The sequence below is a fragment of the Streptomyces sp. NPDC020681 genome (genome assembly GCF_044334895.1).
Taxonomy (GTDB): Bacteria; Actinomycetota; Actinomycetes; order Streptomycetales; family Streptomycetaceae; genus Streptomyces.
The window spans coordinates 56,748-114,015 of record NZ_JBIRTX010000013.1; the positions used below are offsets into that span (position 1 = coordinate 56,748).

48 protein-coding genes and 4 pseudogenes (1 of these 52 running past the window's edge) are annotated in these 57,268 nt (G+C 69.7%); 20 read left to right on the forward strand and 32 right to left on the reverse strand.

From position 1 onward, the window contains the following. The 11 genes from ACH4YL_RS27200 to ACH4YL_RS27250 all read right to left on the reverse strand — a co-directional run. Positions 1–742, reverse strand: partial view of a glycosyltransferase family 4 protein gene (locus ACH4YL_RS27200; protein WP_398510067.1) — the 5' portion only. It extends 494 nt beyond the left edge of the window; the window shows 742 of its 1,236 coding nt (coding positions 1–742); the start codon lies at positions 740–742; its stop codon lies beyond the left edge, outside the window. A gap of 2 nt (positions 743–744) precedes the next feature. Further along, the gene (locus ACH4YL_RS27205; RefSeq protein ID WP_398510068.1) at positions 745–2,049 is read right to left on the reverse strand and encodes an O-antigen ligase domain-containing protein; all 1,305 of its coding nucleotides are present in this window, start codon (positions 2,047–2,049) and stop codon (positions 745–747) included. A gap of 1 nt (position 2,050) precedes the next feature. Beyond that, positions 2,051–3,571, reverse strand: a complete 1,521-nt coding sequence (locus ACH4YL_RS27210; RefSeq protein WP_398510069.1) for a right-handed parallel beta-helix repeat-containing protein — start codon at positions 3,569–3,571, stop codon at positions 2,051–2,053. A 9-nt stretch (positions 3,572–3,580) separates the two neighbouring features. Continuing rightward, positions 3,581–5,554 carry an alginate lyase family protein gene (locus ACH4YL_RS27215; protein WP_398510070.1) on the reverse strand — a complete coding sequence of 658 codons (1,974 nt, stop codon included), beginning with the start codon at positions 5,552–5,554 and terminating at the stop codon, positions 3,581–3,583. Then, positions 5,551–7,743: a bi-domain-containing oxidoreductase gene (locus ACH4YL_RS27220; protein WP_398510071.1), complete on the reverse strand. Its 2,193-nt coding sequence runs from the start codon at positions 7,741–7,743 to the stop codon at positions 5,551–5,553. Before ACH4YL_RS27220 ends, ACH4YL_RS27215 begins: the two co-directional genes overlap by 4 nt. A 25-nt stretch (positions 7,744–7,768) precedes the next feature. Beyond that, positions 7,769–9,694, reverse strand: coding sequence for an asparagine synthase (glutamine-hydrolyzing) (asnB, locus tag ACH4YL_RS27225; protein ID WP_398510072.1), 1,926 nt, complete (start codon positions 9,692–9,694; stop codon positions 7,769–7,771). 3 nt (positions 9,695–9,697) lie between these two features. Then, positions 9,698–11,224: a Wzz/FepE/Etk N-terminal domain-containing protein gene (locus tag ACH4YL_RS27230; protein ID WP_398510073.1), complete on the reverse strand. Its 1,527-nt coding sequence runs from the start codon at positions 11,222–11,224 to the stop codon at positions 9,698–9,700. Then, complete coding sequence (locus ACH4YL_RS27235) at positions 11,221–12,588, reverse strand: polysaccharide biosynthesis protein (protein WP_398510074.1); 1,368 nt, start codon at positions 12,586–12,588, stop codon at positions 11,221–11,223. Before ACH4YL_RS27235 ends, ACH4YL_RS27230 begins: the two co-directional genes overlap by 4 nt. After that, a complete protein-coding gene (locus ACH4YL_RS27240; RefSeq protein ID WP_398510075.1) occupies positions 12,585–13,850 on the reverse strand; it encodes a glycosyltransferase family 4 protein in 1,266 nt (421 codons plus the stop codon). Before ACH4YL_RS27240 ends, ACH4YL_RS27235 begins: the two co-directional genes overlap by 4 nt. Continuing rightward, positions 13,840–15,156 carry a nucleotide sugar dehydrogenase gene (locus ACH4YL_RS27245; protein ID WP_398510076.1) on the reverse strand — a complete coding sequence of 439 codons (1,317 nt, stop codon included), beginning with the start codon at positions 15,154–15,156 and terminating at the stop codon, positions 13,840–13,842. Before ACH4YL_RS27245 ends, ACH4YL_RS27240 begins: the two co-directional genes overlap by 11 nt. A gap of 82 nt (positions 15,157–15,238) precedes the next feature. Next, positions 15,239–16,717: a sugar transferase gene (locus ACH4YL_RS27250; protein WP_398510077.1), complete on the reverse strand. Its 1,479-nt coding sequence runs from the start codon at positions 16,715–16,717 to the stop codon at positions 15,239–15,241. Positions 16,718–18,147: 1,430 nt separating this feature from the next. Here ACH4YL_RS27250 and ACH4YL_RS27255 point away from each other — a divergent pair. Both ACH4YL_RS27255 and ACH4YL_RS27260 read left to right on the forward strand, forming a co-directional pair. Then, entirely contained in the window at positions 18,148–18,933 is a 786-nt protein-coding gene (locus tag ACH4YL_RS27255; RefSeq protein WP_398510078.1) for a hypothetical protein, read from the forward strand. Next, positions 18,930–19,415, forward strand: a complete 486-nt coding sequence (locus ACH4YL_RS27260; protein ID WP_398510079.1) for a GntR family transcriptional regulator — start codon at positions 18,930–18,932, stop codon at positions 19,413–19,415. The genes ACH4YL_RS27255 and ACH4YL_RS27260 overlap by 4 nt, the downstream gene beginning before the upstream one ends. 459 nt (positions 19,416–19,874) lie before the next feature. On the opposite strand, the gene ACH4YL_RS27265 is transcribed toward ACH4YL_RS27260, so the two are convergent. The 3 genes from ACH4YL_RS27265 to ACH4YL_RS27275 form a co-directional block, all read right to left on the reverse strand. Continuing rightward, positions 19,875–21,395, reverse strand: coding sequence for a class I adenylate-forming enzyme family protein (locus ACH4YL_RS27265; RefSeq protein ID WP_398510080.1), 1,521 nt, complete (start codon positions 21,393–21,395; stop codon positions 19,875–19,877). Positions 21,396–21,473: 78 nt separating this feature from the next. Then, a complete protein-coding gene (locus ACH4YL_RS27270; protein ID WP_398510081.1) occupies positions 21,474–21,794 on the reverse strand; it encodes a hypothetical protein in 321 nt (106 codons plus the stop codon). 62 nt (positions 21,795–21,856) lie between these two features. Then, on the reverse strand, positions 21,857–22,843 hold the full coding sequence (locus tag ACH4YL_RS27275; RefSeq protein WP_398510082.1) for a D-2-hydroxyacid dehydrogenase: 987 nt from the start codon (positions 22,841–22,843) through the stop codon (positions 21,857–21,859). Between the two features lie 179 nt (positions 22,844–23,022). On the opposite strand from ACH4YL_RS27275, the gene ACH4YL_RS27280 reads away from it, so the two are divergent. Beyond that, on the forward strand, positions 23,023–24,255 hold the full coding sequence (locus ACH4YL_RS27280) for an RNA-guided endonuclease InsQ/TnpB family protein (RefSeq protein WP_398510083.1): 1,233 nt from the start codon (positions 23,023–23,025) through the stop codon (positions 24,253–24,255). Between the two features lie 12 nt (positions 24,256–24,267). On the opposite strand, the gene ACH4YL_RS27285 is transcribed toward ACH4YL_RS27280, so the two are convergent. From ACH4YL_RS27285 to ACH4YL_RS27300, 4 genes are read right to left on the reverse strand one after another with little or no spacing between them, the layout of a single operon-like run. Then, positions 24,268–25,080, reverse strand: a complete 813-nt coding sequence (locus tag ACH4YL_RS27285; RefSeq protein WP_398510084.1) for a thiamine pyrophosphate-dependent enzyme — start codon at positions 25,078–25,080, stop codon at positions 24,268–24,270. Beyond that, entirely contained in the window at positions 25,077–26,186 is a 1,110-nt protein-coding gene (locus tag ACH4YL_RS27290; RefSeq protein ID WP_398510085.1) for a hypothetical protein, read from the reverse strand. Before ACH4YL_RS27290 ends, ACH4YL_RS27285 begins: the two co-directional genes overlap by 4 nt. Further along, a complete protein-coding gene (locus ACH4YL_RS27295; RefSeq protein ID WP_398510086.1) occupies positions 26,183–26,413 on the reverse strand; it encodes a 4Fe-4S dicluster domain-containing protein in 231 nt (76 codons plus the stop codon). Before ACH4YL_RS27295 ends, ACH4YL_RS27290 begins: the two co-directional genes overlap by 4 nt. Next, positions 26,410–26,985 carry a 2-oxoacid:acceptor oxidoreductase family protein gene (locus tag ACH4YL_RS27300; RefSeq protein WP_398510087.1) on the reverse strand — a complete coding sequence of 192 codons (576 nt, stop codon included), beginning with the start codon at positions 26,983–26,985 and terminating at the stop codon, positions 26,410–26,412. The genes ACH4YL_RS27295 and ACH4YL_RS27300 overlap by 4 nt, the downstream gene beginning before the upstream one ends. A 143-nt stretch (positions 26,986–27,128) precedes the next feature. Between ACH4YL_RS27300 and ACH4YL_RS27305 the strand changes: the two genes are divergently transcribed. Beyond that, a complete protein-coding gene (locus ACH4YL_RS27305) occupies positions 27,129–27,788 on the forward strand; it encodes a TetR/AcrR family transcriptional regulator (RefSeq protein WP_398510088.1) in 660 nt (219 codons plus the stop codon). Positions 27,789–28,506: 718 nt separating this feature from the next. Here ACH4YL_RS27305 and ACH4YL_RS27310 read toward each other — a convergent pair. The 3 genes from ACH4YL_RS27310 to ACH4YL_RS27320 all read right to left on the reverse strand — a co-directional run bounded on the left by ACH4YL_RS27310 (position 28,507) and on the right by ACH4YL_RS27320 (position 30,636). After that, entirely contained in the window at positions 28,507–28,728 is a 222-nt protein-coding gene (locus ACH4YL_RS27310) for a hypothetical protein (protein ID WP_398510237.1), read from the reverse strand. A gap of 185 nt (positions 28,729–28,913) precedes the next feature. After that, complete coding sequence (locus tag ACH4YL_RS27315; RefSeq protein WP_398510089.1) at positions 28,914–30,161, reverse strand: cation:proton antiporter; 1,248 nt, start codon at positions 30,159–30,161, stop codon at positions 28,914–28,916. A 4-nt stretch (positions 30,162–30,165) separates the two neighbouring features. Next, on the reverse strand, positions 30,166–30,636 hold the full coding sequence (locus ACH4YL_RS27320) for a cation:proton antiporter regulatory subunit (protein ID WP_398510090.1): 471 nt from the start codon (positions 30,634–30,636) through the stop codon (positions 30,166–30,168). Between the two features lie 274 nt (positions 30,637–30,910). On the opposite strand from ACH4YL_RS27320, the pseudogene ACH4YL_RS27325 reads away from it, so the two are divergent. The 4 genes and pseudogenes from ACH4YL_RS27325 to ACH4YL_RS27340 all read left to right on the forward strand — a co-directional run. Beyond that, positions 30,911–31,883, forward strand: a pseudogene (locus tag ACH4YL_RS27325) (histidine kinase). After that, positions 31,880–32,503, forward strand: a complete 624-nt coding sequence (locus ACH4YL_RS27330; protein WP_398510091.1) for a response regulator — start codon at positions 31,880–31,882, stop codon at positions 32,501–32,503. The pseudogene ACH4YL_RS27325 and the gene ACH4YL_RS27330 overlap by 4 nt, the downstream one beginning before the upstream one ends. A 66-nt stretch (positions 32,504–32,569) precedes the next feature. Beyond that, positions 32,570–32,833: a hypothetical protein gene (locus ACH4YL_RS27335; protein ID WP_398510092.1), complete on the forward strand. Its 264-nt coding sequence runs from the start codon at positions 32,570–32,572 to the stop codon at positions 32,831–32,833. Positions 32,834–33,296: 463 nt separating this feature from the next. Then, positions 33,297–33,422, forward strand: a pseudogene (locus tag ACH4YL_RS27340) (AAA family ATPase); the annotation flags it as partial. Positions 33,423–33,438: 16 nt separating this feature from the next. Here the strand turns inward: ACH4YL_RS27340 and ACH4YL_RS27345 are convergent. Further along, the gene (locus ACH4YL_RS27345; RefSeq protein WP_398510093.1) at positions 33,439–34,131 is read right to left on the reverse strand and encodes a 2-phosphosulfolactate phosphatase; all 693 of its coding nucleotides are present in this window, start codon (positions 34,129–34,131) and stop codon (positions 33,439–33,441) included. Between the two features lie 346 nt (positions 34,132–34,477). Between ACH4YL_RS27345 and ACH4YL_RS27350 the strand changes: the two are divergent. Next, a pseudogene (locus ACH4YL_RS27350) lies at positions 34,478–35,236 on the forward strand (pentapeptide repeat-containing protein); the annotation flags it as partial. Positions 35,237–35,479: 243 nt separating this feature from the next. Next, complete coding sequence (locus ACH4YL_RS27355; RefSeq protein ID WP_398510238.1) at positions 35,480–36,385, forward strand: hypothetical protein; 906 nt, start codon at positions 35,480–35,482, stop codon at positions 36,383–36,385. A gap of 577 nt (positions 36,386–36,962) precedes the next feature. On the opposite strand, the gene ACH4YL_RS27360 is transcribed toward ACH4YL_RS27355, so the two are convergent. Together ACH4YL_RS27360 and ACH4YL_RS27365 are read right to left on the reverse strand one after the other, a co-directional pair. Further along, a complete protein-coding gene (locus tag ACH4YL_RS27360) occupies positions 36,963–37,577 on the reverse strand; it encodes a dihydrofolate reductase family protein (RefSeq protein WP_398510094.1) in 615 nt (204 codons plus the stop codon). A gap of 925 nt (positions 37,578–38,502) precedes the next feature. Then, complete coding sequence (locus tag ACH4YL_RS27365) at positions 38,503–40,107, reverse strand: FAD-binding oxidoreductase (RefSeq protein WP_398510095.1); 1,605 nt, start codon at positions 40,105–40,107, stop codon at positions 38,503–38,505. A 69-nt stretch (positions 40,108–40,176) separates the two neighbouring features. Between ACH4YL_RS27365 and ACH4YL_RS27370 the strand changes: the two genes are divergently transcribed. Then, complete coding sequence (locus ACH4YL_RS27370) at positions 40,177–40,815, forward strand: TetR/AcrR family transcriptional regulator (protein ID WP_398510096.1); 639 nt, start codon at positions 40,177–40,179, stop codon at positions 40,813–40,815. Positions 40,816–40,867: 52 nt separating this feature from the next. Continuing rightward, positions 40,868–41,206, forward strand: a complete 339-nt coding sequence (locus ACH4YL_RS27375) for a hypothetical protein (RefSeq protein WP_398510097.1) — start codon at positions 40,868–40,870, stop codon at positions 41,204–41,206. Positions 41,207–41,408: 202 nt separating this feature from the next. On the opposite strand, the gene ACH4YL_RS27380 is transcribed toward ACH4YL_RS27375, so the two are convergent. Beyond that, the gene (locus tag ACH4YL_RS27380; RefSeq protein WP_398510098.1) at positions 41,409–42,110 is read right to left on the reverse strand and encodes a FadR/GntR family transcriptional regulator; all 702 of its coding nucleotides are present in this window, start codon (positions 42,108–42,110) and stop codon (positions 41,409–41,411) included. 229 nt (positions 42,111–42,339) lie between these two features. Here ACH4YL_RS27380 and ACH4YL_RS27385 point away from each other — a divergent pair, with 229 nt between their 5' ends. Genes ACH4YL_RS27385 through ACH4YL_RS27400 form a run of 4 tightly spaced genes read left to right on the forward strand, consistent with a single transcriptional unit; the run spans position 42,340 to position 46,735 of the window. After that, complete coding sequence (locus ACH4YL_RS27385) at positions 42,340–43,581, forward strand: aminotransferase class V-fold PLP-dependent enzyme (protein WP_398510099.1); 1,242 nt, start codon at positions 42,340–42,342, stop codon at positions 43,579–43,581. Between the two features lie 45 nt (positions 43,582–43,626). Continuing rightward, entirely contained in the window at positions 43,627–44,925 is a 1,299-nt protein-coding gene (locus ACH4YL_RS27390) for an ABC transporter substrate-binding protein (protein WP_398510100.1), read from the forward strand. Beyond that, a complete protein-coding gene (locus tag ACH4YL_RS27395) occupies positions 44,922–45,902 on the forward strand; it encodes a carbohydrate ABC transporter permease (RefSeq protein ID WP_398510101.1) in 981 nt (326 codons plus the stop codon). Before ACH4YL_RS27390 ends, ACH4YL_RS27395 begins: the two co-directional genes overlap by 4 nt. After that, positions 45,899–46,735, forward strand: a complete 837-nt coding sequence (locus tag ACH4YL_RS27400) for a carbohydrate ABC transporter permease (protein WP_398510102.1) — start codon at positions 45,899–45,901, stop codon at positions 46,733–46,735. Before ACH4YL_RS27395 ends, ACH4YL_RS27400 begins: the two co-directional genes overlap by 4 nt. A 134-nt stretch (positions 46,736–46,869) precedes the next feature. Here ACH4YL_RS27400 and ACH4YL_RS27405 read toward each other — a convergent pair whose 3' ends face one another. From ACH4YL_RS27405 to ACH4YL_RS27415, 3 genes and pseudogenes are all read right to left on the reverse strand, one after another. Continuing rightward, positions 46,870–47,430, reverse strand: a complete 561-nt coding sequence (locus ACH4YL_RS27405) for a hypothetical protein (protein ID WP_398510103.1) — start codon at positions 47,428–47,430, stop codon at positions 46,870–46,872. Between the two features lie 96 nt (positions 47,431–47,526). Continuing rightward, positions 47,527–47,889, reverse strand: a pseudogene (locus tag ACH4YL_RS27410) (sigma-70 family RNA polymerase sigma factor); the annotation flags it as partial. Between the two features lie 305 nt (positions 47,890–48,194). Beyond that, positions 48,195–48,662, reverse strand: a complete 468-nt coding sequence (locus tag ACH4YL_RS27415) for a hypothetical protein (protein ID WP_398510232.1) — start codon at positions 48,660–48,662, stop codon at positions 48,195–48,197. A 270-nt stretch (positions 48,663–48,932) separates the two neighbouring features. Between ACH4YL_RS27415 and ACH4YL_RS27420 the strand changes: the two genes are divergently transcribed. Further along, positions 48,933–50,027: a hypothetical protein gene (locus tag ACH4YL_RS27420; RefSeq protein ID WP_398510104.1), complete on the forward strand. Its 1,095-nt coding sequence runs from the start codon at positions 48,933–48,935 to the stop codon at positions 50,025–50,027. A gap of 54 nt (positions 50,028–50,081) precedes the next feature. On the opposite strand, the gene ACH4YL_RS27425 is transcribed toward ACH4YL_RS27420, so the two are convergent. From ACH4YL_RS27425 to ACH4YL_RS27435, 3 genes are all read right to left on the reverse strand, one after another. Further along, entirely contained in the window at positions 50,082–50,294 is a 213-nt protein-coding gene (locus ACH4YL_RS27425) for an acyl-CoA thioesterase/BAAT N-terminal domain-containing protein (RefSeq protein WP_398510105.1), read from the reverse strand. Between the two features lie 96 nt (positions 50,295–50,390). Continuing rightward, a complete protein-coding gene (locus ACH4YL_RS27430) occupies positions 50,391–51,329 on the reverse strand; it encodes a hypothetical protein (protein ID WP_398510106.1) in 939 nt (312 codons plus the stop codon). Positions 51,330–51,843: 514 nt separating this feature from the next. Beyond that, positions 51,844–52,767, reverse strand: a complete 924-nt coding sequence (locus ACH4YL_RS27435; RefSeq protein WP_398510107.1) for a LysR family transcriptional regulator — start codon at positions 52,765–52,767, stop codon at positions 51,844–51,846. A gap of 106 nt (positions 52,768–52,873) precedes the next feature. Here ACH4YL_RS27435 and ACH4YL_RS27440 point away from each other — a divergent pair, with 106 nt between their 5' ends. The 3 genes from ACH4YL_RS27440 (at position 52,874) to ACH4YL_RS27450 (ending at position 55,789) form a co-directional block, all read left to right on the forward strand. Beyond that, positions 52,874–54,076 (forward strand): cysteine desulfurase-like protein, encoded by a 1,203-nt coding sequence (locus ACH4YL_RS27440; RefSeq protein WP_398510108.1) that lies wholly within the window; start codon positions 52,874–52,876, stop codon positions 54,074–54,076. 31 nt (positions 54,077–54,107) lie between these two features. Beyond that, the gene (locus tag ACH4YL_RS27445; protein ID WP_398510109.1) at positions 54,108–54,620 is read left to right on the forward strand and encodes a DUF4279 domain-containing protein; all 513 of its coding nucleotides are present in this window, start codon (positions 54,108–54,110) and stop codon (positions 54,618–54,620) included. A gap of 329 nt (positions 54,621–54,949) precedes the next feature. Continuing rightward, positions 54,950–55,789 carry an endonuclease/exonuclease/phosphatase family protein gene (locus ACH4YL_RS27450; RefSeq protein ID WP_398510233.1) on the forward strand — a complete coding sequence of 280 codons (840 nt, stop codon included), beginning with the start codon at positions 54,950–54,952 and terminating at the stop codon, positions 55,787–55,789. Positions 55,790–56,116: 327 nt separating this feature from the next. On the opposite strand, the gene ACH4YL_RS27455 is transcribed toward ACH4YL_RS27450, so the two are convergent. Beyond that, positions 56,117–56,893: an alpha/beta fold hydrolase gene (locus tag ACH4YL_RS27455; RefSeq protein WP_398510110.1), complete on the reverse strand. Its 777-nt coding sequence runs from the start codon at positions 56,891–56,893 to the stop codon at positions 56,117–56,119. Positions 56,894–57,268 lie beyond the last annotated feature (375 nt).

The window sequence follows — 57,268 nt, forward strand, 5'->3', positions numbered from 1 at the left end:
GCACGCCCACACCGCCGTCCGCGGCGATCTCGTCCCACGCGGCCATGAGCAGCCGCACGCCCTTGGCCTCCGCGAGCCGGCCGAGATAGAGCAGATGTTCGCCGTCGCCCGCTCGGCGGGCGCCCGGTTCCGGCACGAAGTTGTGCTTCACCGCCAGCCGCTCGGGCGGCATGCCGGCCCGCACCAGGACGTCGCGCTGCGCCTCGGAGATGCAGAAGAACCGCTCCACGCCGGACCACCACCGCCGCCGGTTGACGAGAAGGCTGACCGCGAGCGGCACTGTCGCCAGCCGGGAGTTCCGGTAGCAGCCGTGCCGGACGGCGGGCAGCGGCGCCGACCCGACGCACTCGGTGCACGGCCGGCCGTCCCGCTGCAGCGTCCCGGGCGGGCAGACCTGGGTGTAGTTGTGCAGTGTGGCGACGGCGGGCACGCCGGCGTCGGCGCAGGCGGCCAGCACCGCGGGCGACAGGAGTGGGAAGACGTTGTGGACGTGCACCACGTCCGGCCGTTCGGTGCGAAGCCGGGCGGCGAGCTCCGCGCGGACCGCCGGGTTCCACGGCACGAGCAGCGGCACCGCGACCTTGCCCAGCGGGGACCGTGCGGCGATGTCGTCGCTGCGCCGCTCGAACAGCTCGACCCGGTGGCCGGCTTCGCGCAGCAGCTCCACCTCCTGGTCGACGACCTTGTTCTCCCCGCTCGGCTGCGCCGAGGCGTAGCGGTTGTGCACCACGAGGACGTGCATGCTCAGGTCACCTCCGATCGTCGGGCCCATCGCGGTATGCGTCGGTGGGGGATTTCGGGCGTCGAGAGGGGAGCGGCCGCGGCAGGTGCCGCCAGCAGCGAGGCGGCCAGGGCCAGATGCAGCAGATACGGCGAGGCGTCGCCCAGCCCGGCCTCGGTGTACGACGCGATCGCGCAGTAGCTGATCAGGAAGATCGCGCAAGCCCTCTGCAGCGACGGTGGCCGCAGCAACGCGACGCCGCCCAGCACGATGATGATCGCCGCCACGATGGCGGCGCCGGTCAGGCCCTGCTCGTGGTAGACGGCCAGCCAGCTGTTGTCGATTGGCAGCCCGCCGAACGACTTGTCGCCCAGGCCGACGCCGAACAGGTACTCCGAGGTCGTCCGGGGGGCTGCCAGCAGGGCGTCCCAGACTTTGGCACGGCCGGTGAGGTTGGAGAAGTTCTCCTTGCTCTGTCCGCGCAGGAACCACGCCTGTAGCGCGGAGCTGAACCCCACCGCGGCCACAGCGGCGCACAGCACCGCCCAGGTGAAGTACCGGCGGGCGGCGGCGCTGGTCAGGATGAGCGAGCTGATCGCCAGCGCCAACCCGACGAGCAGGCCGAGCGTGGCCGTCCGGGTATGGGTCAACGCGAGCAGGACGAGTGACGGCACGATGACTACCGCCGCGCTGGCCCTGGTGGTCCGGCGGCCCAGTACGAGCAGCACGGTGAGCCCGATGATCACCGCGGCGTACTGTCCGATCTGCGGCGGGGTGAGCGGCCACAACGCGCCGACCAGCCGCCCGCCGTAGAGCTCGGGCATGGCCACGGCCGGTGAGACGACCAGGCCGGCGGCCACCGACCCGAGCACCGCGAAGTACATCCGGATGTGGTGCCGGACGAACGTCAGGCTGCCGTCCCACCAGCGGCTGAGTAGCCACAGCGTGCCGACGAAGAGAGCCAGCCGGGCGCAGCGGAACAGGGCGCCGAACCCGGACTCCAGGTTCGCGCTGGAGATCACGCTCGGCACCAGCAGCAGGGTGAGCAGGAACACGAAGGCGCTGGCTCGGATGCGCAGCCGGAAATTGAGTGCGAGCGCCAGCGCGAACGCGGCGACCAGCGCGCCCATGGTGACCATCTGGATGAGGGAGCGGGGCAGCGGGATGATGGTCTTCGCCCCGGCGGAGCCGAGCGTGTTGAGGATCAGCAACCCCCAGACCATCCCGACGATCTTCGGTGTGCCGGCAGGGCGCGGTTCGGCCCCGGGCTGCATGCCCGCCGTGTCCGGTCCGACCCGCGGCCCACCGCGCGTCAGGTACCCGCCCATCTCAACCACCGGCCTGTGGCTGGAAGGTGCTGCCCGCGTCTTGTTGATACGGAGTCCGCTGCCACTGCCCGAGGTCGAGCATCCGGCTCGGGTCGTGGGCGACGAAGGTCCATGGTCCGACGTAGACGTTGTCGTGCCAGCGGTTCTGCTGCTTATGGGTGATCGCCTCGGCCACCCGTTCGCCCGGGTACGGCGTCCATTCCGGATAGGTGCCGTAGTTGGCCAGCAGCGCCATGCGGCCGCACTTCACCGTGCACCCGACGACGGACGTGTCCAGCACGAAGCGGTTGTGGTGGATGTCCACCCGCTGGGTTTTCCACCGGCAGTCGGCGTAGAGCGGTGCGGTGGCGATCGCCGGCTGCGCGCAGCGGTCGGTGTCCCGCACCAGCAACGTGCAGTCGCCGGACGAGGTGTTGGCCGGGCTGTTGCAGAACCGGTCGGCGTTCTCCCACAGGGTGATCCCGGACCAGTTGTTTTCCAGCACGTTCTGGTAGATCTCGATCTTGTCCGTGCGGGCTCGGATCCGTGGTTCGCCGCCGGACTCGGACAGGTAGACGGTCGCGAACGGGAAGTTGTCGCCGCGGTCGGCGTACTTGCGGCCCTCCACCCAGTTGTTCCGCCGGATCGTGTTGTTCCGGATGACCGCGTTGTAGCTGGTCTCGTAGATCAGCGCGGCACCGTCGTTGGCCTCGAGCGCATTGTTCTCGATGCGGAAGTCGTTGTTGTTGGTGTCCGCCCAAAGCCCGGGTCCGCGGTTGTCGTGCACCCAGTTGCCGCGTATGTCGGCGCCGTTGACTGCCCAGAACTTGATGCCTCCAGTGCAGCCGCAGCCCGGCCGCCGCCGCTCCCAGTCGTCGCTGTTGTTGGCCACGATCTCGTTGCCCTCGACCACCAGGCCGCTGAGAGGGCCGGTGCCCTTGTATGCGTTCATGCCGTACTGTCCGTTGCCGCGCAGGCAGCTGGCGCTGACCCGCTGGCGGGCACCGGCCATCAGCCCGGCGCCGGAGTTGTACTGGATCGTCGCGTGCTCGATCACCCACCCGTCGGCCGAGTCATGGTTGACCACGCCCTCGTCCGGCGGCGCCACGAAACCCTGCACCGTCAGGTATTGGATGGTGACGTCGCGGGCGGTACCGCCGAACGCGTACTGGTTCTTCTTCCGGCCGTCGAGCACCGCGCCCGGCGCGCCGAGATAGCTGTTCCCCTCCTTGGGGATGACCTGGGCGTAACGGTCCGATTCGAGCTTGTGCGTCCCCGGTCGAAGCCAGAACGTGGTGTTCGGGGGGCTGCTCTTGGTCTTCGCAGCCAGGTCACCGACCACCGCGGGATCGACCGTCACCGCGCCCGCCGACGCCTTCGCCGGCCCGTTCGCAGGCTTGGCGCACACCCGGGCCACGGACGTGGATGTCCCGAGGGTCGGCTCCGCCGGGGCGCCGGGCGTGCTCTCACAGCCGGTCGCCGCCAGCAGGGCCAGCGCCAGCGGTGCCACCGGTAGCGCCCAGTGCCGCCACTTCATCCCCACGCCTCCTCCCTAGCCGCGGAACCTGAGTACGGTGGTGAACTCCCCCAACAACGCAGTGCCGTCGGCGAAGCCGCTGCCGACCAGCGTTGTGGTGGGTTCCTTGCGCCCGAAGCCCGCGGAGTACCAGCCCAGCGGCGGGTCACTCTCGCCGCGATGCGCCCGCCAGGACAGCTGCCCGGGCAGGTCGAGTACCGCGGAGCGGTCCTCGCCGTCCCGGGTCCAGGTGAGCGCTGCCCGGTTCCCCACCAGGTCCGCGGCGATCGCCGGGCCGAGGTGGAACGCCAGGCGCACGTCCCGGCGCGGGCCGCGCACCTCGTCGACCACCCGCAACTCCTGGCTCGCGGCGGTCAGTTCCACCCGGCGGCGGTGCACGGAGCGCTGGTAACCGTCGTGCTCGGCGCACCAGCGGGCCGTCCCCCCGTCGGAGGCGCCGGACGTGTCCGCGACCAGGACGCGGCTGCGGGCATGCTTGGTCCAGAGGAACGGGCCGCCGGAGACGGATTGGTCACCGCCGTCCAGCTGCAGGGTGTTGTGGCCGAGGGTCGACCGGAAGTACTGCCGCCACTCGGGCTGCCCGTGATAGCAGAACGTCCCCGGGTCGGCGAGCACGTCGACCCCGTCGTGCCGGACCTCCACGGACAGCGCGTCCGCGTGGCCGTGCGCGGCGATGGACAGAAAGCCGTGCGGACCACCGTCGCAGCGGCACCAGATCTTCCCCGGACCGCGCAGGATGGTCATGCCCGCGTCGGCGAGGTGGGCCGGTCGGCTTGCCGGGCGGGTCACGGCCGTTGCTCCATTATTCGAGTACGGCCGGATGAGCGAGGCCAGCAGCGGGGTGCGCACATCGGTGCCGGTCACCGCCGGCCACCAGGCGAGCCGACCGAACACGGCGTCCCCGGTCGCCAGCAGCGAGGCCCAGCGGTCGGTGCCCGCGCCGTCCACGACCAGACCGTGCCCGTCGTCCGCGTCCCCCTGGCGCGGTGGCCGTAACCGGTTGTCCACGACGGCCGCGAGCGCGTCGGTCATCCGCAGCAGCACAAGGCGGATCGACGCGGGGACCGACACACCTGCGGCATCCGCCTCGGCCACCGCGGCCAGGCCGAGCTCAAGGACAAGTCCGTGGTACTCGGTGGCCAGTTCGCGGTTGAGGCCGGAGTCGAAGGTGTTGCTGCGCAGGTGCCGCTCCAGCGACCGCAGCGCGTCGGATCGCCAACGCGCCGAGGAGGGGAACCAGTTGAACGCGCAGGCCCCGGCGAACTGCCCGGCGGTCTCGGCGATGACGTGGTTGTTCGCCGAGGATCCCCGGCTGGGGAAGGCGGCCAGCCAGCGCTGGTGGTGCCAGATCTGGTTCCGCGCCACCGGGTTGTCCTCGAACAGCGCGGCCGTGCCCGGCCAGCCGTCGAGCAGCCGGCGGATCCACACCCAGGACAGCAGCCGGATGCCCAGCTCGATGCCGCTGATCCAGTGCACTCCGCGCAGCGGCGCGTTGGCCGCCCACCACGACCGCAGGTGCTCGGCCACGCGCTCGGCGTACCGCTCGTTCCCGGTGATCGCGTAGGCGGCGGCGAGCACGGTGAGGTACTGATGCCGGGACAGCTCCCAGATCTGCTTGATGTCCCCGACCGCGTCCTCGTTCCGGTACGGCACGTCGAAGGCGTAGCCCCACGGAGCCCGGCGCCCGGTCTTCGGGTCGCACCACCAGTCCGGGTCGTCCAGGTCGTCGCGGACCACCCCGAAATACTCGGCGTGCCCGGCCATCAGCCGGTCCGCCTCGGCGACGAGACGCTTCGCGGCGTCCGGAGACACTGCGGCGATCGTCCCGGCGGGTAGTACAGCGGTGAACCGGGCGTCGGTCACGCTCGGGCAGTCCGGCCGCGCCGACCGCCACCGCCGCCTGCGCACCGCGTCGCCCGCCCGGCCGCCGACCTCCCGCGGTCCCATCCGGGACAGCCGCCGCAGGTACCAGCCCGCGCTCATGGTCATCGCGCCCTCGCCAGCGTCACCGGCGCGGTGCCGACCAGGCCGGCCTGCACGGCGAGGGTGGCCGACGTGGTGGCGACCAGCGACTCCAGCGGCACCGGCATCGGCCCGCCGGTCCGCACGGCCTTGATGAACGCGGCCAGTTCGGCGTTCTGGCCCTTGTCCCGGGCCTTGGGCAGCCGCGAGCTGACCCACCGCTTGGGACCGTGGACCGAGGCACGGACGAAGTCGTCGAGCCGCAGCACTTTGCCGTCCGCGACCAGGTCCAGGGTCTCCTTGGGGAAGCTGGCCGCGCCGGTGGTGACGTAGCTGATGGTGGCGGTGGACCCGTCCGGGTAGCGCAGCACGACCTGCAAGTCCTCGTTGCCGGACGTGGCGACCGCGTACACCGATACCGGGTCGGCCTCGAGCAGCCAGCTCGCCGTGTCGATGAAGTGTCCGCCCTCGCCGGCGAACCGCGAGCCCTCGCTGCCCTGTTGGAGGTACCAGCTGCCGTGCTGCAGCCGGCCCGCGTTGACCAGGTAGCGCAGGCTCGCCGGACCGGTCCGGGCGCCGAACCGCTTCCTGGCCTCCTGCAGCAGCGGCGCGAACCGGCGGTTGAAGCCCACCTGCAGCCGGTCGTTGCCGGACTCCCCCACCGCCGCGAGCACGCCGGCCAGCTCGTCCTCGGTGAGGGCCAGGGGCTTCTCCACGAACACCGCCTTGCCGGCCAGCAGCGCCCTGCGGGTCAGTTCTGCGTGCGAGCTGTGGCGGGTGACCACGAACACGGCGTCGATGGACTTGTCGCCGAGCACGGCGTCGAGATCGGTGGTCGCCTCGGCGAAGCCGAACTTCCGCTTGGCGTTGGCCGCGGACAGTGCCGTCGTGGTGACGACCGTGGACAACTCGACGCCGTCGCGCTGTGCCAGGTGCGGCAGCAGCATCGACGTCGCGTAGTTGCCTGCGCCGACGAACGCAAGGCGCACCGGCGCCTTGGCAGCCCGGGCCGGGGTGGACACTGAGCCGCTGGGTCGCTCCACCACGGGCACGGTCACTGCCGGGGCCTCCACTTCCCCCTTTTCCTCCGCCTGTTCGGGGTAGCGGAACAGCACAGCCACGGCCTTCAGATCACCGTCCTTCAGGCTCTGGTACGTCTCGACGGCGTCATCGAAGTCGGCGATGTGGGAGACCAAGGGCTCCACGTCGACGCGGCCGCGGGCGAGGAGATCGAGGAAACACGCCAGGTTGCGGCGCTCGGTCCAGCGCACGTAGCCGATCGGATAGTCGCGCCCCTCGAGCTCGTACTCCGGGTCGTAGCGCCCTGGACCGTACGAGCGCGAGAACCGGACGTCGAGCTCCTTCTCGTAGTACGCGTTCCACGGCAGGTCCAGGCGGCATTTGCCGATGTCGACGACCCGGCCGCGGTCCCTGCTCAACTTGGCGGCCAGCTCGACGGGTTGGTTGCTGCCGCCGCCGGCGGCCAGGTACACCTGGTCCACGCCGTGACCGTCGGTGAGCTCGGCGACGGCGGCTTCCACGGCCACGGACGCGGGATCGCCGCAGGCCGCGGCGCCCAGGCGCTCGGCGAGTTCACAGCGCACCGGGTCGGGGTCGGCCCCGACGACGCGGACTCCCGAGGCGGCAAGGAGCTGGACCACCAACTGCCCGATCAGCCCGAGGCCGATGACCAGCGCCACGTCGCCGAGCTGCGGCTCGCCGCGGCGGACGCCCTGCAACGCGATCGACCCGACGGTGCCGAAGGCCGCGTGCCGCGACGCGAGGCCGTCCGGCACCGGGCTGTAGAGGTTCTTCGGCACCCAGTTCAGTTCGGCGTGCAGCGCGTGCTCATTGCCGGCGCAGGCCACGAGGTCGCCGACCTTCACGTCGTCGATCCCGGGGCCGACCTGCTCGACCACCCCGCACAGCGAGTAGCCCAGCGGCGTGTAGGAGTCCAGCTTGCCCATCACCTTGCGGTAGGTGGCAGGCACCCCGTTGGTGGCCACGCTCTGCATGACCTTGGCCACCTGGTCCGGCCGGGAGCGGGCCTTGCCCAGCATCGACATGCCGGCCTCGGACACCTTCATGAGCTCGGTCCCGGTGGATATCAGCGAGTAGGCGCTGCGGACCAGCACACCGCCCGGCTTGCACCCCGGCACCGGCACGTCGAGCACCGTCAGCTCGCCGCTCTTGTAGTTCTGCACAACCTGCTTCACCCGAAGTCCCCTTGCTCCTACGCCGTCAGCGGGCGCTCTGGCCGGAGCCAGAGGTCGCGCCGCGATACCAGTACTCGAGAGTCAGCACATGCCATAGATGCTTGGAGAAGTCCCGATGCCCGGCGGCGTCCTCGGCGACCATGCGCGCCAGCGCGTCACGGCGCAGGAACCCGGAACTGACGAGCACGCCGTCGTGCACCACCTCGCGCACCAGCGGTGCCAGATCCCTGCTCATCCAGGCCCGCAGCGGGGCGCTGAACAGGCCCTTGGGCCGGTACACGATCTCCCGGGGCAGGATCGAGGTGGCCGCCTCCTTGAGGACGGCCTTGCCCTGCCGTCCGACGATCTTGCGGTCACCGGGCACGGCGAACGCCGCCTTGACCACCTCGACGTCCACGTACGGCACCCGCACCTCGGTCGACGCGGCCATGCTGGAGCGGTCCGTGTAAGCGAGGTTCAGGCCCGGCAGGAACATCCGGGCGTCGCCCAGGCACATGCGGTTGACGAAGTCGTCGAGGTCGTTGTCCTGGTAGATGTCCGCGTGCTCGGTCAGCACGTCATCGACCGTCCCGGCCAGGTCCGGATCGACCAGGGCGAGCAGTTCGTCCTGGTCGTACATGGTGTAGCTGCGCCGGAACGCGGTCTCCTCCGGCAGGTCGGCGAAGGAGAGGAACCGCTTCGCGAAGCGCACCGAGCGGTACCCCCGGCGGGCCGTGGCGACCGGCAGCCGGTCCACGGCCCTGGACAGGCCGCGCCGCAGGGGCCGCGGGACGCGCTGGTAGCGCAGCGCGAGCAGGTTGGCCAGGTGCTTGCGGTAACCGGCGAACAGTTCGTCGGCACCCATCCCTGAGAGCATCACCTTGACCCCGGCCTCCCGGGCGGCCGAGCAGATCAGGAACGTGTTGATCGCGGCGGGGTCGCCGATCGGCTCGTCCAGGTGGTACGTCATCTGCGGCAGCAGGTCGAGCACATTCGGAGCGATCTCGATCTCATGCAGGTCGACGCCGAACCGCTCGGCCACCTGCCGGGCATAGCGCAGGTCGTCCGGCATCGCCTCGAACTTGGCGTCCTCGGCGCGGAACCCGATCGTGTAGGCGGAGATCCCGGGTTGGTCGCGGGCCGCCAGCGCGGTCAGGTAGCTGGAGTCGAGACCGCCGGAGAGGAAAGTCGCCACGGGTACGTCGGAGAGCAAGTGGCGCCGGGTCGACTCCTCGACGACGGCGGCCAGGTCCGGCTGCTCGCCGGCCCGTGCCCGCTCCCGGCCCTCGGCGGCGACGTCCTTCAGGTGCCAGTACCGGCCGCGCTCCACCCGGCCGTCGGGCCGGCACCGGAGCCAGCTCCCCGGCGGCAGCTTCTCCGCCTCGCGGAACGCGCAGCGTGAGTCCGGCACCCAGTAGTACAGCAGCGAGGCCACCAGCGCCGCATGGTCCACCTCCAGCGACCCGCCGGTGGCGGCGGCGAGCGCCTTGAGCTCGGAGGCGAACACCAGGCCAGCACCGCGCCGGAGCAGGAACAGCGGCTTGATGCCGAGCTGGTCGCGGGCGAGCACCAGTTCACCGGTTCGCTCGTCGAAGATCCCGAACGCGAACATGCCGCGCAGCCGGGGCAGGCAGTCCGTGCCCCAGCGCCGCCACGCCTCAAGGAGCACCTCGGTGTCGGAGGTACCGCGGAAGCGCACCCCGGCGGCTGCCAGCTCGGCACGCAGCTCGGGCGCGTTGTACAGCTCGCCGTTGTACGTCAGGACGAGGCCGTCCGAGACCATCGGCTGGGCGCCGGTCTCGGACAGGTCGATGATGGCAAGGCGGCGGTGTCCGAGGTGTACTTCGCCGTCACCGGCGGGGTGGCTGTACCGGCCCGCCCCGTCCGGACCGCGGTGGGCGAGGGTGTCGGTGAGCCGGTCGGTCACGACCTTCCCGTCCGGCCATCGGTAGGTGCCTGCTATGCCACACACGTGTTACCGCGCCTCCTGGTCGGTTTCCGGGACTCGTACGGCCAATGACGGCCGCTCCGTCGGCAGTTGGCCCATCCCGTTCTGCCGGGCGAGCCGCTCGCCATGACCCCGCAGCGCGATGTGCAGCCCGTCCCACAGCGTGCCGTCGGTCCGGTCACGCGGATCGGGGTCGATCAGCACCACACCGATCACCGGAATGCGCAGGTCCGCGAGCTGTCGCGCCACGGTGTGCAGCCATGCGGCGCTGCTGTGTCCGGCACGCACGACGAGCACGGTCTGGCTGCCGAGGTACTGGAGGTCGGTCCACGCCGTGCCGGGCGCGACCGAGCCGACGCCGAGCCGGCGCGTCTGACGCGGCATGGCCGCGGCACGCTCGCCGCTGACCACGGCCGGGTCTCCTGGCTTCTGGCGACTGTTGGCGAGCTGCGGTCCTGGCAGACCATCGACGATGGCCACTGGACCCTCCGCCGCCAGTGCCCTGGCGACGTCCAGGGCGATCGCGCTCGCGCTGCGCGCACAGCCCAGTTCCAGCAGCGACACCGGTTCCGCGAAGCCGCGCACGGTGCGGGCCAGGGTCGCGGTGAGCCTTGTCCGTGCAGCCCGCGTCCGTCGGCGCTGCCACAGCCTGGCCGACCAGCGGGGCGCACGGCGCAGCTCCGCGATGACCGAGGCGCCCAGGTTCGCCGCGATCTCCCGGCGCAGCACTGGGCGGTCCGCCACCACTGTGCCGACGGCGGCCAGCGCGAGCCCGAGGACGAGCCCGAGGACGAGCCCGATCGCGGCGTTGGTGAGCGCGGTCCTGGGCAGGGAGTACTGCACCGCGTGCGGGGCGTCCACGATCTGCGTGCCGGCGATGAGTTGAGGCGTGCCGATGCGCGCCTCCGCGGCGCGCTGGTCGAAATCGGCGATCCGCGAGGTGAGTTCGGCCCGGCGGGCGAAGAGCGACTCGATGTCCGCCGACGCTTTCGGGTCGCTCTCCGGCGGTCCGTCTCCGATCGCCTTGTTGACCCGGGCGAGCTCGTCCCGCATTCGGTCACGCTGCTCGAGCAGGGTCTCGGCCTCGGTGTTCGCGGCTTCCCGCATCCGCTTCACATGGTCCGCGACGAACGCATCGGCCAGCGCCTTGGCTCGGGCCACCGCTTCCGCGTCGCTGTCACCTGTCACATTGATCTGCAGCAGGTTGTTGGTCAGGCCGATACCCCGGTAGTCCCGCATGAAGTCTTCCGGACGTTCCGGGGAGTTGAGGGACTGCAGGGCCTTGCCGGCGATACGCGTGGTCTGCAGCAGCGCGGCGTCGGTGCGGATCAGCGTTCCGGGGTCGTTCGGCTGGTCCTCCTGATGCGTGACCAGCACCGTGGTCACCGCGGTCGGCTGCGGCGGCAGCAGGACTGCCACCGCCGCGCCGAACAGCAGCCCCAGTAGCGCCACGGAGCACCAGAGGCGGCGGCGCCTCCGCACCGCCACCACCAGCGCCTGCAAATCCAGCAGTGGAACGGCGGCCGACGAATCCGAAGTCGTGCTCGTGGTCATACGGAGCCTCCCGTCGCGCCGTCGCCAACCGCGACCGCCTGCGTGGCGTCATCCGGAGGACGGCCGGCAGACCGCTTCGGACGGGCCCGGACCACGCCGGCGACGACGATGCCGACGACCTCATGCTTGGCGTCCGCACATGCCTCGGCGATGCCGGCGAGCTCCTCCGCCGTCCAACTGCCCGAGCTGAGCACGACCAGGGCACCGGACTCGTTGTCGCGGTCCGGCACCATCGGCTGGGACACCGAAACCCCCACCACCCGTAGCAGCGGATCGCTCTTGGCCTCGGCGGCGAGCTGCCCGGCGGCCCGGCGGGCGATCTCGTCGTCGTCCGGGACGACGACCAGCAGCCGCCGGGGAGCCGGCAACTGGTCCCGCAGGCGCGCGCACACCCGCCGGTAGCGGATCTGCCTGCTGGCCTCGTCGCCGGACAGCTGCGGGGTCGGTATGTCCCACCGGACGTCGGCGCCCAGCAGCCGGCGGATCCAGGCCCGCGGGCCACGGCCCTTCGGCCGGTGCGCGGGCCGTTCATCAGGTACGTCGACGGTACCCAGCAGCGCCGAGCCCAGCGCCGCGGCGATCTCCGGTTCGGTGCGCAGTCGCCGACTCACCCGTGCGGCGGCGAGATGGCCGATGACCGCGAGCACGAAGAACAGCAGCGCCCCGCCGACGATGAGCTGCATCCTCGTCGGCGGTGCCTCGCCGGTCGGCCGGGCCGCCGGTCCCATGACGACCATGTTGGCCTTGTTGGTCGCCGGGTCGGCCTGGTCCAGCTTGTTCATGGCCTCCTGCAGCGCGGTGCGCAGCTTCTCGAGCTCGGTGCGGGCCTGCACGCTCTCCACGGTCTGCCCCGGATCGGCCGCCTTGGCCAGCTCGGTGATGCGGCGGCTGGTCTGCACCACCATCTGCCGCAGTGCCTCGGGCCGCGCCGCCGCTTCGGGGTCGGTGGTGTCGCCTGCGATCCGCCCGGCGAACGTGACAAATTGCTGGGCCACCTGGTCGGAGAGCCGCTGCGCGCGCTCCGGGGTGTCGGCCGTACCCGAGATCTTGATGATGTTCCCGTCGGCGGCCTCGGCACTCACTCGATCCCGCAGCTCGGTGCCGCTGACCCCGGTCCAGCCGAGCGTGGCGGCCGCGCGGTCGACCACCACCGAACTGGTCGCGATCTCCACCTGAGTCACCAGCTCGCGATCCTCCCACTGCCCCGACAGCAGCACCGATGTCGACGTCGTGTAACGCGGTGGAAAGAGCGCAGAGGCGCCGAAGCCGACGAGCGCGCCCACCACGGCGAGGACGGCGAGAAGCCGCCACCGCCGACCGAGAATCCGCCCGATCGTGACCAGGCGGATCGTGTCATCGCTCAACGGCGCGGCCTCTTCCCTGTGCGGACCGGGTCGCCCGCCGACACCGGAGCGTCGTCACCGCACGCAGCGGCGTAGGCGGCGAGCAGCGACGCTTGCGAGTTCCGCCAGGAAAGCTGCCCGCTGATCCGCTCCTGGCCGATCTTGCCCATCCGGGCCCGCTTCTCCGGATCGTCCAGCAACAGCGCGATGAGCTTGGCGAACTCGGCCTCGTCGTTGGCGGATGCGTAGACGGCGGCGTCACCGGCGGACACTCGGGCCTCCCGGAGGTCGAACGAGACCATCGGCCGGCCCATCACCATGTACTCCAGGACCTTGTTCATGGTCGACACGTCGTTGAGCGGATTGCGCGGGTCGGGGGAAAGGCACACGTCAGCGGTGGACAGGTAGCGCGCCAGGTCGGCGTCAGGAATGCGCCCGGTGAACTGCACCTGCTCCGACAGCCCGAGCCGCCGGGACAGCTCCACCATCGCGTCGAAGGCGTCGCCGGCGCCGACGAACACCGCATGCCAGTCGGTCCGCCCGAACTCGTCGCGGAGCTTCGCGAGGGCCCGCAACGCGTAGTCGACGCCGTCCTGCGGTCCCATGACGCCGAGGTAGCACAGCAGATGAGGCTTGTCGCGCTTCAACTCCGGCTCCGGCGGCACCGGGTGGAACCGGTCGATGTCCGGCGCGCTGCGCACCACGAAGACGTCCTGCGGCCGCTTACCGCCGCGGCGCAGCGCGACGTCCCGGTAGCTCTCGTTCGTGGCGAGCACGACGTCCGCGGCCCGGTAGGTCCGCCGTTCCAGCGCGCACACGGCGCGGTAAAGCAGATCCTTGCCACGGTCGAACCGGGAGAGGTACAGCTCGGGCACCAGGTCGTGCTGGTCGAAGACGAACCGCGCGCCGCGCCGCTTCAGCCACAGTGCCGGCAGGAACAACAGGTCTGGCGGGTTGCAGGCGTGGACGACGTCGACCGGGCCGACCTTGCGGGCCAGCCGGACCGTGTGCCACAACGCCGATCCGTACTCGCGCAGGTAGCCGGCCGGCCCGCCGGTGGCCGCGCGCAACGGGTAGCGGTGGATCCGCACCCCGTCGATCTCCGCCTCCGGCTCCGTGTCCCGTTTTTCCCCCCTGGGACAGATGACGTGCACCTCCCAGCCCGCGTCGCGCAGTGTCGTGCACTCCTGCCACACCCGCCGGTCGAACGGCACCGACAGGTTCTCTACGAGGATCAGCGCGCGCCGGGCCGGCCCGGCGCCGCTGGTTGTGTCACCAAGCAAGGCCCACGTACCCAGGTTCGGCCCGGCGCGCCTCGGCGTCGGGAAGGTGGATGAGGTCGACGATCACCGGGCCGTCGCCATGGGGCAGCGCCGACAGCACGGCCGGATCCCTGCTCCCGACGAGGCACACCTCGGCATGCTCGAGCACCTCGTCGACGGACTCTGCAAGCAGCTGCGCGAGGTGCGGCAGCCGGGTCTCGATGTACTCGCGGTTCGCGCCGAGCAGTCGGGAGAGGTTCACGTTGGGGTCGTAGATCCGCAGGTCGTAACCCTTGCCGAAGAGCCTCTCCGCCAGCTCGACGAGCGGGCTCTCGCGGAGGTCGTCGGTGCCGGGTTTGAAGGACAGCCCGAACAGGCCCACGCGGCGTTTGCCGGTGCGCTCGACCAACTCCACCGCGCGCTGCAGATGGTCGGAGTTGGAGGGCAGCACGTGGGCGAGGATGGGCACCGAGACGTCGGCCCGCTGCGCCGCGTGGACCAGGCTGCGTAGGTCCTTGGGCAGGCAGGAGCCACCGAAGGCGAAGCCGGGCCGCAGGTAGGCGGAGCTGATGTTCAGTTTGCGGTCGGCCAGGAACACGTCCATCACCTGGTGCGAGTCCACCCCGAGCGCCTGGCACACCGCGCCCAGCTCGTTCGCGAAGCCGATCTTGAGGCCGTGGAACGCGTTGTCCGCGTACTTGATGGCCTCGGCCGTCGGGATCGGCACCCGGAACACCTCGCCGGGCAAGCCGTCGTAGAGCGCCGCCACCACGTCGCCGCTTGCCGGGTCGAGCTCGCCGATGACGGTCTTGGGCGGGTCGAAGAAGTCCCGCACGCTGGTGCCCTCGCGCAGGAACTCCGGGTTGACCGCGACCCCGAAGTCCGCCCCGGCCATGCCGCCGACGTACTTCTCCAGGATCGGTACCAGCAGGTTCAGGCAGGTGCCCGGGAGCATGGTGCTGCGGAACACGACGGTCTGCCGCCCACCCCGCTCGGCCAGCGCGGCGCCGATCTGCTCGGTGACCCGTTCCAGATACGTGGTGCACAGGCTGCCGTTGGGCTCGGACGGCGTGCCCACGCAGACCAGCGAAATCTCACTGCCCATGATCGCCTCATGGACGTCGCCGGTGGCGCGTAACGCTCCGGTCCGCACGACCTCGGCGATGAGCTCGCCGATCCGCTCCTCGACCACCGGGGCCTTGCCGTCGTTGACCAGGTCGACCTTCACCTGGTTCACGTCCACCCCGATGACCTCGTGACCCATGCTGGCCAGGCACGCGGCCGACACGCAGCCCACGTAGCCGAGCCCGAAAACGCTGACCTTCATGACCCGTCCCTCTCCCCAGGCAGGCCCTTCCGGCCTGCGGTCCGCACGCCGGCCGGCCAGTTGAGCCGCAGCCCCCCGCGCATCAGTAGGCCCCCTGCCCTTGGAGCACCGCACGCAGCGTCTTCCACAAGATCACTGTGTCCAGGGCGAGCGACCAGTCCTCCACGTACCGCAGGTCGAGCCGGACCGACTCCTCCCATGGCAAGTCGCTGCGTCCGCTGATCTGCCACAGGCCGGTGAGCCCTGGCTTGACCAGCAGCCGCCGCCGGATGTCCGGGCCGTACGCAGCGGACTCCTCCGGTAACGGAGGCCGCGGGCCGACGAGCGACATCGATCCGGTGAGTACGTTGAAGAGCTGCGGGAGCTCGTCGATCGAGTACCGGCGCAGCACTGCTCCCACCCGGGTCACCCGCGGATCCCGGCGGAGCTTGAACAGCAGGCCGGCGCCCTCGTTGCGGTCGGCCAGCGCGGCACGTGCCCCGTCAGCCCCGGCGACCATGGTGCGGAACTTGAGAATGGTGAACTCGCGGCAGTCCTTGCCGACTCTGCGCTGGCGGTAGAACGCCGGGCCCCGACTGTCCACCAGCACGAGCAGCCCGACGAGCAGCATCAGCGGCGCGAACAGCAGCAGCAGGATCGCCGCGCCCATCCGATCGACGACCTCTTTTATCGCCCGGTGGCCCCCGGTGAAGGTCGGCATACTGACCCGCAGCAGCGGGATCCCGAGCACCGCGTCGACGTGCAGCCGCGGGCCGGCCACCTCCATCAGCACGGGGGCCACGACCATCTCGGCATCGCTGCCTTCGAGGTTCCAGGCCAGCCGCTGCAGCCGCTCCGGTGACCAGTGCGGGTCCGGCGTGACCGCGACGACGCGGTAGCCGTCGCGGCGGACGTGGCCCGCGACGTCCGCCAGTCGGCCGACGACCGGCACTCCGTCCAGTTGGTCACCGTCGAGCCCGAGTCCGTCCGTTGTGCACACGGCATCCACCCGCCAGCCGAGGTGCGGGAACTTGCGGGTTCGGCTGATCAGGTCCCGCACGGTGTCCAGGCTCCCGGCAGCGAGCACCGGTCTCAGGCACCGTCCTTCGTTCCGCTGTTTGTGCAGCCCGAGGCGGAGCAGATACCGCGCGGTCATGGTGACGAGCGCGATCGCGGGGATCGCGACGAAGATCCAGAGCTTGATGTTGCGCGAGGTGAGGGCGATCCCGCCGAGCGCCAGTACGACGGTCGCCGTGAACAGTGAGCGTCCGAGCCGGCGGAATTCCTCGGCGCCCTGGCCGAGCACGGCCGGAGCCCACGACCGGCTCACCGCGAGCACTCCCAGCACCAGCAGCTCGGTGCAGAATGCGAGAATCCCCCACTTCTCGTGCCAGTTGGCCGCGTCTCGGGCCCCGAAGAAGTTGCCGATCGCCGCCACCACCAAGGCGGTGGCCACGGTATCGCTGATGATCACGGTACGGCGGTACCGCTGCTCCCAGTCGTTCACGGGCTGGCTGATATCCCCATTCGCCAGACGCCCGCGCGTCGACGGAAATGGGCCGACTAGTCCCCCCTGCCGCACAGAACCCCCCCCGGTCCCCAGTGGTTCGACGTGTTCGCCTAACACTGTTCCTCCCCCTGGGAGGCCCCCGCCCCCCGCACGCTTCCACCCCTCGGGAGGCCCATCGCCCCCCCGTGCCGCGCTGTTCCTCACTGCGGGAGGCCAATCGCCCCCGCGCATGACATCCCGGCTACTGCAGCGCTACTTGAACAACCCGCCCTGACGGCAGCGGACTCGCATGTCCTGCCAGACTCTCGAGGTGCGCGGGAACCCGTCGAAACCTCGGGTGCTCCCCGCACCCGAAGCCCTTCTCGGGCTCAAAGAACTGATCACCCCCATGTCTGGCACCGGGGACGCGACTGCTGGCTTTCCCCAGTGCCGGACTTACAGATCATTACTGGTCGCCTCGTGCCCGACTAGTTGAAGCCAGGCCAATCTAGACCAACGGGGCCGGTCTGTAGAGGGAATGTGTGGAAATTGTGGTCAAGCTTTGAGACCAGATCCACAAATCGCTGACCACCCACGGGCTTTGACGAGAAGACGAGCCTTGTGACCTGTGATGACAGGAGCTCTCGGGGCTGCCGACACCGGCAGCCCCGAGGCGTTACGGCACTGGCAACTGGGCCGCGCCCAGGCCCTGCTGACGCCCCGAGCGGTAGCAGCACCGTGGCGGAGTACTTCGACGTCGGCCAGAACCGGGCGCTGCCGTGGAAGCGGCGCCCGCAGGCCACCGCGCTGCTCCAACAGCTCGCCCGGGCGCGGCTTCTGCGCAGGAATGATCGGCGAGCCGAAGTGAGCGTTCACGGCGCGCAGTTCGGCAACAACTCTCCGCTGTTCGTGCACTACGGCGTGCCGCCGTGGGGTGCCCGGGGCGGGCGGGGAGATCGACCCGGACAACGACGGCGTCCTAAGCCTGTGACGTCCACGCCCGCACGATCTGCCACCGAGCGCGCGGTGCGGCGACAGCCCATCGGTGCCTGGGCGGCGAGTTGTACGCCCGCACAAAGGAGGGCGTTGTCCCAGCCGAACGGCCGTGCCCACGTTATCCGTTCAGCCGACTCGCCGGAATCCGTACGAGGTGCCGGCTCTGATCGCGGCGCGAACACGCCATGTTCCTTGAGGTGCGTGGAAGCGGCACATCGCCATAGGAAGGGCGCCTTCGTTCCTCTCACCGGGGTCGAGCTGATCGCGTAGCCCGCGCCATGCGATTTCGTAGTCCAGGCACGCCTGTTGGACCGCAGCCTGTATGACGAAGTCTCGAGGCGTTCCGTTCTGACTGAGCGCAGGCCGCCACCGGATGCTGCCATGCGCGGGCGGCGCGCCCCAGGAACTCCCTTGTGCCAGAAGCCGTTTCCCTTCGTATCGCCTTGTGTCGAGCGTTTGACACAAGATCCCGACCAGGGCATCTTGTACCCACTGCTTGATACAAGATGATCCGGGGGGATCTCCATATGCTCGACACCGCCCCGCTCCAGTCCCGGTTCCTCGACCACGCCGACCACTACGCCCGCTGGTCCGGTCTGGCCATCGGCATCGTGGCCGCACAGCAGTTGGTCACGCTGGAGAGCGACGACATCACGATGCCCCTCGTGTTCGCCATCACCGCCTTCGGCCTGTGCGCGGTGGGCGGTGTCCTGCTCGGCGACGCCCTGACCCTGCGCCCCCAGGAAGCGGTACGCACCGCGAGTCTCGCCCCGCGCCTGGTCCGAGACCAAGTGCCGCCCCGTATGGCGCCCCTGCTTCTTCTGCAGGCGGCGTCCCTCGTCACCCTGCTGGTGATCGGTGCGGTCACGGCCGACCCCGACCGGATAGGCAGAGCGGGCCGCGTCATCACCGTCACCTGCGAAGGGATGCCAGCATCCCTCGGTCCCTGGCCCGGCCTGTACTACAGCGGCCCGATGTTCGCGGCCCTCGCGGTCGGAACCCCCGTCTGCGTCTGGGCCCTGCGCCGCATCGCCCACAGCCCGGGCGACGACCAGCAGCGCTTCGACCGCGCGTGGGCGATCACCGGAGCCTGGGGGCTGCTGGTGTCGAGCCAGGTGCTGCTCGTCGTTTTGATGATCTTCGTCGCACTCACGGAGAAGGCCTGCGCCGGCCCGCTGGGCGCCGCCACCATCGTGGTGATCTGTCCCCTGGGCCTGCTGAGTCTGTTCACCTTCGGATGGTCCCTGGTCACCGTGGTGGCACCCAGAGCGGTCGACGACGACACAACCGACGCATGGGACATTCGACGATGAGTGACCCCGCCGTCCGCGTCGACACCACCAGCCAGGTACCGCCGTACGAGCAGATCCGTGCCCAGCTGGCCGCGCTGATCCGCACCGGCCGGCTGGCCGAGGGCGAGCGCCTGCCGACCGTGCGCCAGCTCGCCGCCGACCTCGGTCTGGCGCCGGGCACCGTGGCCCGCGCCTACCGCGAGCTGGAGGGCGCCGAGCTGATCCGCACCCGCCGTGGCGCGGGCACCCGGGTCGCGGCGCTCCCGTCCGAGCCGCACGCGCACGATGCCGACCAACTCACCACTCTGGCCCGGGACTTCACCTCCGCCGCCCGAGCGCTCGGCGCCGACACCGAGGACATCCTGACCGCCGTCCGCGACGCCCTGGACCCGGGGCCCGCCTCCTCTTCGGCCACCGCCGGCAGCGGAGCGGGTGGCCCCAAGACGGCCGAGGCGTCGGCGCAAGTCACCGGCGTGAGGAACAGGCTTGAGCAGCAGACGTAAGTAACAGACGTAACAGGCACAACTAACAGTGGGTGATGAGCATCTGAATCCCCGGCGCGGCACAACCAAGCGCGGGGCGGTGTCGGCGGGCGTCATCGGCGCCGTACGGCGCGGCCGCGGGGAACTGGCAGGAGCGGCTGGACGGTTCGGGGCGCTCCGCGGCACCGGCCGGAACGGGCCCGGTGGCCAGGTGGCGCGAGCGGCGGGCGGCACGCACCTGGTCCGCCAGGACAGTGGCAGCGAGTTGTGCCCGCTCGTACCGGCGCCGGCCAGGTGCCGGGTGAGCGGACGGCCCACGGAGCCGTCGGCAGCCAGTCCAGTGCCCTGTCCCGGGCGATCTGCCGGCACAGCTCCAGCACACTGCGGGTGTCGTCGTCGCCCAGCGCCTGCCGCTCGGTCACGACGTCGCCCGCCACGAGCCCCGGCTTCTGTCTGCTGACCGATAGCAAGTCCTGGCGCTCACCAGGAGCTGACGCCGCAGCACGGCGAGGCGGCCGCGATCCGCTGCGCGATCAGTCGGCGCCGGACCTGGCCGGTGGCCGGTGTACGGGGCAGTTCGTCGACGACGCGGAGCAGGCGCGGGTGCTTGTGAGCGGCCAGTCTGCCGTCGAGATGGCGCCGCAAGTCCTCCAGGCTCGGCGGACGTTGGGGGTCGCGCGGTACGACGACTGCACAGACCACCTCGCCCCATGCGGGATCCGGCAGGCCGACGACGGCGGCGTCGGCCACGGCCGGATGGTCCGCGAGCCAGGCCTCCACTTCCCCTGGGACGACGGTCTCGCCACCGGTGCGGATCAGCTCACCGAGCCGTCCGGTGAGGGTGATGCGCCCTGCGGCGTCTATCTCCGCGAGGTCCCCGGTGCGGTACCAGCCGTCGTCGAAGGCCGCGGCGGTGGCGGCCGGGTCGTCGAAGTAGCCGTCGAAGAGCAGCGGGCCGCGCACCTGCAGTTCGCCGTCGCCGCTCCTGCGTACCTCGGTCGACGTACCGGGCACGCCGATCGAGTCCGGGCGCTCGCGCAGGCCGTCGCCGTCGAGCGCCGCGACGTTGCCCGTTTCGGTCGAGCCGTAGAAGACCCGCAGGTGGGCGCGCGGTGCGGCGGCCCGGATGGCGTCGAGGAATCCGGCGGTGACGGCGGACGTGCCCGTGTCGGCGAAACGCAGCGTGGCCAGCGCCGCGTGGTCGCCGTCCAATACCCGCTGCCAGACAGCGGGCACGCAGTAGAGCCGGGCCGCCCGGTGGCTTTGGACGGCCGCCCGGATCGTCTGCCCGTCCGCGTGGTCCAGGTACACCACCGTGTCGCGTGCCTGCCACTGCTGCAGGGAGATCGTCCAGGCCGCCATGTGGAACAGAGGGAACGAGCAGACCGCGGCGCCGCGCGGTTCGAGCTGTGATCCCGGGTGGGAACGCAAAAAGCTGACGCGGTGGGACAGCACGATGCCCTTCGGCCGGCCGGTCGAGCCTGAGGAGAAGAACAAGCAGTGCGGGTCGGTCTCCAGGAGACCGGTCGCAGTGTGCGGACCTGTGTTCCGCGCTGCGGCAGCTCTGTGTGCCTCTGCGTCCGCTGCTGCGACCACGGCCCTCAGGTCCCGTACCGGGACGCCGATCGCAGCGCCGAGCCGCGCGGTCTCGGCCGGTGTCCGGTCCGCCGCGACGACGAGCGCCGGGCGGACCGCGGCGGCGAGCTCGGCCGCCTCGTCGACGCCGAGCGTTCCCGCGACGGGCGCGTAGATGGCGCCCAGCCTGGCGAGCGCGGCGAAGAGGGGGACTGCGTCGAGTGTCGTGCCCGCCCAGCAGACGACGCGCTCGCCCCGGCCCACACCGAGTCCCCGCAGGGTGCGGGCGACCCTGTCGACGGCGGCATCGACCTCGGCGAAGGTGAGCGACCGGTCTCCGAGCACGGCCGCCGTGCGGTGTGGCACGGCCCGCGCGGCGTTGGTGAAGACATCGCCGATCAGCAACTGGTTCACGGGTACGGGCATGAGTACGGGCCTCCTGCGTGCGGCGGTCCGGCGCGTGTCGGCCGCGCGTGGGCGGCCGCCCCGCCGGGCCCGTGCCGCTCAGTCTTTCAACTCGACGATGATCTCGTGGTAGTCGCGCTCCCCGGTGTTCACCGCCGTCTCCACGCCACCGCGGGTGACATAGATCGCGGCGCCGGGCACCACCTCGGCCTCCAGGAAGTCCCGGTAGGGGCCCTCGGTGTCGGGCTCGGGCCGTACGGCGATCCGGTCGCCGCAGATCTGCACCAGGATGTTGTCGAGCTCGTGCCGGTGGACGTCGCTGTGCTCGCCCGGCGCGAGCCGCAACTCCCAGATCCTCACTCGGTCGTTGTCGAACAGGACCTTGCTGCCGATGTCCCCGAGCACGCGTTGCTCGTCCACAGTCCGCTCCCGTCGTGTCTGTCGCCTGTACCGGGTTGCCGGTACCGGGTTGCCGGTACCGATCAGTACCCGATCGTCGTGTCGACCTCGTTGATCAGCGTCTCGCCCGCGAGGTAGCGGGCCAGGTTCTTGCGCAGGAGCCGGAAGACCCCGTCGAAGTGGGCACCCGCGGCGGAGGCGGAGTGGGCCGAGATCGCCAGGTTCGGCGCGTGCCACAGAGGGCTCGCGGCGGGCAGTGGTTCCAGGCGCGCGACGTCGATCGCGGCGCCGCCGAGCTGCCCCGACCGCAGGGCCTCCACCAGGGCCTCCTCCACGACGCACGAGCCGCGGCCCACGTTGCAGAAGAACGCTCCCGCAGGCATCGCGGCGAACGCGGCCTCGTCCATCATGTCCACGGTCTGCGGCGTCTCCGGCAGGGCCGCGACCACCGCGTCGCACTCGGCCAGCATCGAGCGCAGCCCGTCCGGGCCGTACAGCGTATCGGCGTGCGGCGCGGGGCGTTCGGCGCTGCGCCGCACCGCCGACACCCGCATGCCGAAGGCCCGGGCCCGTACCGCGACCTCGGTGCCGATCGCACCGAGGCCGAGCACGCCGAGGGTACGGCCCGCCAACGGCTCGCCGTAGTACGGGGTCCAGCGCTGCTCGCACTGCGCCCGGTCCAGTTCGGCGAACCGCTTGAAGTGCGCGAGTACCCTCGCGAAGGCGAACTCCGCGACCGGCACCGCGTTCACCCCGGACGCGGTGGACAGCCGGATGCCGCGCGCGTCGAGGCCCGCGGGCAGCAGGTGCCCGACACCCGCGCCGATGGCCTGGACCCAGCGCAGCCGGGACGCGGTCCGCAGGACGTCCGGCGCCAGGTGCAGAGCGACGAGGATGTCGAGCCGGGCCAGCGCCGCGGCGGTGGTGGCGCCGGGCGGGCATCGGACGACCTCGACGCGCGAGTCGATCGCCCGTAGTGCAGCGACGTCCTGCTCAATCACGTCGGCGGCCCGCTGGTCCCAGGACGGCGGGTAGGCGAGACCGACGACAACCGTGGAACGCTCCGTCACCAGACATCTCCGAGGATGCCCCGGTCTTCAAGCCGGGGAGGGACCGGACTCCTGCGGTGCTGGGCAGGGAGAGCTGCATCGCCGCCGTGGCGATTCGACGTCAGCCCGCCTCGGAGGTGGGGTTGCCCACCGAGATCAATAATTTTCAACTGTCGTACCTCCCCAGTAGGTTGATGTTCATGACGACGGCGCAGGAGACGGCAGGTGACGGGCACGCCCGCTACACCTACCGGCTGCGTGTGCCGTCCACGGCGGCCGCAGTTCTCGAAGCCGAGTGGGCGCGGTGCCGGTGGGTGTGGAACGAATGCGTGGCCCGGTCGAAGAAGGCGCACGCCGAGGATGAGAAGTGCGGCCCGGCCCGGCTGGACAAGATGCTCACCGAGGCCCGCGCCCGCATGGCGTGGCTGCGTGAGGGATCCTCGGTTGTGCAGCAGCAGCTCATACGGGATTTCGGCAAGTCCCGTGCCAAAGCGTTGAAGGACATCAAGGCCCGGTTGCCGCAGCAGCAGCGGGCGGGGATGCCCAAGTACAAGAAGTACAAGAAGAAGCACCAGGCCGATGCGAGCCTGAACTACACCCAGCGCGGATTCCGGCTGAAAGACGGCCGCCTGCACCTGGCCGGCGGCATCGCCCTGACGGTGGTGTGGTCGCGGGAACTGCCCAAACCGCCGTCCAGCGTGCGCGTCTACCGGGACAGCCTCGGCCACTGGTACGCCTCGTTCGTCGTTCCCACCACCACCGAGGCACTGCCGGTCACGGGCCGGGTGATTGGGATCGACTGGGGCGTCAAGGAGACCGCGACCACCACCAGCGACCACCACGACCTGCCACACGCCGAGTACAGCAAGAAGGCCGCCAAGCGGCTGGCGCACTACCAGCGCATGATGGCCCGCCGCCGCGCCCCGAAAGGCAAGGCCCAGTCCAAGGGCTACCGCCGGGCACAGCAGCAAGCGGCGAAGCTGCACAAGAAGGTGGCCCGGCAACGCCAGGACACCGCCCGCAAGTGGGCCAAGCGTGTCGTACGCGACCACGACGCTATGGCAGTTGAGGACTTCAAACCGCGCTTCCTGGCCAAGTCGACCATGGCTCGCAAGGCCGCCGACGCCGCGATCGGCGCAACCAAGCGGGCGTTGGTCGAGATGGGCCGCAAGCACGGCCGTGCCGTGCACCTCGTACACCCCGCGCACACCACCATGGACTGCGCACAGTGCGGAGCGAGAACCAAGCACGCACTACCTCTCTCAGAACGAACCTACGCATGCACCGCGTGCGGAGCCGTAGCCCCCAGGGACAAGAACTCCGCCCACGTGATGCTCGTCCGGGCTGGTCTCAACCCGGCTGGTGCTGATCGTGTAAGAGCTGACGGACCGCCGGTCCGCAGCCAACGTGAGCCAGGAATCCCCCGCCTTTAGACGGGGGAGGATTCAATTCGCCACGCCCTTCCCGCCTTTCAGGTCCTTGAGCACGCCCATGGAGTGCACCGCCGCATGGTGCTCGGCCAGGTAGCCGGGGGCCTGCGTCGTCTCCACGAACCAGCCGGTCGGGCACATCGTCAGGATCTCGACGAAGGTGAAGCCGGACTCCTGTGCCTGCAGTGCTCGCAGGACCATCCTCTTCGTACGGTGCACATTGACCGCGGTGTCGACCGCGCCGCGTGCGACGTACACGGCTCCGTCCAGCTGGGCGAACAGGTTCGCGAGCCGGATCGGATGCCCGTGCCGGGCGCTGTCGCGGCCTTCGAGGGTGTTCTTCGTGCGCTGGCCGAGCACGGTCGTGGCTGTCATATGGCCGCCGGTCTCGCCGAACACGCCGTTGTTGAGCATGAAGCAGGTGATCCGCTCGCCGCGGGCCGCCGCGTGCAGCACCTCCTGCAGGCCCTCGTTGGCCATGTCGCCGTCACCCTGCACGGTCAGTACGGCCAGTTCGGGCCGGCTCCGCTTCACTCCGGTGGCCACCGAAGGGGCCCGCCCGTGCAGTGCCTGGACGACCTCGATGTCGAGGTTGTTGGAGAACGCCGTGTAGCAGCCGATCCCGAACACCGCGACGCAGGAGGCCGTGCGGCCGAGTTCCGCGACGGCTTCCACGACGGCGCGCATCGCGACCGGCTCGCCGCAGCCCGGGCAGAGCTGATGAGCCCCGATGTCGACCAGGGCGGGCGTGAAGTCGTGGACGAGTTTCGCGCCGCAGGCCGGGGGCTCGTCCGTGGGGACGATGGGCAGGTTTTTCCGTCCGGTCATGGCGCCACCTCCACGATCCGCTCCCGCAGCACCCGCACGTCCAGATCCGGTGCGATACCGAAGCCGGAGGGGTCCATCGAGAGCCCGCCGATGAACTCGACCGGCAGCGCGCCGTTCACCGCGAGCCGCACGTCCTGCACCGCCTGCCCGGTGTTGTTCTCGTACACCGCGACCACGCGCGCGCCCCGGACGAGCCGTGCGATCTCGGCGTACGGGAAGGGGACCAGCGTCACGGGCCGCACGAATCCGATGCGCGCCCCCGCGGAGCGCAGCTCTCGGACGGCGGCGCGCAGGTACTTGGCCGGGGTGCCGTAGCCGATGACCACAAGCTCGGCGTCGTCGAGGAACATGGACTCCACCCGGGTTGGGATCGCGCGCAGCATCTCCTCGGTTCGTTCGGCGCAGGCGCGGTAGTGGACCGCGAGGTCGTAGCCGGCCTGGCCGCCCAGGCCGTCGCGCTGCTTGGCGGTGCCGAGCGGGGAGACCAGCTTCGCGCGGCCGGTGCCGCCGCTGCTGCCGTCCAGCGCCCACTCGGGGCGCGCAAGGACTCCGTGCGAGGCTCCTTCCGGCCCCTGTGGCGCTTGCGGAATCGCCACCGACTGGTGCGTGTGCGCGAGGTAGTAGTCGCCCATGACCATCACCGGAGTGCGCCATGCCTCGGCCCACTCGAAGGCGAGCGAGATATGCGCGACCGCCTCCGGGACGTCCAGCGGCGCGAGCACGGGAAGCCGGTAGTCGCCGTGGCCCCCACCGCGGGTGGTCTGGAAGTAGTCGCCCTGCCCGCGGGCCATGTTCAGCACGACCAGGGGCAGCCGCGCGAGCGTCATCTCGGCCAGCGACTCCTGCATGAGCGCGAGTCCTTGGCCGGTCGAGCCGGTGGCGGCGCGCGTGCCGGTCGCCGCGGCTCCCCAGCACATGCCGATCGCCTCAAGCTCGCTCTCCGCGTTCATGCAGACGCCGCCGGCCTCGGGCAGCAGCGCTGCCATCGACTCCAGGACCTCCGTGAACGGCGTCATCGGGTAGCCGGCGAAGAACCGGCAGCCCGCGGCGACCATGGCGGCCGCGATGGCTTCGGAGCCGGCCAGCAGCCGGGCGGGCCCGCTCACCGGCCGCCCGCCCGCTGGTCGTAGCGGTACACCTGGAAGACGAAGTCGGGGCAGATCGCCGTGCACGCCGTGCAGGCGATGCAGCCGGGCAGCAGCTGCGGATACCGGTGCCCCCGGCTGTTCACCTGATCGTCGGTCATCACCAGGACCGACGGCGGGCAGGCGTCGATGCACAGTTCGCATCCCTTGCATGCCTCGACGTCGATGACGAGCGTGCCGCGGCTCATGCGACCGCCTCCGGCCAAGCCGGCACGTACGCTTCGGCCGCGCGGCCGAAGCCGGTTCGCAGAGCCCGCTCGTTCACGGCCAGCAGGCGGCTGCGGTAGGACGGCAGAACATCGGGCAGCGTGGCCACCAGGTCGTCGATCCCGACGATGCCGGTGGAGCGGACGTACGCGCCGAGAGCGACCAGCGTCGCCGCGGCCACCGCCCCCAGCTCGCTCGCGACGCCCGTGGCCGGGACCTCCAGCACCCGGATCCCGCCCGGCCACGGGCGGGGAGCACAGAGCGTGCTGTTGACCACTGCAAGACCGCCGACCCTGACGCGCTCGGTGACCTTGTCGGCGTATGCCTCGTGCATGACCAGGCACGACCACGCACGGAAGACGGTCGGCGGGCTCTCGATCGCGCAATCGCCCGCGACCAGCGTGGCCTCGGTATTGCCGCCGCGCATCATCCCGCCGTAGCTGCCGAACATCGAGACAGCGAGTCCGGTGCTCGTCAGCGCCTGGGCGAGCAGCCTGGCGCCGAGCTGGATGCCCTGCCCGCCGATGCCGGTCATCAGCAGTTCACGCTCCACTCTGTCCTCCCTCCGCCCGAATCGGAGACTCAGCAATCTGAGGCACCGTCAGAACAACGTTCTCAGAATAGGAACGAGCGTTCCCAACCGCCAGACCCTGTGGCAGGATTTCTCGCACAGGACGGGCAAGGCCGGGAGGGCGGATGGCTGACGGGGCACCAAATCTGGTGGAGCGCGCGGTCGCCCGGCCGCTCGCCGGACGCTACGAGGTCTCGGCAGCCGAGGTACAACGGCTGATCGAGGCCACCTACACGGTGATCGAGAGGACCGGGTCGCTGGACCCCACGGTGCGCGACATCCTGCGCGAGTCGGGCCTGTCCAACCAGGTGTTCTACCGGCACTTCCGGTCCAAGGACGACCTCCTCATCGCGATGCTCGACCACGGCCGGCGCCGGATGGCGGACCATCTGCGCCACCGGATGTCCCCGGCCGCAGGTCCGCTCGACGCGGTCCGGGCCTGGATCGAGGGAGTGCTCGCCCAGGCCGCCGACCGGCGTGCGGCCGCCAGGACCCGACCCTTCCTGGCCCATGTCGACCGGCTCGCGGCACGCTTCCCCGACGAGCAGCGGGCCTCCGAGGAAGCAATGGTCCAACTGCTGGCCTCTGCACTCCGCGAGGCCGCCGCGAACGGCGTGCTCCCCGGCGCGGGCGAGGGCGCCGACCACGACCGCGATGCCCGTACCGTCTACCTGCTGACCATCGCGGTCCTCCACGAGCACCTGCGCACCGGCACCCGGCCGGACCCGGCGGAGACGGACCACCTGGTGCGGTTCGCGCTCGCCGGCCTCACCGGCAGCCGCTGACCGCTCACCTGGCCACGCCACCTTGGGCCCTGGCCGAAACCCCACAGGGACGCTCTCAGGCGGAAGGCCGCCAGGAAGACAGCCGACCGCGCGGTGCCCCGCTATCTTTTCGCGGTCCTGCACAGGGCCGCTGGCCTCCGGGCCCGGCATGACTGTTGCCCCCTGTCGATCGGATGACCTGGGGGGTGTCACCGGGAGGAGACCCGGCACCCGTACAGGAGTACTGCCAAATCGCTGCCGCCGTGCGTCAGGAGGGCCTCGGCCACTGCGTCCGGCAGCTGCCCCTTGCGCATCGTCAGCCCATGCCGACCAGCCGCGTGCGTGGCCAGGCGCGCCATGAAGTCCGCCGGGGCGGCTGCGTTCCGCCCCAGCCCGACAGCTGCGGCTGCGGCTGCGGCTGCGGCTGCTTGAGATGGACCATGCGCCCACGCCAGCCAGGCTGCGGCAGCGGCCTTCGCCCAGCCTGCCCTGACGTCACGTCAGCCGGTGCTGTCGCTGGGCTGAATAGCCGCTCAACCCGTCAGCTCTGAGCGGCAGTCGGCTGAAGCCCACGGGTGAGGATCCGGCCTGGAGGTCCGGCCTCTGTTGCCCAAGTCGGTGCGGGGTGGAAGCGGCTGGCCGGCATCGCCATCCGCTACGACAAGACCACTGAGTACTACCAATCAGCCGCCCCGGAGGACCCACCACCGCTCTACCGCCCCCGCACGACAGGACGCCCTCACCACCGCTGGTGCTGCTCCTGGTCACCACTCCAGAAGTGCGGGAAGCCGCGGAACAACGCCTGCGAGCCATCGGCCGACGCGGCAAGCTCGCACGCCGGCTCGGCGAGCACGGACAGCTCGAACCACACCCCCAGGCGACGAGCGCTGAGCGGTCGGCGCCTGCGACGGCGATCAGCGAAACGGCAGGCCACATACACGATGCTCACCGGCCACAGCACGACCAGAACGGGAGGGTCACCGCACTGGAGACGGATGCCGTGCCGTATCGGCCTGCCAGGCCGGCCTGCGCATCATGAGGCGGGGCAGGTTGCAGGCGAAGTCGATGGTGCCGCCGAGGAGACGGCCAAGGCGGCGAGCAGCTGCACGGGTTGCGTGCTGCTGCTCGCCGCTCTGGCGTCCTCGCTCACGCGCGGCCGGCCGGGTCCTGGTCCGGTACGGCGTGCGGATGTTGCGTCGCCGGGGAGGGCATCGCGGGCGGGCGTGGCCCGTCAGGGCTGCGGCGCTTGTTGATCCAGGCGGCCACGGGTTCGGTGTAGCGGGCGGTCAGGGGCCCGATCACGACCATGATGAGGACGTACGCGGTGGCCAGCGGCCCCAGTGCCGGTTCGATGCCGGCGGTGACGGCGAGACCGGCGATGACGATGGAGAACTCGCCGCGTGCGACCAGTGTGCCGCCTGCGCGCCAGCGTCCCTTGACGCCGACGCCGGCGCGTTTCGCGGCCCAGTAGCCGGTGGCGATCTTCGTGAGGGCTGTGACGACAGCCAGCGCGAGTGCGGGCAGCAGCACGGGCGGGATGCTGGCCGGGTCGGTGTGCAGGCCGAAGAAGACGAAGAACACCGCGGCGAACAGGTCCCGCAGTGGGCTCAGCAGCGTGTGGGTGCCCTCGGCAACCTCGCCGGACAGGGCGATACCGACCAGGAAGGCGCCGACGGCGGCGGAGACTTGGAGCTGCTGCGCGATGCCTGCCACCAGCAGGGTCAGGCCGAGGACTACGAGAAGGAGCTTCTCGGGGTCGTCGCTGGAGACGAAGCGGGAGATCAGCCGTCCGTAGCGGAGAGCGACGAACAGGACGGCGCCCGCGACGCCGAGTGCGATCGCCAGGGTGGCGCTGCCGGCCGCCAGGCTCACGCCGGCCAGCAGGGCGGTGATGATGGGCAGGTAGACGGCCATGGCGAGGTCTTCGAGGACCAGGATGCTGAGGATGACCGGGGTCTCGCGGTTGCCGAGCCGGCCCAGATCTCCCATGACCTTGGCGATGACGCCGGAGGAGGAAATCCAGGTCACTCCGGCGAGCACGACTGCGGCGACCGGACCCCAGCCCATCAGCAGGGCGGCCAGGGCGCCGGGCACGGCGTTCAGGGTGAAGTCGACCAGCCCGGCGGGGTACTGCGTCTTGAGGTTGGAGACGAGATCGCTGGCGGTGTACTCCAGTCCCAGCATCAGCAGCAGGAGGATGACGCCGATCTCGGCGCCGATCGCGACGAACTCCTCACTCGCTCCGAGGGGCAGCAGACCACCTTCGCCGAAGGCGAGGCCTGCGAGTAGATACAGCGGTATCGGTGAGAAGTGGAACCTGCCCGCGAGCCTGCCGAGCAGGCCGAGGCCGAGGATGATCGCACCGAACTCGATCAGGAAGACAGCGGAGTGCACCCTCTCACGCCCGTCCGAGTATGGAGGCGGCGGCGTCGACACCTTCGCGCGTGCCGATGACGATCAGCGTGTCGCCGCCGGCGAGGCGGAAGTCGGGCGTAGGTGAGGGAATTGCCTCGGCCCGGCGCAGTACGGCAACGATCGAGGCCCCGGTCTCGGTGCGCATCTTCATCTCGCCGAGGACGCGCCCGTTCCAGTACGAGTGGGCGGACAGTTCGATGCGTTCGGCAACCAGGCCCAGATCGGTGGTGTGGAGCACGTTCGGGCTGTGGTGAGCAGGCATCAGCGCGTCGATCAGCGACGCGGTCTCCGCACCCGTCAGGTGCAGCGACTGCGCGCAGGCATCGGGATCGTCGGCCCGGTAGACGTTCATCGTCCGGGTTCCGTCCCGGTGGGCGATCACCGACAGGTGCTGGCGTTCGCGGGTGCTGAGGTCGTACTGGACCCCGATGCCGGGCAGTGGTGTCGTACGCATCCTTGGAGCAGGCACAGCCCATCCCCCTCTGTTCATCTTTGCGATGGTGGTGCACAGCGCGGCGGGATCGGACAGGTGATCCGGCGCGGCAAAGGCTCATATTGCCAGGTGCGAACAGGACCGGGATATGGGTGTCGCCACGGATGGACAAGGGTGCCGCAACCCATCAGGCTGGGGCGGGGCAGTAGGCGCAACCGCAGGTCAGCGCCCAGATGACGTCGGGACGTATGGCGGCGACAGTGAAGCTGGGAGCCACCGAGAAAGGCGCGAGGCCATGTCGCTGTACTGGCGGATCTTCCTCCTCAACGCAGCCGTCCTTGTCGCGGCCGTCCTGCTGCTCCTCGGCCCCGTCACCGTCTCCACCCCTGTGCTGCTCGGCGAGGCCCTGGTCCTGATCGCCGGGCTGGCGGCGATGCTGATCGCCAACGCCGTCCTCCTGCGGATCGGCCTCGCCCCGCTACAGCGCCTGACCCGGGCCATGGCCACAGCAGACCTCCTCCACCCCGGCCACCGCACCACAGTCACCGGCACCGGCGAGATCGCCGAACTGACGAAGACGTTCAACGCAATGCTCGGCCGCCTCGCGGCCCGAACGGGCCGCCAGTTCGGGCCGCGTCCTGTCCGCACAGGAAGCCGAACGCCAGCGCATCGCCCAAGAACTCCACGACGAGGTCGGCCAAACCCTCACCGCCGTACTCCTCCAGCTCAAACACGCAGCCGACCACGCCCCCGTACCCGTACGCGAGGACCTCCACCAGGCCCAGGAGACCACCCGCGCCAGTCTGGACGAGATCCGCCGCATCGCCCGCCGCCTGCGCCCCGGAGTGCTGGAGGAACTCGGCCTGCACAGCGCCCTGCGCGCCCTGGCCGCCGAGTTCACCACCTCCCGCCTGAGCGTGACCACCCACATCACCCCCGGCTTTCCGCATCTGGACCCGACAACCGAACTCGTCATCTACCGCATCGCCCAGGAGGCGCTGACCAACACCGCCCGCCACTCCGCCGCCAGCGCGGTCGAACTCCATCTGCGCACGCTCCCCCGCGGTGGAGTGGGCCTTGCCGTCCGCGACAACGGCAAGGGACTCCGAGCGGCGCCTGAAGGAGCCGGCATCCGCGGCATGCGCGAACGCGCGCTGCTTATCGGCGCGGAGCTCCTTATCGGCGCCGGCCCGAGCGGCGGCACCCAAGTACGTCTGAACGTCACAGGCACCACCGCCGAAGACCACCCCGGGGAGAACGCCCGATGACCGCACCAGCCCGCCTCCTGCTCGCTGACGACCACGCACTGGTCCGCCGCGGTGTACGCCTCATTCTCGACACCGAACAGGACTTGACCGTGGTCGCCGAAGCAGCAGACGGCGCCGAGGCCGTCGCCCAGGCCCGCGACCAGGACATCGATCTGGCCATCCTCGACATCGCCATGCCCCGCCAGACCGGCCTGCAAGCCGCCCGCGAACTCGCCCGCCTCCGCCCCAACCTGCGCACGTTGATGCTGACGATGTACGACAACGAGCAGTACTTCTTCGAAGCGCTCAAAGCCGGCGCCTCCGGATACGTCCTGAAGTCCGTCGCCGACCGCGACCTCGTCGAAGCCTGCCGCGCCGCCCTACGTGACGAACCTTTCATCTACCCCGGCGCCGAGACCACCCTCATCCGCACCTACCTCGACCGCGCCCGCAGAGGCGACCCCCTGCCCGACCGCCCCATCACCGAACGCGAAGAGGAGATCCTCAAACTCGTCGCCGAGGGCCACACCTCCAAAGAGATAGGCGACCTCTTCTTCATCAGCGCCAAAACCGTCGAGCGCCACCGTGCGAACCTGCTCCAGAAACTCGGGCTCCGCGACCGCCTGGAACTCACCCGCTAGGCCATCCGTGTCGGCCTCATCGAACCGTGACCAGCCGCCCCCGCCCTGTCCCGGAGAAACCTGCACGTGCTGCCCTTCGCCATATTCGCCGCCGTCTTTCTTCTCGCCCTGCGATACACGATCAAGGCCGCCCGCCTGCCCGACATCCCGCCCTGGCGCAGGTTCTTGCCCCTGGCCCTTCTTCTGACCGCGACCGCAGCCAGCCTGCTGCGGGCCACAGACCTGACCGAACCGGCTGACCTGATCGCCTTCCCGTTCAACATCGCGGCCATCGCCCTGGCGGGGCGTGAGATCGCCGCCCACCGCGCACGCACAGCGGCAACAGGCTAAGACTGCGTCCTACATGGTCAGTTGGTAGTTGAGTGACTCATGGGAGTGAGCGGCGGGGATGGATCGTTCCGGAGACCCCGGACGCACGAAGGCGCCCACTCCCACCCGAAGGCGAGAGGGGCGCGGGTGCCCTTCGCCAGGCCTCCGGGGGCCGCCTCGGGGAGAATTGAGTGGCCGTTGACAAGAGGGCCACGCTCGGCAGCAAAGCGGTCCCCATGCATCGCAGGTGGTGACCGCTCCGTCGTCCAGAGCTACATCAGCGCGTGCGCCGGTGGCTTCGTACTGGCCGGCGCACCAGAGACCTGGTCCGCCACCAGAGCCGTTGAAGGCGGGGAGTCTCAGGGAGTAGCTGACCCCGAACCACCCGTTGTCCACACTCCGGCCCAACGGACGGCCCTCGCACGGATAGCGTTCTTCCGGGTCCCGGGCCATCGGTCCTCCTAAGGCATGTTGGTCCCGCAGCCCTCCCCGGCTCTGCGCGGCCATCGTCGACCGGCTCGCCTTCGGCGGCAACATCATCGACACCGGCACCGAGTCCTACCGACTCGCTCATACGAAAGCGCGAACCGACCAGACCTCCGCGAGCTGACCAAGGGCTGCGACTGCTACGAACCTGACGCCGACGGCAGATGAGGCCGCAACACCATCAGCGCGCCCTCCCGCGACGCCCTCATCACAAACGGGAACTCGTTCACCTCAAGGCACAACGCAACATCATCACGATGCACTCCGCGTCGGCGTCCCTCGGTGAGATCGGCAGCCGCCCGGGACTGACTGGCTCGGCTGACGAACTCGGCAGCGTCAACCGGCGCATCGTCGACGGCCCGCCGAGCCACATAGTGGGCACACGCCAAGTCTTCGTCGGCCTTCCCGCCCTCTCCAGTGATCACGAACGTCACCTCCTCGCAGCCTTGGTCACGCAAGAATAAAGCCGTGGCGTCCGCCACCACGAAGGCCGCGCACAGCACAAGCGGGGCATCCGCGACTGCCAGCGCACCCACCGTCCCCGAGGTGGTCTTCTGCACCACCGTCCGGCCCTCCAAGTCCATCTCCCGTACCAGGCCCGGCGAGTTGACAGCATCGAAACCCGCAGCCGGCGCACCATCCTTCAGGGCAATCCAGTCCGGATTCTCCCTCTTCAGCTCCAGCGCCACATCCAGGGATTCAGCGAGGACAATCCGCTCGACCCCTCGCGCAAAAGCCCAGGCCGCCACGGTGAAGGCCCTCATGACGTCGACGACCACAGCCACCGAGGGTGTCTCGATCACGTCGGGAATGCCAGCAAAACGAAAACGCATTCGATCATCATGCCGCACACTCCATCCCGAGCTCATCCGGGGTGTTGCTCAAACTGAGCGACACTCCCCCGCACCGAGATCAACAAGTGCTGCCCAAACCGACATACAAACGCTGCCCGAAGAGACCTACGAAGCCAGGCGCCGCGCAGAGCACGTCCGGTGTGCGGAGGGAGACCGCCTGCGCACCGACGACGGTAGGCGCTCCGGCCGTGGCGTTGCTGCGAGCTGCTCTCGCCCGGCCGGAGAAGCCGGGCGAGAGCGGGGTGGCCCCTCGTTCTCGGCACGGGGCCGACTTGCGCAAACTGCATGCGGCAACCGGGCATCGGGCTGGCGCGTCCCAGCGGACATGACGACTCCCGGCGCCCCGGCCCCCTCGTCGATCCCTCCGGCCTGGCCGCACTGCGGATACGGCGCGGACACAGCCAGCAATCCGGTCGGTTGCCGAGGCCGCCAGGTGGAGCCGCACGGCGCGTGCCTGGCTCACCTCACCGATACCGACAGGGCCACCTACCTCAACGGACTGGCACCCGGCAGCGACCTCGACCACCGGGAAACTCACTTCGCCGACGATCTGCTGGAACAGGTCCTGGAGAGGCTCCACGACCCCACTACCGGACGCCGCCACCTCGGCACTGCCTTGTTCGGCGGGGCGACATTCTCAGCCAACGCTTGGTTCGACAGCGCGGCGTTCTCCGCCAACGCCTTGTTCGGCGGGGCAACGTTCTGCGCCGACGCCTCGTTCGACGGGGCGACATTCTCAGCCGACACCTCGTTCGTCCGGACGGCGTTCTGCGCCGATGCCTCGTTCCGCGAGGCGACATTCTCAGCCGATACCTCGTATGGCGGGGCGACGTTCTCCGCCGAGGCATCTTTCGGCGGGGCGACATTCTCAGCCGACGCCTCGTTCGTCCGGGCGGCGTTCTCCCGCGACACCTGGTTCCGCGAGGCGACGTTCTGCGCCAACGCCTGGTTTCGCGAGGCAGCGTTCTCCGCCAACGTCTGGTTCGGCGGGGCCACGTTCTCCACAAACGCCAGCTTCAACGATGCCACGTTCTCCGCAAACGCCTCGTTCGGCGGGGCGACATTCTCCGCCAACGCCTGGTTCGGCGGGGCCACGTTCTCCACAAACGCCAGCTTCAACGACGCGAGGTTCGAGGCGGCTTCGCACCTGGGCCCCGTGGTGTGCAAGGGCATCCTGGGCTTTTCCCGGGCGCGATTCGGCAGCCCGGTGACCATAGAAGCAGCGGCGGCCCGTCTCGAATGCCGAGAGACCCGATGGGATTCCAAAGCCGCATTGAGGCTGCGCTACGCCGCGGTGGACCTGAGCGATGCAGTGCACGAGTACCCCATGAGCATCACCGCTCAGACCGCACTCTTCCAGAATGGGAGCCGAGGGAGCCTGGCGGAGGGCGAGCTGGGCAATGCAGACGCGGGCGTGAGCATGGCCTCGCTGCGGGGAGCGGACGCGGCGCACCTGACGCTCCACAACGTAGACCTCGCCTCCTGCCTCATGTCCGGCACCCTCCACCTCGACCAGCTCCGCCTGGAAGGTGAGTGTCCTCTTGCACCCGCGCCTTCCGGCCTGCGACGACGGGGACTGATTTTGGTGCGGTGGACGGCCCGACGGACGCTGGCCGAGGAACACCACTGGCGAGCCACGCAAGGGCGAGCCGGCTGGCAGGAGGCGCCGGAGGGCGTCGAGGTGGTCGGTCCGGCGGTACTGGCGCCGGTGTACCGGCAACTGCGCAAATCGCTTGAGGACGGCAAGAACGAGCCAGACGCCGCGGACTTCTACTACGGCGAGATGGACATGCGCCGCCACGACCGCAAGCGGCCACGCGCCGAGCGGGCCCTGCTCGCCCTGTACTGGGCCATGTCCGGGTACGGTCTGAGGTCCTCCCGCGCGCTGGGCTGGCTGCTGGGAGCAATGGCCGCCACCGTGCTGGTGATGATGCTGTGGGGCATACCCACCGACGACCCGAAGCCCGCCACCACCGGACGGCTGACCGGGCAGACGATCTCCCTGACCACCGACAAGCCCAACCCGGTCAACCCCACCGGCTCACTGCGCTCCCGGCTCACCTCCGAGCGGTGGGAGAAGTCCCTGCGGGTCGTGGTGAACTCGGTCGTCTTCCGCTCCTCCGGCCAAGAACTCACCACCACCGGCACTTACACCGAGATGGCCTCCCGCCTGACCGAACCCGTGCTGCTCGGCCTCACCGCCCTCGCCATCCGAGGCCGCGTCAAACGGTAGAAACCCGCGACCCGGCGGCGCCTCCCTTCGGTCGACCGGGGCCGGGTCGGGTTACGAGTCCACGAGGTGGGCCATCTCCCCCATCATCAGCGGCGCATCCGCCGGCCCCCTGCGGTAGGGGCCACGCCAGATCACGCGGTGTTCCTGCCGGCTGGAGTACCACTGCCGGACCTTGTGCATCCGCACTGGCCACCGGTGGTGGTAGACCCGCGTCTTCTCCTGCGCCGGCTCGCTGGGCCATCTGATTGCTGCTGGTCGCAACAGTTGGGACAATGCGCTGTACAGGTCGTTCAGTACCGCAAAAGCATGCAGCCCTGCTGGGACTGTGGTTGCGCCTGCGCTGGCGAGCACGCCGCGAGGGGGCCCAGCGACAACTCCTCGCCGGCGTCGCCGCGGTAAGGCGGCTGTGGGCAGCGAAAGTCATCGGGGCCGCCGCGCTGGGGGCAACGGTGGATCAGGGCATCCAGCCGAGCGGCAGGCCGTTCGGCAGCGCACGTCGGACGCCTGCCCGCTCGGCGCGCTCGGCCCGGCAGCGGTAGCGGGCTGGGCTGCCGAGCCGGGCCCTATCCGTGACGGGTCACTTCACGAAGCGGTACTTCAGGTGGGTGGCGAGGGGCGTGCCGACCACGCTGACCGGCTCGAGGTCCACCCGCCCGGCGCCCGGTCCCTCGAAGAGCCGCAGCCCCGCTCCGAGGAGCGCGGGCACCACGTGCAGCTGCAGCTCGTCGATGAGCCCCTCCCTGAGGTACTGCTGCACCGTGCTCGCCCCGCCCGCGATGTCGACGTTCCTGTCCCCGGCGGCGGCCTTCGCCTGATCGAGGGCGCTGTGGATACCGTCGGTGACAAAGGTGAAAGTGGTGCCGCCCTCCTTGACAAGGGACGGCCCAGGGCGGTGAGTGAGCACGAACACCGGGACCCGGAACGGCGGGTTGTCGCCCCAGAACTCCTCGCCCGTGTCGTACATCATCCGGCCCATGACCACCGCCCCGGTGGAATCGAACCACTCGCGCATCAGCTCGGAGTCGCGGTTCTCCTCCCCGCCGGTCATGTCCTGGCGCTCCCGCCAGCTCGCCAGGTTGTGGATCCACTCGAAAAGCGGCTCGGCGCCGTCGCCTCCCGGGTTGTCGACAGCCACATTGGTGCCGGCGATGTAGCCGTCGAGGGAGATGGCGAAATCCGCGGTTACGGTCATGATTGGGATGCTCCTGAAGTCCTGGGATGTCCTGCCTTCACTCTCACGTCGATCGAGAGTCGGCACATTCGACATGCCCAGCGACACCCGGCAGTCCCCGCCCGCCCGGCTTCGACCACGAGATCTGCAAGCGCCGACACAGGACCGAGCGCCGGATCGGCCTGCCGAATCAGGCCCGCGGGCTCTCGCCACCAGGCAAACAGCTCGCCGTCCGCCACGAAGCCACCGCCCAGCTCACCCTCATAGAGCACAACAGCCCCCAGGCGCCGGAGAGGACATCGGCAGAGCGATTCTCACCGACCTGCCGCAGACGACACGCTCACGACAGACCGCCGAGAACCCGACACATCCAGAGCAGCCCCACAGGAGAGGTCCAAGCCTGCCCCGCGCCGCCGCGGCCAATCCGAGGCTTCGGCCAGACTGACTCCCCCGCAGCCTTCACCGTACGGAACCCGACTCCGGGCTCACGCACCAAAGCCCGACATCCCCAGCCCGGACTCTCACAGAGGGCGCGAACGGGCGTGGGATCAAGCGGCCCGAGGCAGAGGCCCGAGATGCTTCCACGGTTTCGTGTAGACGGCGCCGCATCCGGTACAGCGGGCGAGGCAGAGCGCCGAGGCGGGGGTGTGCGCGGGCGCTGGCACGGCCGGGTAGGTGCGTTGCTCGATGACCCCGGTCAGCACAGGCCACGGGACGGGCAGCTACAGCCCCCTCCGGTGCGGTCCTCGCCGTCGGTCACAGGCGCTTTGCATCCCCTCGGGCCGGGAGCGGCAGCTCCGGCCGATCCGGTCGGCCACAGCGTCGACTTCGCGGCCGGTGTGGGCAGTTCGCACACCGGAGGCAGTCGGGCCGCTCGCCTCGGCGAGCGGCCGAGCTTGCAGGGACGCTCACCGTGGACGTGCTGTCTGAGGCGGGATCGTCGGCGTCAGTCGATCAGGACGCCTGGGTTGAGGATGCGATGGGGGTCCAGGGCGTCCTTGGCAGCGCGCAGCGCCAGCGCGAAGGGCTCCGGGCGCTGGAGGTCGTAGCCGGGGCGGTGGTCGCGGCCGACGGCATGGTGGTGGGTGATGGTTGCGCGGTAGCGGTGCAGGACGTCGCTCGCGGCGGCTTTGATGTCGTCCCAGACCTCAACCTCGTCGCCGGGCCGGCCGGCGACGGCCACGGTGAAGTAGGGGGCGGCGCCGTCGGGGTAGACGTGGGTCAGGCGGCAGTTGATGGTGGCCGGGTGTCCGGTGGCCTTCAAGGCGGCGGCGCCGACCTGGGTGCGGACGGCGTCGATCAGGGCGGGAATCTTGTCCCAGGTGGCGGCGGTCTCGAAGGTCTCGATGACGGCGCCCATACGGGCCAGGCCGTCGCGCAAGTAGGGCATGCGCAAAAACGCCGAGCGCCAGGCGCTCACCGCCGCGTCGGCCGGGGCGTCGCGGTCCGCCGTCGGCGGCCCGCCGCGGCCGCCGTGGGCGCGGGCCAGGTCCAGGGCGCTCGCGAGGCGGTCGTCGACGCGGGTGGTGGCGGATTCGAAGCCCAGGACCAGGACGGCGGAACCATCGTGCGAGGCTCCCGACAGCAGTGCCTCGCCGGGATCAAGCAGGCGGCAGTTGGCCGGCGCGAGGTCGGACTGGGCGATGGCGCGCACCGCGTCCAGCGCCTGGTGGAAGTCGGCGAAGGCCACCGACGCCGAGGCCTTGTATCGCGGGCGTTCCTGCAGGCGCATCCACGCCTCGGTGATGACGCCGAGCGCGCCCTCAGAGCCGAGGAACAGGCGGTCGGGTGACGGTCCGGCACCGGATGCGGGCAGGCGCCAGGACGTGCAGGGTCCGGCGGGCGTGACTACCTGCAGGGACTGCACGAAGTCGTCGATGTGGGTGCGGCCGGTGGCGTAGTGGCCCCCGGCACGGGTGGCCAGCCAGCCGCCGAGGGTGGAGAACTCGAAGCTCTGCGGAAAGTGGCGCAGGGTCAGGCCATGGGGCCGCAACTGCTCTTCCAGCACAGGACCGAGCGCGCCGGCCTGGATGCGGGCCGAGCGGCTGACGGTGTCGATCTCAAGGACCCGGTCCATCGAGGTCAGGTCGAGCGACAGCACGGCGCGGTGGGCGTCTCCGCGGTACTCCACGCCGCCGACCACCGAGGAGCCGCCGCCGAAGGGGATGACGGCCACACCGTGCCCGCCGGCCCAGTCCAGCAGGTCGGCCACCTCCTGGTCGTCGGTCGGCCGGGCGACCAGGTCGGGGATCCGTCCGGGCCGGCCGCGCAGCGCCCGGATGACGTCGCGGTAGGCCTTGCCCATGGCGTGAGCGGCGCGCGCTTCCGGATCGGCGGTGACCAGGTGCGCCAGTGTGGGCGGAGGTGTCGCGCCGGGGCGGGCGATGGGCAGGTCGGCGACCCGGGGTACCGGCAGCGGGCGGGCCAGGGTTCCCGGCAGCAGCGCGCCCATGGCTGCGCATTCGGTGTCGTCGGGGTGGGCGTCGGCGTAGCCCCAGCCCCACCAAGAGCGGGTGCGGGAGGTGCCGGGGTCGGACGGGGCGGCAGGCATGAGTGTGCTCCCAGCGGGGTCCAGGTAATTTACCCAACGGAAAATTACCTTAAGGTAATATCCGGTTCCATGACAACGCTCCCCTCCAGGGCCGGCACCAAGGGCGTGCCCAGGGCCGCGCGCGAACGACAGGTCCTGGCCGCGGCCACCGAGGAGTTCGGCCGCCACGGCTACGAGGCCACCACCGTGGCCGCCATCGCCGCCCGCGTAGGCGTCACCAAGCCACTGCTGCACCACTACTTCGGTAGCAAGCAAGACCTCTATCTCGCCTGCCTCAACCCGGTCGGCGACCGGCTGCTGGCCGCCATCCGCGCCGCGATGGCCGAACACGCCTCCCCCGCGCCGCCCACCTCCCTGCGCGTGCTGCACGCCCTGTTCACCGCCCTGGACGGGCAGCGCGAAGCGTGGTTCGTCCTCTACGACGCCACGCTGCCGCCCGACAGCGACGCCGCCAGGCGCGCGGCGTACTACCGCGGCGCCATCGACGACATCGCCGCGACCGGCACCGCCGACCTCCTGCACACGGCCGGATCCAACGACCCCCTCGACGCCGACGCCCTCAAATACGCCTGGCGCGGCCTGTGCACCGCCCTGGTCCGCTGGTGGGTCAACCACCCCGACCAGTCACCCGAAGCCATGACGCAACGCTGCACGCGGCTCTTCGCAGCCAGCCGCACCATCCTCGCCACCGGCCACGACAACACATGAACCAGACCCACACCCCTGGAACGACGCGAAGATCGCCGCGCTCAACCCCGGCGTGACGCTTCCCTCCACCGAGGTGAAACCGTTCCACCTGTCGAACGCGTCGTTCACGAACCTGACAGTCAGTCGGCACCTGGCCCAGGCCGCGGGCTACGACTGGCCGGACGCGCCCTCCGCTTCCGTGCCCACCAAGGCGGGCACGGGAGTTGAAAGCGCCACGGAGATCGGCACAAGCGTGGCGTCCGGTAACGGAACGATCGCCTTCGTGGCGATGCACCATGCCAAACCCATGTCGGCAAAGCCCGCGAAACTCGACACCAGAGCCCGCGGAACCCATCGCTCCCAGCCCCGAATCAGCGGCAAAGACCGTGGCAGCGGGCCACGCGGCGGGTAAGACGAACGATCTCGTGGTGGAGCGGGACCTCGCGACCAGCGGCGACGGCGCCTACCCCATGGTGGAGGTCGGTTACGCGCTCGTCTGCGCCAAGGGCAACAAGCCGCAGCAACTGCCTGTGCTGCGCTCCTTCCTCGACTACGTCATCGGCGAGGAGGCGCAGCAGACAGCCGTCGACCTCGCCTTCGGTCCCGGCGCGCCCTCAGCCCGCGTCCGGGTCCTCCTCCACCGGCGGCATGAACGCCCGCAGCCACCGCTCCGTCTGGGCGACGTGCGCCTGGGCGGCGCCCGCGGCGGCCGTCGGGTCGTGGTCGGCGATGGCCGTGGCCAGGACCCGGTGGTCCTCGTCGCTCTTGCGGCGCAGTTCCGGCCCCTCGGGGAGGGTGAAGACCTGGTACTTGCGCGAGCGGGCGCGGAAAACCGACAGCAGGGACGCGAGCGTCGGGTTGCCGCCGATCCGGGCGATCTCCGCGTGGAAGCGGTGGTCGAGCTCAGAGGCCTCGGCGGGGTCGTCGGTGGCCTCCATCGTCTCGATGAGCGCGAAGAGGGCGCCAACCGTCTCGGGCGTGGACCGCGCCGCGGCCTGGGCGGCGACATGGGCCTCCAGGACACGCCGGATCTCGTAGACCTCCAAGAGCCCGGTCAGCGGCAGCAGTTCGAGGGTCAGGGACAGGCTGCCGATAACGTCCTCGGGCCTGAGCTGGGAGACGTAGGTGCCGGAGCCGTGCCGGGCTTCGATCACGCCCAGCGCGGCAAGCATCCGCACGGCTTCACGCAACGAGCCTCGTGAAACGCCCAGTTCCTCGCAGAGCTCGCCCTCGGGCGGGATGCGCTCACCCGCGCCGAGGCGCCCGGTGCCGATCATGTGCCGTAGGCCGTGAAACGCCCTGTCTACTGCGGACATCGGTCTCCTCCCCTGACGGGCCGGCGCCGTGGCCGTGACCCCGGTGCACTGTACCGAGGGCAAGACATCAAATGACTTCCGCGCATCCAACAGATTCATCTGATGACTTTTCTTGCCATGCCTCTTGATGGCCTGAAACTGCCGTGCCAGGATGCCGAGTCATCATACGTCTCTGAGGGGCGTGTCTGATGTCCCAGGCGCGTCCAGGTCCGGCAAAGAGTGGGGTCAAGTGAGCGAGACCGAGGTGACCACCGCGCCCAGCCCTCTTGTGCTGGCCGACGGCCGACCTGCGGCCCTGGCGTGGTCGCTGGACCCCGCGCTGCGGCATCTGAACCATGGTTCGTTCGGAGCGGTGCCGCTGGTGGCGCAGGAGCGGCAGAACCGGTTGCGTGCGGAGATGGAACGCTCGCCCGTGGTGTGGTTCCCGGCGCTCCCGCAGCGGCTCGCCGCCACCCGCGTCGACCTCGCGGCCTTCCTCGGCACCGCCCCCGACAGCCTCGCCCTGGTGCCGAACGCGAGCGCCGGCGTGAGCGTCGTCTACGCCTCGCTGATGCGCCGCCGCGGCGGGGAGATCGTCGTCACCGACCACGGGTACGGAGCCGTCACCATGGGAGCGGAACGGCTCGCGCGGCTCTGGGGCGGCCGGGTCCGTACCGCCCGGGTGCCACTGAACGCTGACGAGCGGCAGGCGTACGAGGCCGTTGCGGCCGAGCTGAGCGAGGAAACCGACCTGGTCGTGGTGGACCAGATCACCTCGGCGACTGCGCGCCGGATGCCGGTGGAACTGATCGGCGCGGAGGCACACAGGCGCGGCATCCCGTTCCTCGTGGACGCCGCGCACGCACCCGGTCTGATCGCCGCCCCGCTCACCGGCGTCCCGGCCGACTTCTGGGTCGGCAACCTCCACAAGTGGGGCTGCGCCCCCCGCGGCACCGCGGCGCTGGTCGCCCAGGGACCCCTGAGTGAGTCTCTCTACCCGCTGATCGACTCCTGGGGCGCGGCCGACCCCTATCCCGACCGCTTCGACCAGCAGGGCACGGTGGACGCCACGGCGTATCTCGCGGCGCACACAGCACTCGACTTCGTCGAGCAGTCCTGGGGCTGGGACACAGCACGCCGTTACATGCACGACCTGGCGTCCTACGCCGAGCAGATCCTCACCGCCGCGTTCGCCGAGGTGACCGGCTCGGACGAGCCCGTCGACGTCGGTATGCCCGTGCCGGGCATGCGGCTGGTGCGGCTGCCCGCCGGGCTGGGCGCGAGCCGCGTCGAAGCCGACGCGCTGCGCGACCGTGTCGCCGAAGAACTGGGCGTGGAGGCGGCCTTCACCAGCTTCGACGGCACCGGCTACATGCGCCTGTCCGCCCACGTCTACAACACCGCCGCCGACTACGAGTACTTCGCCGAGGCCTGTGTGCCCGTCCTCGGCGAGTGGGCGCGCACAGCCCGCGAAACACATGCCGCGCCGTAGCGGCACCCCGATGCCCCTTTCCCCCTCCCCGAAAGAGGTCGCACGATGAGAAGAAGGACGACAGCCCTCGCCCTCGGCACCGCCGCCGCGATGATCCTGACGGGCTGTTCCACCATGAGTCCCACGGCAGGCGGGACCGTCACCCTCAACATGGTCGAGAGCCTGACCAACCCCGCCCGCACCGCCCTGCTCAAGGGCCTCATAGCCGACTTCGAGCAGAAGAACCCCAAGATCAAGGTCAATCTGGTCTCGCCGCCCACCGAGCAGGCCGACCAGAAGATCCAGCAGATGCTCCAGTCCGGCAGCGGTGTGGACACCCTCGAGGTGCGCGACATCACCGTGGGCCCCTGGTCGAACAACGGCTGGCTGTATGACATGAAGAAGGACCTGGACGGCTGGGAAGGCTGGCCGGCCATGACGGAGAACGCCGTCAAGGCCTCCAAAGACGACAAGGGCAGGACCTACTTCGTCCCCTACGGCTTCTACGGCCTGAGCCTCTTCTACCGCACCGACCTGATCAAAAAAGCGGGCTTCGACAAGCCACCGGCCAGCTGGGAGGACCTGCTGAAGCAGGCTTCCGCCCTCCACAACCCGTCCGAGCGCCGGTACGGCTACGCCTTCCGCGGCGGCTCCAACGCCAACGGCAACGCCTCCGCGATCATCGAGGCGTACGTCGCCGACGATGTCGACCCCGCCAACGGCTACCGGTTGAAGAACGGCCGCACGATCTTCTCCGCGCCCGGCGCCCTCGACGCCATGGAGACCTACCTCGAGATCTTCCGGCGCGCGTCGCCGAAGTCGTCCGTCTCCTGGGGCTACCCGGAGATGGTCCAGGGCTTCTCCAACGGCTCCACGGCCTTCCTGCTCCAGGACCCCGAAGTGATCGCCACCGTTTCGGAGTCCAAGTCGATCTCGGCGGACCAGTGGAGCACCGCGCCCCTGGTGGCCGGCCCGAGCGGCAAGACGGTCCAGCCTCTGGCCACCGCCGGTTGGGGTGTCGCCAAGGGCAGCAAGCACAAGGCCGAGGCGGTCAAGCTGGTCGAGTTCCTCTCCCAGAGCGAGGCGTCGACGAAGTTCACCAAGGCGAACAGCCTGGTGCCGATCCTGAAGTCGGCGACCGAGGACCCCTTCTACAAGACCGGACCGTGGGCCAGCTACGTCACCATGACGGCAAACCCGGACAAGTACCTGGTGGTCACTCAGCCGCGCGGCGTCGCCTGGTGGACCGAGTGGCAGCAGAGGGCCGACGCCGACATCCAGAAGATGGTCCTCGGCAAGCTGACGCCCCAGAAGCTCCTGGCCGGCTGGGACACCTATTGGACCGAAAAGTGGAAGCAGGCATGACCGCCGCCTCCACGACGACGAAGGCGAAGGCGAGGCCCGGGCGCCCCTCCCGCAAGGGGGGCGCCGTGCCGCCGCGCCGGGGCCGCAGGACGGAGTTCACCACCCGGCGCGGGCTACTCATCGCCGCCTTCATGGCCCCGGCCGCCGTCTTCGTCGCCGTCTTCACCTACTATCCGGTACTCGCGGGCAGCCAGATGGCCTTCCGCAACTGGAAGCTGACGGACCTCACCGACACCTCCTGGGTGGGCCTGAAAAACGTGCGGGACGTCTTCGCCGACCCCGCCTGGGGCACCGTGCTCGGCAACACAGCACTGTGGGTGGGCGGTTCGATCGTTCCCCAGCTGGTGATCGGCTTCGCGCTCGCGCTGTGGCTGCGCCGCCACTTCCGGTTCCGCGGTCTCTACCAGGCTCTGATCTTCTTTCCCTGGGCGATCTCCGGGTTTCTCATCGGCATCCTCTTCCGCTGGATGTTCAACAGCGAGTTCGGTGTCGTCAACGATCTGCTCCAGAAAACAGGGCTGATCGACGAGCCGATCGCCTGGCTGGCCGATCCCGACACCGCGATGACAGCCGTGCTGATCGCCAACGTCTGGTACGGCGTCACCTTCTTCACGATCATGATCCTGGCCGCGTTGCAGTCGATCCCCGACGAGCTGTACGAGGCGGCGGCCCTGGACGGCGCCGGCAAGGCGCGCACCCTGTTCCAGATCACCATTCCCTACATCAGGACCACGCTGGCGCTCACCGTCCTGCTGCGGGTCATCTGGATCTTCAACTTCCCGGACCTGATCTTCGGGATGACAGGCGGCGGCCCCAACGACGAGACCCACATCGTGACCACCTGGATGATCAAGATCACGCAGCAGGGCGACTACGGCAAGGCCTCCGCGCTGGGTCTGATCGTGGTGGCGGGACTGCTGCTGTTCGCGACGTTCTACTTGCTGGCCACGCGTGAGAAGCGAGAGGTGAAGCCATGATCGGCAAGGAGACTCCGGCCGGGCGGGCCGCCAAGTTCGCCTTCCTGGGCCTGTGGCTGCTGTTCACCGTCTTCCCGCTCTACTGGATCACGATCACCTCGCTCAAGGCACCGGGCGACATCTTCGCCTTTCCGATCGCCTACTGGCCCGAGCACTTCTCGCTGCAGAACTACAGCGGGCTTTTCGGCACGGCCGACTTCGGCACATACCTCACCAACAGCCTCGTGGTCGCCACCGTCGCCGGCGTGGTGGCCACAGTCATCTCGATGCTGTCCGCGTACGTTCTGGCGCGCTTCGAGTTCCGCACCAAAACCGCGCTGCTGATGGCCGCGCTCGTCACCCAGATGATTCCCTCCTTCATCGCGCTCGGGCCGCTGTACCTGCTCATGACGGACCTCAGACTGGTGGACAACCGGCTGGGGCTCGCCCTCGTGTACATCGCCGTGTGCATCCCGTTCTGCACGGTGATGCTCCGGGGGTTCTTCGAGAACATCCCGGACGCGCTCGAGGAGGCAGCCATGATCGACGGCCTGTCACGGTTCGGGGCGCTGTTCCGGGTACTGCTGCCGGTGATGCGTCCGGGAATCGTGGCCGCGTTCATCTTCAACTTCGTCAACTGCTGGAACGAGTTGTTCCTGTCGGTGACGCTCATGAACAGCGATGCCAACAAGACCGTCCCCACCGCCCTGAACGGCTTCATCTCCAGCTTCAACATCGACTGGGGGTCGATGTCAGCGGCGGCCGTGCTCACGATCCTGCCCACGATGGTCCTGTTCGCCTTCGCCAGCCGCCACATCGTCCAGGGCCTCACCTCCGGCGCCGTCAAAGGATGACCGGGGGACTCGCGGTGGAGGAGGGCGCGGTAGACAGTCGCCGGTGGTGCCTCGATCACCCGGCTGGCGCGGTCGCTCCTGCCCATGGCCCGAGTCTGGGACCGAGGAGGTTCCCGAGGCCCATCCTCTTCGGGTCAGTCGGTGATGTACCAATTGTTCTTGAGGTACTCCAGGGTGTAGCTGCCGAGGTCGCTCTCGGAAAAGGTTGCGGAAGCCCTGACCGCTTCGACCGGCATCTCGATCTTGTCAGGCGTGCGCACGGCGATGCGCTGCGGGTCGACCGTCGCGGTTTGCAGGGCCTTCTTCTGCGCGGGCGAGATCATCTGGAACACGGCGGAGTACGTCGACGTGCACGGGCCGGACCCCTGGTCCTGTGCCTTCTTCGCGGCGGGCCCGGCCACTTCGCAGACCGTGTCGATGTCCTCACGGCCCAGGGCGTGGAGGTACTGCTCGTACCGCTGGATCGCGCCCTCCTTCGTCCTGGGTGCGGGCTGGTCGCCGGTTGGCTCGGCCGACGGCTTCTCGGTCCGAGGGGACACGGACGGCGTGGCCGACGGCGACTCGGCCTGCGTAGACGCGGACGGCTGCGCAGGCTTCGCGTCCGGGTCCTCCTTAGATTTCTCCGGACCGCACGCACACGCCACCAGCACCACACAGGCCGATACCGCCACGCTCACCATCGTCCGATCTTTCATTCGGGGTCCCCCATCGCCAGCCGACAACACGTCAAGAGGTCACGCAGGATCGGGGGGAACGGTTCCCGAGCCGGTCCAGGCGGGACGCCGGCCGGTTCACGGAGGGCCCCGAGTCCGCGTGCGCCGCTGCGCGAGGCCACGTGCCAGGCGAGCCACCCGGCTCTCCGTGACGCCCAGGACGTTGCCGATCTCGGCGAGAGTCAGCCCCTCGTAGTAATAGAGGGTGACGACCGTCTTCTCACGCTCCGGCAGCGTGTTGATCGCACGGGCGAGAAGCCATCGCAGCTCGCGGCCCTCCGCCACTTCGACCGGGTTGTCCGTGGCCGTGTCCTCCAGGGCGTCCATCAGGCTGAGCCGGTCGCCGCCTTCGCCGCCGACATGCAGCAGCTCCTCCAGCGCGACCACGTTCGCCAGCGACAACTGGCTGAAAACCGCGTGCAGTTCGTCGATCATCGCGCCACGGATGCGGGTGCGATCTGAGGCCCACCGAGCATGAACTCGCGGCGCTGCACCACGACAGTGACCTGCGCGAGGAACTAGCCGGAGCTGGACAGTCAGTTGCGTGCCCTCCAGCCCGCAGCATTCCGTCACTTCGGGAGCTGCAATTCATAGCCCATGTTCCGCTCGGTGCCCGCACGGGACGTGCAAATGCTGCGCCGCACGAGCAGCAGGCCACCAGGGCCGGCAGCCAGGGCGACACCGGCACAGCTGCTGGCCCGCAAGCTACATGCCTACGAGGCGTTGTGACGTCGGCATCTGCCGACTCACCCGCCAGACGTCTTTCCCCCGCCTCGGTTGTCACGGGAGCCGGGGCGCAGCGCAAGGGCGCACCATATGGCCGCCGCCGTCAGCGCGGACACTGCCATCGCGCCCAGCACGGGTGCCTCCGGCCGCCAGCCCAGGGAGAGCCGGGTGCCCAGGAGGGTGAGCACAACTGCGATCTGCCCCGGGGCGTAGACCGGCACCCTGGCGGCGGCAGCCCGCAGTGCGGCTGCCGCCGCCAGGCCCGTCGCGGTCCAGGTGACCAGATACGGCCACACTGCCCCCGTAGCGGCGGGCGGCAGCCCATATTCCTCGGGGCCGATACGGAACAAGGCGCCGGCCCAACCCAGGCCCACCCCAAGGACGGTGATGCCCGCCACCCACAAGGCGTGCCGCCACAGCGGGCCGGGCAGCACGGTCTCTTCGTGCTCTTCGTAGTCGTCAGGGCTGGAGGGGTCGAGGAGTTCGATCACGACCAGAAGGACGCGGCCTGGAGGCCGCACGTTGCGGGATCACGCAATCGATGTCTTCGCGGGGGCCGATGAGCTTTCAGCGCCGAGGGCCGGCGGGTACGGCTCACAGGAGTGACGGTCGCCGCTGCGCGCGGATCGGGTCTTGGCGGGACGCGTCAGCACAAGTCATCTGCAAAGAGGGAGACTTGGGGTCGACGGGGCGTGGTGGGTGGCCGTGGAGGCCAGCCACCGTGGACGCTGTGGCGAGGCGCCGGAATAGGGGGACAGATGGCTGTACCGAGGCTGCTGTGGGAGGAGCCGGACCCGAACCTTGAGATGGCTGCGGAGGCTGGTGACGTCGGGGCCATGAAGGCTCTTGGCATCCACCTTTACGATTCCGGTGGCAGTGGGAAGCTCGCCGAGAAGTGGCTGCTCGCTGCGGCTGAGGCCGGGGATCCCGAGGCGATGTACCGCTTGAGCGGGATCTACTGGGACCGCGCCGTCAACAGGCACCCGAACGGTGGCGCCGATGAGGTCAGGTCGGCCGACTGGGGCAGGCGCGCCGCGCGGGCGGGCTGGCCCGAGGCTGTAAGTGCGATGGGCGTGCAGAGCGGCGTCAGCGCTGAGGAGCGAGAGTTCTGGCTTCGGCGCGCAGTGGAGGCCGGGGACCTGTGGGCGATGACTTCCCTGGCAGAGCTGGCCGAGAAGCACAAGCGGCTCGACGACGCTGAGCACTGGTACCGGATGGCCATCGACCACGGCGTGTCCTACGTGCGTCCCTCCTTGTCCTACCTGCTGATGAGGCAGGGGCGGTTGAGCGAGGCGGAGCAGTGCGTGAGGCCGGAAGCCGAGGCGGGCTCAGTGAGAGGCGCCTGGCAGTTGGCGGACGTACTGGAACAGCTCGGCCGGACGCAGGAGGCTGCAGCGTGGCGGGAAAGATACGAGGCTCTGAAAGCCCGGGAGATCGAGGGGAGCCTCCACGAAACGGCGGGCACCGTATCGGAGTTCGCCACAGTCGCGGTCACGGCGCTGGTCACTACCGCGGTTGTGCCCTTCGTCCAGGCCCTCGTCGCCAAAGCTGCCGAGGATGCCTACGGGCACGCCAGGGGCCTCGTCCGCCGGATGCTGCGGCAGGACGGGGAGCCGGCGCCGGCGGGTGAGCCCGTCGGGGAGTCCTCGGGTGAGGAGGAAGCCGGTCTCCTCATCGCCGACGACGCAGAAGCGGGGATCACCCTCTTCATGTGGTCGAACGCGTCGGATGAGGCGCTGAGAGCCCTGTCGTCCCTCGACATGGACGAGCTGACCGCCCGCAGACCGGACCAGGGCCAGGTGTGCCTCGTGTGGCATCCTGCGCCCGGCAGGTGGCACATCCGCGGGCGATGACCCACCGTGACCGCCCCGGACTCCTACTCCTGACTGCTGATACCGCACTCGGAGCTACAGGCTCATGCCGTCGGCCTGACGGCGCGTTCCCGCGGTGGACCGCTGGGGCGCGAGATCCACCTCACCGGCAGTGTCGGCTGTGGCCACGGCCCTGGCCGACCAGCGCAACCCCTTGTGATCGACAGCCTGCGACGCGACTGTCACGTCCTCGCCAGGGTGCAGCCCGGTTACCCGTATCCGCCTTCCGCACGGGAGAGGTTCAGACACAGGCTCTGAGCTTGTTCTTCAACCTCGGGTGTGCTGTGACGTCGAACCGGGACCGTCTGCCATCGAAGTTGGACCGGCTGAGATGTTGTCGGGTGTTCATGCTTCTATGCGCAGCCAGGTGTTGCCTGTGCGGAGCCAGAGGGAGCCGTCGCGGCCTTGGCCGCAACGCATGACGACTCGACCGGGCACCCGAAGCCGACGGCGGCTGGTTACTGCCCAGGTAGTTCCGTTGAGCTCGGCACGTATGAGCTCGACGGACCGCTTGTTGTGGTCTCGGCGGGTGAGTACTGCCCGGTTGCCGCGGACCGCGAATCCGTCCGGTTGGGGGACGGGGCTGGCATAGCTGGCCACGTGGCCGGTGGACGGAGTGATCCGTGTCAGGAACGTGCCGCCTCTGCTGCTGCCGGAGTACCAGACGAGCCATACCTGTTCGTTCTCGGTCGCGGCGGTGCGGCCTTCCAGTGGGTGGTCGGGCAGCCGTCCCTTGGGAGCCCAGGACGTCTGGCCCTGGGTGTTCCAGCCCGCGAGGCCTGCTCCTGACTCGGGGTGGCCGCCGTAGATGCCTTCGTCGCCGTAAGCCGTCCAGATACCTCCGTGGAGGTCGGTGACCAGGGCGGAGATGTCATCGCCGACGCAGAACTCGGCTTCAGGCGTACCCGATGGGGAGAACACCACAGCGTTGGGCGTCCAGGGGCCCTCGGTCTCGTTCCGGAACGTACGACCGCTCACCAGCAGGAATCGGGAATCCGGGAGCAGGGCCAAGTGGCTGGGCCGAATCCGAATGTCCTTCACCAGGATGCGCCGCTCCTCCTGCGCGGTGATGGTGACCAACTCACCGGTGAACGGGACTTCCGGCCTCCACCCGATCCACCCCTTGGCGTAGCGGGTGTGATCAAGGTATCGCTGGTGGACCAACAGGACCGCAAGCTCCCCGGCGGGCCCGACGCTCCACCAAAGGGCTCGGCGCCCCCGCACGGCATCGGCGGCGGGAAGCCGCCATACGTTGTGTATCGCGGCATCGGAACGAGCAGTCATGGGGCGGAGATTCATTGGCAGTCGCCTCTAGGACTCCGGGAGCTGAGCCGCCCGAAGAGCGCTACCTTACCGGCCCTCGCCCAGTCCAACTCAAGTGGCAATCTGTCCAGCGGCCGTGTCACAGGACATCCGGTGTCGAAATGTGAGCCGACGCCGCCGTATCCAGGTAGCGGTCCGGTACTCGCACCTTCCTTGACCCCGCCCGACACCATCGAGCTCGCCCTGCACCGGGCAACGCAAGATCTCGCCCGCTGCCACGGCACCCCCACCCACAAGGGCCAGCCTCCGCACCGAGCCGGGCAGTTGACGTTCGACCTGTAGCAACGGAGCGCGCCTCGGCCGCCGTCGACCAACGTGACTGGTCAGGCAGCTTGGGCGGCGGCCGTCGGGCTCGGTGCCGTCCTCAACGGGCTGCAGAATCACACCGCAGCCGAACGAATGACCTTTGACGTGGTCGACTGACCACCAGGTGACCAGGTGTAGGCCCAGGCAGGCCAAAGAACTCTGGCCGAAGCTAGATCCGGACGCTTCGCAGCGCCTCTGTCAGCAGTGTGACCAGCTCATCGATGATCTGGGGGCGGATGCCGGGGCGGCTCACGGCGAGGATCTGCCGGCGGAGCGGCGGGGCCTCGGGAGGCAGTGCCACCCGCTCGATGCCGGCGCCGTCCAGCTCGCCGCCCAGGAGGGTTGCCGGGATCAGGCCAACCGCCAGGTCGGCGCGGATCATTGCGAGCATGCTGTGCAGGTCCTCGGTCTCGAACGTCACGTGGGGTTCGATGCCGAGTTCTCCGGCCCAGCGGTGCAGCAGGCGCCGGTCGGCGTTGTGGGCATGGCCTGAGATCCACTCCTTTTCCAGGCAGTCGGCCAGCTCGACCTGGCGGCGGCCCGGTCGGGTGCCCGTGACAAGGACGAGCGGCTCGCTGCCGAGGGAGGTGATGGTCCACTCGCCGGAGGGAGTCGGCGGATCCTCGGGGAGGTAGCGGTAGGCGATGAGCAGGTCCATGTCGCCCGATTTCACCTTGGGCAGGCCCTCGTGTATCTCCACGTCGATGAGGCGGATACGGGCGCTGTGGCCACGGGCTTTGAGGGTGGACAGGACCCCGGGGAGCAGGTGGCTCATCGCGCTGGGGTAGGTACCGACGCGCAGTTCCGCGATCTCGCGGTTGCCGATGCCGTTGGCGGCGTCCTGGAATCGGGCGGTCGCGTCGAAGAGCGTCTCGGTGGCCTGGGCGAGGGAGCGGCCGGCTGCTGTGAGGATCAGTCGGCTGCCGGGGCGACGCACGAGCACCTCGATGCCCAGCTCGCGTTCGAGTGCGGCGATGTGCTGGGAGACGGCGGAGGGTACGTAGCCGAGCGCCGCCGCCGCGTCGGCCATGGAGCCGTGGTTCACCACAGCCAGGAAGGTGGCCAGGAGCTTCAGATCCGGCTGCGGCTTCATCGATCGTGAACTTTCTCTTCTCGATTCATCGCTTTACGTGTCGCTCGGCCAGGTGCCAGATTCTAGACACTCCCCCTGGCACGTCGCTCGACAGAAAGCCGAGGCCATGGCCATCGACCTCACCGCCCTCCGGGCCCACTTCCCCTCCCTCAACACCGGCCTTGCCTTCTTCGACGGACCGGGCGGGACCCAGACTCCCCGCCCCGTCGCCGAAGCCATCGCCGCGACGCTGACCGGCCCCCTGTCCAACCGGGGAAACGTCAGCCCCTCCGAGCTCAACGCCGAACGCGCCGTCGCGGACTTTCGCGCCGCCTACGCCGACCTGCTGAACATGCCCGCCGGCGGCATCGTCCACGGGCGCAGCGCCACCCAGCTCACCTACGACTTCTCCCGCCACCTGGCCAAGAGCTGGCAGGCGGGCGACGAGATCGTGCTGAGCCGGCTGGACCACGACTCCAACGTCCGCCCCTGGATACAGGCGGCCGAGCGCGCCGGAGTATCGGTCCGCTGGATCGAGATCGACGCCGCGACGATGGAGCTCGACCTCGACTCGTACGAGCGGGCTCTCTCGCCCCGGACCCGCCTTGTTGCGGTCACGGCGGCCTCGAACGTGCTCGGCACCAAGCCGCCAGTGCGCCGGATCGCCGACCGGGCCCACGAGTTCGGCGCCCTGGTGTACGTCGACGGGGTGCACTACGCCGCACATCACCTGGTGGACGTACCTGCCCTGGGGGCGGACCTTTTCGTCTGCTCGCCGTACAAGTTCCTCGGACCGCACTGCGGGGTGCTCGCAGGGACGCCCGAACTTCTTGAAACTCTCGACCCGGACAAGCTTCTGCCCTCCCCCGACAACGTGCCGGAACGTTTCGAGTTCGGCACGCTGCCGTACGAGATCCTCGCGGGCGCCACCGCCGCCGTGGACTTCCTCACCGCGATCGACCCGGGCACGGGAACCACCCGCCGCGAACGTCTCGCGCATTCGCTCGGCGCCCTGCACGAGCACGAGCAGGCACTGCGCACAAGGCTGGAGGACGGGCTCCAAGCTCTCGGCAACGCCGTCACCCTCCACTCGAAGGCGGCCGACCGCACCCCCACCCTCCTGATGACCCTCCAAGGCCGCGACGCCCGCGAGGCCCAGGTCCACCTTGCCTCGCGAAACGTGGTGGCCCCCGCCGGATCGTTCTACGCGTACGAGGTCTTCGCCGCGCTGAAGCTGCAGGACCCCGCCCTGCGGGTGGGCCTGGCACCGTACAACACCGCCGACGACGTGGACAGATTCCTCGACGGTCTCGCCGACTTGAACTTGTGATGTCGGTGGGTCGGGGCCTCTCGGAGCCGCTTTGGAGGACTCGCTGGTCCTGTGGCGGGTGGTCTGTCATGGTGATCGCGTGCCAGATGAATTGCCGACGCAGCCACCGATGCCGGATGCGAAGTGGTCGGCTGGGTCGTTGCGGATCACGAGCCGGACGATCAGCGCGGAGGAGATCTCAGAGGCGTTGGGGCTCGATCCACACGACAAGTTCGAGCAGGGCAGTCTGGCCATCCCATGCAACCCGGACAGCTTCCGGCGGGAATCCAGCGTGTGGATCCTCACAAGCGGCCTGGGCAGTGACCGCTGGCCTGACGAGCACGCTGCGGCCCTGATCAAGCTGCTGGAGGGACGCCACGAGGCACTGGCTCGGCTGGCCGCCGATTGCGAGGTGGAATTGCTCCTCGGCTTCGGCAGCGAGAACGGTCAGGGCGGATGTGTTCTGCCCTCTGATCTGTTGAAGGAGGTCGGCCTGCTCGGGATCGATGTGGTGTTGGACCTGTATCCGCCGACGCCCGGCGACGTGTCCTCCACTGCGGAATGAACGCCTCTGGTGTCACCCGTCAGCATTGCGGCGACGGTTGCGGGCGACAGGACGGTCCCCATCGAGACCCTGCCCGAGCCCCGGCTCCGCACCCGCACCCGCACCCGCACCCGCACCCGCAGAGTCCGGCCGATCCGGCCCCAGGTCCTGGCACGCGGCGGCGTCATCGGCTGGCCGGCCTCGTCCTCGAAGACGATCCAACCGCCGCACGCCGCCGCAGTGTCCGAGCGCAACGAGATCCGGCAGACCGCATGTGCTGTTGAAACCCGTCCCATAACCTCGTGGATGGAGAGACGTCAGATGCCATGTGTATCCACTCTGAGGAGGCGATGGTGCTCGGAAGGGGCACGCGGTTGCTCGCGGGCGCTGTGATCGTGGCCTGCATCGTGTTTGTCGGCCCCAGTGCACCAAGCGGTGGCCTATTCGCCAGGTCACTGCCCGCCGAAGCCGTCAGGGATGTCGTACCGAACCGGGTCATGACGTGGAACATCTGCAACCCCTGCGAGGAAAGCAACGCTGACCGGGCGGCGGAGATCGCCACGTATGCGCCCCAGGTCATCGGCCTGCAAGAAGCGTGCGTGCGTGACGTCGAAGGGATCCGGGACTATCTGGAGAGGCATTACGGGCTGGTTTACCACGTCGAGTACGGGATGGTTCTTCAGAATTGGGACCGCTGCGGAGGAGTGCCGTGGAATCCGGGGGCTTTCGGCCAGGCGATCCTCTCGGCGGCACCGATGACAGACCGCGACCACGTGGAATACCCCGAAGGAGGATCCGAAGACCGTGGGTACCTGGCAGTCACCACCATGGTGGGCGGCCAGCCTGTCCGGGTCTTCAACACACACCTCGCCCAACGACGTCAGGAAGCAGTCCGAGCAGACCAGGCCGGCGTACTCGCCGCAGAGGTCGCCCGGCACGACCGCGCGATCGTTCTCGGCGACTTCAACGCCGTGCCGGACGCTCCCGAACTCGCCCGGATATGGGCACTGGCCGCGGATACAGACCCTCAGTGTCGTCCCTCGCCCGTCGGCACCTGCAAGCCGACCACCGACTGGCAGAGCAAGTTCGACTACATCTTCCTGCGAGGCATCGTCCCGCTTGGGCACCGTGTGCATCCCACCCCGTACTCGGACCACCACGTGCTGCACACCGACGTGGACCCAACTTAAGCAGGCATCCTGGCCTGCTCGGGCCGGGCGGGGTCGGCAGAACGCGAGCCGACGCTGCGGTGAATCCGTGCTCGGCCAGGATCTCCATCCACCGCTCGGGCTCGTAGGCCTCACCGCTTCGCGACGAGCGCGGGTCCTCGTCCTCGGACCGGTTGATGTACGAGGGCTGGCAGCCGTAGCAGCCCTCGATCGCGGGGCGTTGAGAGAAGGCGAGGACACCGCCGGGCCGCAGCCGCTTGCGGATGACAGGCAGCAGCTCGTCCGGATCGGTGAACCCGACGTTCCTCGTGCGACCGCCTGATGAACTCCGTCCGGCCGCCTACCGCCTCATGCCCGGCCGGTCACGAACGAGTCGAGGACCGCGGTCAGCTCCGCCGGCTTCTCCACCGGCAGTTCGTGGCCGGCGTCCACGATGCGCACCAGCGCGTCCGGATAGGCCTTCGCCATACGCAGCATCTGCGCGACGGGCAGCTGGATGTCGTGGTAGCCGTGCACCAACAGGGTGGGCGTAGTGATATCGCCGACCCGGTCGAGGACGTCGAAGGTCCGCATGGCGGCGTAGCACGTCATGACGACCTCCCGCGGTGTGGCCGACGAGGCCCGGACGTATTCGCGGATCTCCGCGCGGGGGTGGCCGGGGGCAAAGGCACGCTGGATGTTGGCGGCGACGAACAACTTGAACGGCACCAGCGTGGATGCCGCCATCAGCAGGCCCCTCCCACGGCTGTACGTCATCCGGCTGATCGAGTTCACGAGCACCAGGCGCTCGATCCGCTTGGCGTGGCCCAGAGCGAGGGTCTGCGCGATCATCCCGCCCATGGAATGGCCGACGGGTATGAACCGGTCGATCTCCAGCTGATTGAGGAGGGCAATGACGTCCGCGGCCAGCTCATCGATCGTCTGTGCCGACCCGCCGCTCTCGCCGTGCCCGCGCAGGTCGAGCCGTATCACCCGCCGCGTTGGGGCGAAGTGCGCCATCTGGTGGTCCCAGCGGTGCCGGTTGGCCGTCCAGCCGTGGATGAACACCAGAGGCACGCCCTCACCGTCACGGGGGCCTTCGTCGTCGTACGTCAATGCCGCTCCGTCGACAGCGAACTTCGGCATGGGCGTGGCCTCCTGGGCGTCAATTCGAGTACGGCCTGGTCCTGCCGCCGCGCCCCGGAAACCGCCGCCACTTTGTTGAGGAAGTCGAGGTTGCGCCCGAACACGTCAAGGGCAGGCCCCGGCCGTGGAACGTGTCCCGGTGACCGTAGCCGGGAATCTCGGCGTACGCGAGGTCCAATAGCGGCTGCCGGTTGTGGCGTCCAGCGCGTTCACGTGCCTGACGAAAGGGGCGCACGCGGCCCCGTCCCGCACGAAGACGAACTCGCCGAGCCCCCAGGAGGTGCGCGTTCGAGCTGCCTCAGAACGTGCCGAGCAGTTGCGCGTTGAGCGGGCTTCCACGGGAACGCCCGCCCACAAGGCGAGGGCTTACGGCTG

Excerpts from the sequence above, each read along its gene's own strand:
- ACH4YL_RS27260 (WP_398510079.1), top strand. The coding sequence starts at position 18,930 with ATGAGTGACCCCGCCGTCCGCGTCGACACCACCAGCCAGGTACCGCCG.
- ACH4YL_RS27345 (WP_398510093.1), bottom strand. The coding sequence starts at position 34,131 with ATGCGTTTTCGTTTTGCTGGCATTCCCGACGTGATCGAGACACCCTCG.
- ACH4YL_RS27400 (WP_398510102.1), top strand. The coding sequence starts at position 45,899 with ATGATCGGCAAGGAGACTCCGGCCGGGCGGGCCGCCAAGTTCGCCTTC.
- ACH4YL_RS27320 (WP_398510090.1), bottom strand. The coding sequence starts at position 30,636 with ATGCGTACGACACCACTGCCCGGCATCGGGGTCCAGTACGACCTCAGC.
- ACH4YL_RS27295 (WP_398510086.1), bottom strand. The coding sequence starts at position 26,413 with ATGAGCCGCGGCACGCTCGTCATCGACGTCGAGGCATGCAAGGGATGC.
- ACH4YL_RS27390 (WP_398510100.1), top strand. The coding sequence starts at position 43,627 with ATGAGAAGAAGGACGACAGCCCTCGCCCTCGGCACCGCCGCCGCGATG.
- ACH4YL_RS27435 (WP_398510107.1), bottom strand. The coding sequence starts at position 52,767 with ATGAAGCCGCAGCCGGATCTGAAGCTCCTGGCCACCTTCCTGGCTGTG.
- ACH4YL_RS27430 (WP_398510106.1), bottom strand. The coding sequence starts at position 51,329 with ATGACTGCTCGTTCCGATGCCGCGATACACAACGTATGGCGGCTTCCC.
- ACH4YL_RS27280 (WP_398510083.1), top strand. The coding sequence starts at position 23,023 with ATGACGACGGCGCAGGAGACGGCAGGTGACGGGCACGCCCGCTACACC.
- ACH4YL_RS27370 (WP_398510096.1), top strand. The coding sequence starts at position 40,177 with ATGACAACGCTCCCCTCCAGGGCCGGCACCAAGGGCGTGCCCAGGGCC.
- ACH4YL_RS27230 (WP_398510073.1), bottom strand. The coding sequence starts at position 11,224 with ATGACCACGAGCACGACTTCGGATTCGTCGGCCGCCGTTCCACTGCTG.
- ACH4YL_RS27245 (WP_398510076.1), bottom strand. The coding sequence starts at position 15,156 with ATGAAGGTCAGCGTTTTCGGGCTCGGCTACGTGGGCTGCGTGTCGGCC.
- ACH4YL_RS27420 (WP_398510104.1), top strand. The coding sequence starts at position 48,933 with ATGGCTGTACCGAGGCTGCTGTGGGAGGAGCCGGACCCGAACCTTGAG.
- ACH4YL_RS27205 (WP_398510068.1), bottom strand. The coding sequence starts at position 2,049 with ATGGGCGGGTACCTGACGCGCGGTGGGCCGCGGGTCGGACCGGACACG.
- ACH4YL_RS27365 (WP_398510095.1), bottom strand. The coding sequence starts at position 40,107 with ATGCCTGCCGCCCCGTCCGACCCCGGCACCTCCCGCACCCGCTCTTGG.
- ACH4YL_RS27380 (WP_398510098.1), bottom strand. The coding sequence starts at position 42,110 with ATGTCCGCAGTAGACAGGGCGTTTCACGGCCTACGGCACATGATCGGC.
- ACH4YL_RS27355 (WP_398510238.1), top strand. The coding sequence starts at position 35,480 with ATGAGCATCACCGCTCAGACCGCACTCTTCCAGAATGGGAGCCGAGGG.
- ACH4YL_RS27215 (WP_398510070.1), bottom strand. The coding sequence starts at position 5,554 with ATGACCATGAGCGCGGGCTGGTACCTGCGGCGGCTGTCCCGGATGGGA.
- ACH4YL_RS27305 (WP_398510088.1), top strand. The coding sequence starts at position 27,129 with ATGGCTGACGGGGCACCAAATCTGGTGGAGCGCGCGGTCGCCCGGCCG.
- ACH4YL_RS27395 (WP_398510101.1), top strand. The coding sequence starts at position 44,922 with ATGACCGCCGCCTCCACGACGACGAAGGCGAAGGCGAGGCCCGGGCGC.
- ACH4YL_RS27440 (WP_398510108.1), top strand. The coding sequence starts at position 52,874 with ATGGCCATCGACCTCACCGCCCTCCGGGCCCACTTCCCCTCCCTCAAC.
- ACH4YL_RS27265 (WP_398510080.1), bottom strand. The coding sequence starts at position 21,395 with ATGCCCGTACCCGTGAACCAGTTGCTGATCGGCGATGTCTTCACCAAC.
- ACH4YL_RS27450 (WP_398510233.1), top strand. The coding sequence starts at position 54,950 with ATGGTGCTCGGAAGGGGCACGCGGTTGCTCGCGGGCGCTGTGATCGTG.
- ACH4YL_RS27285 (WP_398510084.1), bottom strand. The coding sequence starts at position 25,080 with ATGACCGGACGGAAAAACCTGCCCATCGTCCCCACGGACGAGCCCCCG.
- ACH4YL_RS27405 (WP_398510103.1), bottom strand. The coding sequence starts at position 47,430 with ATGAAAGATCGGACGATGGTGAGCGTGGCGGTATCGGCCTGTGTGGTG.
- ACH4YL_RS27330 (WP_398510091.1), top strand. The coding sequence starts at position 31,880 with ATGACCGCACCAGCCCGCCTCCTGCTCGCTGACGACCACGCACTGGTC.
- ACH4YL_RS27255 (WP_398510078.1), top strand. The coding sequence starts at position 18,148 with ATGCTCGACACCGCCCCGCTCCAGTCCCGGTTCCTCGACCACGCCGAC.
- ACH4YL_RS27360 (WP_398510094.1), bottom strand. The coding sequence starts at position 37,577 with ATGACCGTAACCGCGGATTTCGCCATCTCCCTCGACGGCTACATCGCC.
- ACH4YL_RS27455 (WP_398510110.1), bottom strand. The coding sequence starts at position 56,893 with ATGCCGAAGTTCGCTGTCGACGGAGCGGCATTGACGTACGACGACGAA.